The sequence below is a fragment of the Azospirillum sp. VT-I1 genome, assembly GCF_055698305.1.
The window spans coordinates 55,498-109,922 of sequence record NZ_CP168805.1; the positions used below are offsets into that span (position 1 = coordinate 55,498).

Below are 54,425 nucleotides of genomic sequence, written 5' to 3' on the forward strand. Positions count from 1 at the left end.
CGCGCCCGTGATGACCACCACCTTGTCGCCCATCCTGTCATCCGGCTGCTTCGCCATGGCCGCGTTCCTTTCGTCGAAATCCCGTCGTTGGGCCGTACAACAGCGCGGCTTGAGGAAAATCTCGGGGTCTGGAGAAGCGGGCGCGAACCCGCTACAGTCACAGGCGGAGTAAGGATTTCGTCCTCAACGATCGTGGAGCGGGCCCGGTGCCGGCGAGAGAGCTTGACGTGAAGGGGCTGCATTGCCCGTTGCCCATCCTGCGCACCCGGGCTCTGCTGGACCGCATGGATCCGGGGGAGGAACTGGTGGTCTTCGCGACCGACCCGGCCTCCGTCATCGATTTCAAGCATTTCTGCAACACGACCGACAACGCGCTGCTGTCGCACGAGACCCAGCCGGACGAGGTCCACCAGACCGTTTTCGTCTACCGCATCCGTCGGGGCGGCTGAGGCGCCCGCCCTCGCCCTCCCCGCCGTCCCGCGAAAGGTTCCGCCCGATGCCGCTTCCCCCGCCTCCCCGCCGCCCCTGCGTCCCGGCGCCGTGATCCACGGCCCCGGTTCGTACGGGGTCGACGCGCTGCTGGACGGTTTCACGGCGGAGCTGAAGCGGCGCGGCTTCCGCGTCGGCGGGCTGGTCCAGCGCAACCACGGGCCGGGCGACGACTGCGCGGAGCGGATGGAGCTGGTCGATGTCGCGACCGGCCGCGCCTATGACATCACCCAGCGGCTGGGGCGGGAATCGCAATCCTGCCGCGTCGATCCCACCGGCGTGGCGGAGGCGAGCCAGGCCATCCGCAACGCCGTCACCTCGAACGTCGACCTGCTGGTGGTCAACAAGTTCGCCGGGCTGGAATCGCACGGCGACGGCCTGTCGGACGAGATGCTGACGGCGATTGCGGAGGGCATCCCGGTGCTGACCAGCGTCGGCAGCCGTTATCTCAACGAATGGCAGGCCGCCACCGGCGGCTTCTGCGACCTGCTGTCGCCGACTGCCGACGCCCTGTGGCGCTGGTGGGGGCCGCAACGGATGTATCCGGATCTGGTTCAGGGCGTCGCCGAGGCCGAGGTCCGCCGCGTCGTCACCGGCGACAAGTGGGTCCTGGTCGAAACCGCGGAGGGGCTGGGCGTCGCCGCCCGGCAGGCGCCCGCGGCGGCGGACGACCCCGGGCGCTGGGCCGGCCGGTCCTTGCGCGATCTGGCGGCCATGGCCGCGCGGTCCTGGGATCCCCTGGAGATTTCGGTAGGTGTTGCGGCACTGAACGCCCACTATAACCGTCCCGACGTGGAGGGGGTCGCCGGCAACGGGCTGGACCTGTTCGCTTCGGTGGAGGGGCGCGTCGTGGTGGTCGGCGGCTTCCCGCAGGTCGCCCGGCGCATGCCGCGCGCCCAGGTCATCGACATGACCCCGCAGGAGGGCGAGCATCCGGAGGCCGCCTGCGACTGGCTGCTGCCGGGTGCGGAGGCGGTGGCCGTCACCGCGTCGGCCTTCGCCAACCGCACCCTGCCCCGCCTGCTGCGGGTGTCGGCCGGGGCGCGGGTGGCGATGATCGGCCCCGGCACGCCGCTGACCCCGCGCCTGTTCGATTACGGGCTCGATGCGCTGGCCGGCTTCGTCGCCGTGGATCGCGAAGCGGTGGTGCGCACCATCGCCGGCGGCGGCGGCTCGCGCGATTTTCATCCCCATGGCCGGATGGTCACGCTGCACCGGCCACCCCACTCTTAACAGAACAAGAAAACCGGAGGAGTAGAGACCCCATGGCCGATCTGGATCACCAGACCCGCATCGAACTGGAAGCCGCCGCCTTCCGCGGCCTGGTCGAGCATCTGCGCAAGCGCACCGACGTGCAGAACATCGACCTGATGAACCTCGCCGGCTTCTGCCGCAACTGCCTGTCCAAATGGTATGCGGCCGCCGCCAAGGAATGCGGCGTCGCGCTGTCCGACGAGGACGCCCGCATCGCCGTCTACGGCATGCCCTATTCCGAATGGAAGCAGAAGCACCAGAAGGAAGCCACCCCCGAACAGCAGCAGACGTTCGAGGACACCAAGCCGCTGCATGCGGAGATCAGCGGGCATCGCTGAGCTATTGCGGTAAGGCGCTGCGGCGGGGGCGGGGCGGCGGAAGCCTCCCCTACCCTGCCACCCGGCGCTTGGCCGGCACCGCTGCGGCGGCGGTCGCGGGGTGCGGACCGACGATGCGGTCGAGCAGCAGATCCAGCCCGGTGCGGCTCGTCTCATAGGCGACACGCGCGCGGGTCAGCGTCTGGGCGGATGCGGCGGCGAGCGCCTCGCGGTCGTCGGCCCAGGCCGCCAGGATCGGCACGGCCGCCTTCACGAAATCGGCATTCTGCGGCACCAGCCCGTCCGCCGGGATGTCGGAGCCGATGCAGCCGCGTTCATAGGCCAGCACCGGCACGCCGGCCGCCATCGCCTCGAACAGGACCAGCGGCTGCGCCTCGTTGCGGTAGCGGGTGGGGAAGACGAAGACGTCGATGTCGCGGTAGAAGGCCTCCTTGGCCTCGCCATGGACCGGACCGTGATACTCGACCGCCCCGTCGAAAGCCATCAGCCCGGCGGCGATCATCGCATTGTCCTTCGGCTTCAGCCCCGGACCGGCCAGCACCAGCTTTGCGTCCACCCCTTCCAGCTGCAGGGCGCGCAGCAGGGCGAACAGCGTGTCCAGCCCCTTCTCCGTGCACAGGTTCGACAGGTGGCCGATGCGCAGGGGGCCGTCGCGCCGCGGGCGCGGGGCGGCGTCGGGGGCGGAGAAGATGGCGTTCGACATGGTCATGCAGCTGCGCGCCGCCGGATAGATCGACTGGAAGCGCATCTGCATCGCCGGGCACAGCAGCACATGGGTGCAGTCCGCCCCGGCGACGCGGGTCAGCAGCCGCATCCGCCAGGTCGGTTTGCTGATGGTGGCGAAGGAATGGTGGTGCAGCACCCGCTCATAGCCGAACAGCCGCGCCGTCCCGGCGAGTGCCGCGGTGTAGAGCGCCCCCCAGCCGGAATCGACCGGCATGTAGAATCGCCGGTCGGCCTTGCCCACCCCGGCGGCCAGCCGGCCCATCGTCCCGAACACCCGCGCCATCTTGCGCAGGTGGTAGGCGGCGCCGCCGCCGTTCCACCCCGGCGACAGGTCGGCGACCTCAACCCGGCCGCGCCCCCGCATGCGGTCCTTGAGACGGTCGAGGACCAGGGCGGTCACCCGGCTCATCCCGTCCACCGGCGGCGGCAGCCGTCCCGAGACGATCACATGGGTGCGCGCGTTCCGTTCCATCGTCAACTCCCGGTCAGGGCCGCTCCGGCGGACCGGCCATGCTGGCCACCCTCCGGGTCGGCGGAATAGTCGGACGCATACTCCGTGTCCGCGCTGCGCTCCGCCTTCGGGCCGCCCAGCGCCACCACGGCCTTCTCCACCGACTGGGCGAAGAAGCTGGCATCGGCCAATGCCTGGAAGGGCCGCCCGTTCAGGCTCAGGCGGCGCCACTCCGTTTCGTCTCCCGCGACCGACAGCATGTAGCGCGCCAGCCCCTCGGGGTTGTCGGGCTCCACGATGTGGCCGTTCAGCCCGCTGCGGATCAGCACGTCGCGGGCGCCGCACTGGTCGGACAGGATGGTCGGAACCCCCATGGCCAACGCCTCGTTCACCACCAGGCCGAACTGCTCCTCCAAGGACGGCAGCAGCAGGCACAGCGTGGACCCCAGCGTTTCGGCAATCCCCTTTTCCTGCAGGAAGCCGCGGAAGATGATCGATCCGTCCAGCCCGCGCCGCGTCACCTCGGCCCGCAGATCCGCCTCCAGCGGACCGGACCCGCAGAGGTGGAGCGGCCGGGCGGCCGGACCGGCCAGCCGCCGGTAAATGTCGTAGGCTTCGACCGCCCGGAACAAGTTCTTCTTCGGGACGAAGCGCGCGATGATGGTGAAGTGGCGGTCGGCGAAAGGTACTCCCCCGGGGCCGGCTCCATCCCGGACAGGCGCCGGATGCGGTCCAGCGACAGGGTGTCGTACCCGATATAGAGGCGGTCCTTGGGCAGCCCCAGCAGACGGAAGTAATCCACCGTGCGGTGGCTGCCGCCGATCCCCGCCTGATAGGGGGAGTAGAAGACGCTCTTGACCATCTCCCGCCACAGGATGCGCGGCTTGTCGTCGTACTTGGACGCGTTCATGTTGATGACCTTGCGTCCCATCATCCGCATGGTCAGGGCGAGCGCGAAGACGTCCGGATCCTCGTAATGGCACAGGAAGACGAAGCGCGCGTCGGCGCGCCGGCATTCGCGCAGCAGGGCGCGGTAGACCGCGGCCTTCGACAGGTCGGCCTTCGACTGGCCGGGGAACAGGGTGATCTTGCGGAAATTCTGACCCGTTCCGGTCGAATCCCAGGCGTAGGTGTGCGATTTCGACCCGACCTCCAGCCCGATCACGTCGTAGACATGACCCAGGCGGCGTCCGACCGCTTCCAGCCGGTCCATGTGGTAGGGGCCGAACATCTCCCAACTGAAGACCAGTGCGGGCTTCTTCATGCTGCCTCTCCCAACAGAAGGCGGGCGTATCGGTCGAGCGCCACGGCGCGGGTGGCATTGCCCTCCACCCAGGCGCGGCCGCGGCGGCCCATCGCGGTGGCGCGGGCGGGATCGGACAGCAGGGCCGCCACCGCCTCCGCCATCGCGCGCGGCTCCTCCGGCGGGGTGCACAGGAAGGCGCCGACCTGCGCCTCCAGCGTGGCGAGCGCCGACCCCGGCAGGCAGGTGCTGACGAAGGGCCGGCCGGCGGCGAGGATGGTCACCGCCTTGCCGGGCATGGCGAAGGCCGCCCCCTCGGGCCGCTGGGGCACGAGATGGACGTCGCCCTCCGCCATCGCCTCGTTCAGCTGGTCCTTGGGCGCCAGCGGCTGGAAGATCACGTTGCCGAGCCCCATGGCGCGGGCGCGCGACTTCAGTTCGTCCTCCAGCCCGCCCTGCCCGCGCAGCTTGACCCGAGCCTGCGGCATCAGCTCCGCCAGGTGGCCCGCCATGTCCAGCACCTGCTCCAGCCCCTGCTTGCGGGCGAAGGCGCCGCTGTAGAGTGCCGTCGGCGGCTGGTCGGGGCGCGGCAGCGGATGGACGGCGTCGGCATCGACATGGGGCGGGATCACATGGATCGGCTTGGTGACGCCCAGCTCCTCCAGCACGCCGCGCATCGGCTCCGACAGGACGACGATGGCGTCGGCACGGTTCAGCGCGGTGCGCTCCATGGCGCGGATCGCCTTGACCGCCGCCTTGCCGCCCATGCCGAGCGCGCCGGCAAGGCCGGACTGGATGTCGTGGACGATGGCGACATGGCGGCCGCCCGGCGTGGTGAAGCGGTCGGCGACGGCCACCGACAGGATCGACGGGCAGAGCGACAGCACCGCGTCGTGCCGCCCGACCCGGCCGCGGGCGAGTGCGGCGGCGAAGCCGGCATGCAGCACGCCCTCGTGGATCAGGCGGGCCTTCATGCCGCCGCCGGCCGGCGGGATGGTCAGCAGGCGCTCGATCAGCACCCCGTCCACCGTCTTGCTGTCCTGCGACCCGTCGGCGTAGCCGTCATAGACCTTGTTGCCGGGATAGTTGGGCCGCGCGGTCAGCACGGTCGTTTCGGCCCCGGCCGCCGCGAAGGCGGTGGCGAGGTCGGTCATCATCGGCGCGCTGCCGGCCGGCTCCGGCCAATAGCTCTGCGCCACCAGCAGCAGCTCTTCCGGCACGGGCACATCCGACAGGGAAAGCGAGCTGGACGGCCGGTCGGTGACCGGCTCCCGCAGATGGATGGAATCGTCCGGCATCGGGCTTTACTCCGCAGCCTGCTTCGGGGCTTGGCGACGGTCCGGAGCCGCATTCTCCAGGAACCAGTCGTAGGTGCGGCGCAGCCCCTCCTCCAGCGACACCTTGGGGCGCCAGCCGGTGGCGAACAGGCGCGACACGTCCATCAGCTTGCGCGGATGGCCGTCGGGCTTGCTCAGATCGTGGGTCAGCGTGCCGGTGTAGCCGACGGTGTCGCGGATCAGTGCGGCGAGGTCGGCGATGGCGATGTCGTCGCCGGGGCCGACATTGATGATCTCCTCGCTGTCGTAATGGTCCATCAGATGCAGGCAGGCGTCCGCCATGTCGTCGACATAGAGGAACTCGCGCCGCGGCGTGCCGGTGCCCCACAGCGTCACCGTCGCGTCGCCCGCCATCTTGGCGTCGTGGAACCTGCGGATCATGCCCGGCAGGGCGTGCGAGGTCTCCGGATCGAAATGGTCGCCGGGGCCGTAGAGGTTGGACGGCATGGCGCAGATGGCGTTGAAGCCGTACTGGCGCCGGTAGGCCTGGCACATGGTGATGCCGGCGATCTTGGCGACGGCATAGGGCTTGTTGCTCGGTTCCATCGGGCCGGACAGCAGCGCCTCCTCCTTGATCGGCTGCTCGGCATGCTTCGGGTAGAGGCAGGAGGAGCCGAGGAACAGCAGCTTCTTCACGCCGGCGCGCCATGCGGCGTCGATGACGTTGGACTGGATCAGCAGGTTGTCGCGGATGAAGTCGCCGCCGAAGCGGTCGTTGGCGAGGATGCCGCCCACCTTCGCCGCGGCCAGGATCACATGCTCGATCCCCTCGCGGTCGAAGAAGGCGCGCACCGCCGCCTGGTCGGTCAGGTCGAGCTGCGACCGGTCGCGGATCACGAGGTCGGTGTGTCCGGCCTCCGTCAGCTGCCGTAGAATGGCGGATCCGACGAGTCCCCGGTGGCCGGCGACGAAGATACGGCTGTTGCGGTCCATGCGGGCCGTCTCCTTAAGATCTTGTGCGAGCACTTGCCGCCGATTGCCCCCACCCCGACCCTCCCCGCTGGGCGGGGAGGGAGTAAGTGCTTGTTCGGCGGAGCGGCGGCAGTCCCCTCCCCGCCCAGCGGGGGAGGGTTAGGGTGGGGGTCTACCCCCCAATCGACGCCCTACTCCGCCGCCTGCCCCATGCGCCCCAACTCCGCCCGCGCACGCTCGGCGTACCACTGCACCACGCCCGGCAGGCCGGCGGAGAGCGGGATGCGCGGGGTGAAGCCCAGCGCGGTCAGCTTGGCGATGTCCGGGCTGCGGCGGTCGGTGCCGCCGGGGGCCGCCGGGCCGGGCATCACCTGGGCTTCGCGGCCGAGGCAGGACACCGTCTGGCGGGCGAGGTCGGCGATGGTGACCTCCTCCGGGTTGCCGACATGGTAGATGCCGAGATGCTCGCCCTTCTCGACCACCGTCACGATGCCGTCGATGGCGTCGTCGATGTGGACGAAGGCGCGGGTCTGGCGGCCGTCGCCCTGGATCTGGAAGGGAACCGGCCCGCTGGGGTGGGAGGCGATGGCCTCCACCGCGCGGCGAGAGAATTCCGGCACCACATGCTCCCAGCCCATGTCGGGGCCGTAGACGTTGTGCGGACGGAAGATCGCCACGCGGTCGAAGCCGCTGCGGCCCCAGTTGACCGCCAGCAGCTCCGAGATCAGCTTGGAGCCGCCGTAGCTGTAGCGGGCGTTCAGCACGTCCGGCACCACCAGCGGCACGTCCTCCGGCGTCGGCACCACCGGCGGGGTCTGGTAGGCTTCCGACGAGGAGGCGACGACGAGGTCGCCCACCCCGTCGGCGCGGCAGGCGTCCAGCACGTTCAGCATGCCGCGCACGCCGACGTCCAACACCACCTCCGGCTTCTCGTAGAAATGCTTGGTGCCGTTGACGGCGGCCAGATGCAGCACGCCGTCGACACCCCGAACCGCCCCGCGCACGGCGGCCGGGTCGCGGATGTCGCCCTGGACGAACTCGACGTCGTCCAGCACGCCGGCCAGCCGCCCGGTATGCCCGCGCGAGTTGTCGTCCAGCACGCGGACGCGGTGGCCGTCGCGGACCAGCCGCTGGACCAGGGCGGCGCCGATGAAGCCGCTGCCGCCGGTGACGAGATAATGTTTCATGTCGGTTCGATTCCTCTTCCGGCCCGGATGCGGTCAGGCCACATGCGCGTAGCGGGCGGCGCCATGGCTGCCGAGCGCCACGTAGGCGGTGCCGTCCGGCAGGTCGACATCGCGGCTGTTGAAGTTGTTCCAGAAGTCGTAGATCACGCCCGGCCGGTCCATCCGCTGCGCCAGATCCGGCAGCGGCATGGAGGTGAAGACCGGGTGGTTGTTCAGGATCACCGCCAGATTGGCGCCGGATACCGCCTCGGTCATGTTGGCCGCCGGCTCCAGCCCGAAGGAGCGGATGTCGTCCGGCCGCACCACCGCGTCGAAGCCGCGCAGGCGGGCGGTGGGGAAGCGCTGGCGCAGCTCCTCCAGCACCGGCTTGGCCATGCTGCCGCGCAGGTCGTCGGTCGCCGGCCGGCCCTTGAAGGCAAGGCCCATCAGGCTGATCGTCGGCGCCTCCGGGAAGCCCTGCATCGACCGGGCGAGCTTGCCGAGGAAGTCGGCGACCTCGACCGGCTGGCTTTCGTTGACCAGACGGCCGGCGGCGGTGATGGCCATGTCCACCCCGACCTCGCGCGCCGCCTCGATCAGGATGTGGGGGTCCTTCTCCAGGCAGGGGCCGCCGACCGGGCCGGGCAGCGGCAGGTTGGTGCGCGGATAGCCCAGCTTGCCGGCGCGCGCCACCTCGACCGCCGAGATCTCCATGGCGTTGCACAGCTTGGCGATCTCGTTGGAGAAGGCGAAGGTGACGTCGCGGTAGGTGTTGTCGACCAGCTTGATGAGTTCCGCCGTCTCCAGCGTGGAGACCTTGACGGTGGTCGGCGTCAGGAAGCCGAAGATCTGGGCGGCGCGGGTGGCGACGTCCAGGCTCTCCGCCCCGATGATCTGCGGCAGCTGGTTCAGCTCCAGCAGCGCCTGCCCTTCCAGCGTGCGTTCCGGGCAGAAGGCGATGTCGAACTGCTTGCCGGTGGCGCGCAGGATCGGCGCCACGATGTTGCGGGTGGTGCCCAGCTTCACGGTGGAGCGCAGGATGACCAGATCGCCGTCATGCAGACAGCTGGCGACCTGACGGGTGGCCGCCTCGATCATGTCGGTGCGGACCCGGCCGTCCTTGCTCAGCGGCGTGCCGACCGTGATGATGAAGACGCTGGCCTGGCTGCAATCCTGCTGGTTGCGGCTGAAGGTGAAGCGGCCGCGTGCGATGACGTGGCGCAGCTTCTCCGTCAGGCCGGGCTCGTGGAAATGCGGGTTGCCCTGGCCGAGCTTGTCGAGCACGTCCTGCCGCACCTCGACTCCATGCACCTGGAAGCCGGCGTCCGCCATCGCCACCGCCAGCGTCAGGCCGACATAGCCGAGCCCGAGGACGCAGACGTTACGATCGGAAAAAGTCTTGGGAAGCATCGTCGCTCCTGCCGTTTGCTGAGGCCCCGCCACCGGAGGCGGGTTGCCGAGAGTTTGGAGACGCCCCGGCTGCCCTGCCCTGTTGCCAAGGATGCAGACGGAGAAACCTCGAAATTCGAAATTGTTTTCTTGTTGTGACTTCGCCGTGACGATGAAGTACCTCGTTACCGGCGTTGTGCAGCGCGAAGTGTTTCAGAAATCGCCGTCCGATGAAAAGACCATGATTGCTACTCACGGCCGTATTAATGGTACTAACCCCCGCCGGGGCCAAATGAATGCTTGGAGGGACCAACAGAGACGTTCGAAAGTGGTGCAATGGGTGCATTTTGCTCCCATAAACAGAATCCGAAGGCCGGCATTGCAAAATTGTCGGGCGCCATCGCCGGGGCGGTCGTGGATCGCTCTCCTCATGCCGTGGCGCTCGTCAGCCGGCGCAGCCTTTTCGGGCGCACCAGACCGGTCAGGACGGCGAACAGGGCATAGACCGCAACCATCGCCACGCTGCCGGCGACGAAATGCACCAGCGCCGGCATGCGGTCGAAGAACGGTGCACCGACATGGGCCAGGGCGAAGGCCGCGCCGATGGCCGCGCCGGCGCACAGCATCGCCCGCAATGTGATCCCGACATACAGCTCGCCCACCGCCTGCCGGTGAATCCAGGCGATGGCGACGGTGGCGGCCAGCTCCGCGGTGAAGGTCGCCATGGCGGCGCCCTCGATGCCGTAGCGGGGAATCCACCAGATGTTCAGCAGGGCGTTCAGCGCGCCGCCCGACAGCATGGCGATCATGTAGCCGGTCTGCCGGTGCCAGACGAGCAGCGGGTTGCCCAGGATCATGTTGGCGTAGACCACCGCCGAGGCCAGCATCAGCAGCCGCAGCGCCAGCGTCGCCGGGGCGTAGGCGTCGCCGAACAGCGTGCCCAGGATGACAGGCGCCAGGGCGAAGCCGCCGGCTATGACCAGTCCGCCGACCGCCAGCATGACACCGGCATAGGCCCGCATCCGGTCGCGCATCGGCCCGATCTCGCCATAAGAGGCGGCCAATTGCGGCAGGAAGGCGTTCATGACGATGTTGCCGACCAGATTGGCCAGGGTCTGGATCTTCACCGCCGCGCTGTACCAGCCGACCTCGGTGTGCGGAGCCAGGAAGCCCAGCATCACCACGTCCAGATGGGTGAAGATCGCCCAGGCGAACACGCCGACCGCCATCGGCGTCGCCGCCGTCAGGATCTCGCGCCACACCTTCAGGTCGATCCTCGGGCGCAGCCTGCCGAAATCGCGGCGGAACCGGCCGATCATGATCAGCGCGTTGACGGTGATGGATCCGCCGGTGATGGCGGCCGCGGTGATGGCGTCCTCAGGACCACGCACCAGGAGGAAGACCAGAAGCATGGAGCCGATCGAGGTCCCGATCTCCCGCGTGGCGATCACCCCCATCTTCTCGGTCGCCTGGTAAACAAAGTCGAGCACCAGGGCGTTCCCCAGCAGCTGGACCGCCTGCACCAGAAGAACCGCCTTCACCTCCATCGGCTTGTCCAAAGACAGGATGAAGACTGCATAGACGGCTCCCACCAACAGGGCGAGGACGGTGCGCAGCGTCAGCACATGTTCCGACAGCTCCGCCGCCTGGTCGCGGTCGCGCGCGATCTCGCGGATGGCGTAGGTGGACAGGCCCATGTTCACGAACAGCGCCGCATAGGCCATCAGCGAGGTGCCGAACCCCAGCACGCCGAAGCTGTCCGGTCCCAGCACCCGCGCGGTCCAGGCGGCGGTGACCAGCCCGCTCGCCATCGTCGCCGCCTTGGCGGCGGCAAGGGCGCGGATGTTCCGGAAGATGCGGTGGCCAGCGGACATTCACAGGCTCTTCTGTGGTGGAAGAAATCGTCGATGCACGGGGGCAGAAAGGCCTCTCCCGCCCTGTGGGGCGGGAGAGGGGAGCCATCCTCAGTTCGCGTAGTAGCGGCGGTAGCCGTGATACCGGCCGCTGTCGGGGAACTCGTACTGGGCATGGCGCCGGGTATCGACCTGACTGAACAGGACGCCGACCACCTCGCCGCCGGCTTCGACCACCTCCTTCAATCCGGCCATGGCGGTGCCGCGCTTGGTCAGTCCCCAGCGGACGATGAAGACGGTCTGGTCGGCGAGGGCCGCCAGCAGCTTGCCCTCCGACACCGCCAGGACCGGCGGCGAATCCAGCACCACGCGGTCGTAGTTGACCGACAGGCGCGACAGCAGCTGGTGCATGCCCGACGAGCCCAGGATGTCCTGCGGCAGCGTCCGGCCATGGCCGGCGGAGATGACGTGCAGGCCGGTGCGCGGATCGACCTGGATGACGTCCTCAAGCGCCGCGGTGCCGGCCAGAACCTCCGACAGGCCGCGGTCGTTGGCCATGCCCAGCATCTCGTGCAGGCTCTTCCGCCGCAGGTCGCAGTCGACCAGGATGGTCCGCTGGCCGGCATTGGCGCAGGTGCGGGCGAAGGCCGCGGCGACCGAGCTTTTGCCTTCGCCCGGGACGGAGGAGCTGAACAGGATCACCCGGTGCCGCCCGTCGGGATTGGCGAGCAGCAGCGAGGTGCGCAGGTTCTGCATCGATTCCGCGAAGGCGGAGATCGGCTTGTCGACCACATAGCTGGCGGGCGAACCGCCGAAGCGCGGGATGCGCGGCACGATGCCCAGGCTGCGGACGCCGGTCGCCGTCTCGAACTGGTGCGGGCTGCGGAAACCGCCGTCCGCCCGTTCGCGCAGCATGGCCAGCAGCACGCCCAGCGTGCCCGACGCCACCAGCGCCAGCAGCACGATCAGCTTGCGGTTGGGCTGCGACGGGTCGAGCGGGATGGACGCCTCCGACACCACGCGGGCGTCGGGCTGGCGCATGTCGGTCTGCGCGGCGATCTGCTGCGAGCGGGTCAGCAGCGCCTCGTACATCGACTGGGCGGTGGTGGCGTCGCGTTCCAGGGTGCGCAGGCCGACGGTCGCCTGCTGCTGCTCGTTCTGCTTGGCCTCGGCCTGGTCCAGGCTGGTCTTCAGCGCCTGCTCGCGGCCCTTCGCCAGTTCCACCTCGTTGCTGAGGTTGGAGACGATCTTGCCGACGTCGGCCTTGATCTGGCCTTGCAGGTCGCGCAGCTGGCTCTGCAGGGCCTGCAGCATCGGGTGCCTGTTGCCGTAGCGGTTGGTGGCGTCGGCGATCTGGCGCTGCAAATCGACCTCGCGCTCGCGCAGGGCCTGGATCAGCGGAGATCCCAGCACGTCGCCGACCGCCGAGGCGCCGCGCGGCGAGTTGGCCATGGCGGTGACGTCGCGCAGCTTGGTCTCCGCCTCCTGCCGCTTGGTGCGGGCCAGGATGTAGTCGGCGTTCAGCTGGCTCAGCTGCTGGCCGACCACGGTGCTCTCGTTGACCGACGAGGTGGTCAGGCCATGCTGGGTCCGGTACTTCTCCACCGCATCGCCGGTGGTCTGCGCTTCCCGCCGCAGGTCGGCCAGCCGTTCCTCCAGCCATTGGGTGGCGCGCTTGGACGCCTTGAACTTCTCGTCCAGCTGGTCGACCAGATAGAGGTCGGCCATGGTGTTGGCGATCAGGGAGGCCTTGCGCGGGTCCTCGCTGTCGAAGCTGACGGCGATGACGTAGGAGCGGCCCTGCGGCCGGACCGACGTGTTGTCGAGCACCGCGTTCACCACCGAGGTCAGATGGTTGCGCTCAATCTCCTCGGGCGACAGCGGCACGCTGCCGGACTGCTTCCAGCTGTCGGGAATCCAGTTGCGCGGGTTCAGCGCAGCCACCCATCCGGGAGGCGGCGGCCGCAGCGAGGCGTTGAATTCCGGATCGTTCATCAGCTTCAGCTTCGCCACCACCTTCTCTGCGAAGGCCGGCGACTTCAGGATCGCCACCTCGCTCTGCAGGGCGCTGATGTCGGGGGTCATGTCGGACACCACGCCCTCGAAATTGAGGACGGTGTTCTTGCGGTGCTCGACCATGATCAGGGTCTCGGCCGTGTAGAGCGGCGTCATCCGGAAGGCGGCGAGGACCGCCAGTCCGGTGCCGATCACGATCACCGTGCCGATCAGCAGCTTGTGCCGCCGCAGGAGACCGGTGGTCCGCCGCACCGCGCTGGCGGCACTCGCCGACAGATCGTAGGAGATCCCGGGGGAGACGGAACCGTGGCCCCGCCGAGACTCAGGGGTATTGCGTCGGGGTTGTTCCTGAAGTTCCTGGGTGGCCAAGGGGTCCTCCTCGCGTAACGACCAAAAGCGCGGCCATAGGACCGTCCGTTTGCCCGATCCGCCGTTTCGGACAGCGGCTGCTGTCCGGCCGGCAGGCTCGGCGGTTCGTCCGATTGGCTGAAACGCAGTGTTAGTCCAGCCGTTGCATCGGCCATCCAGTGCATGCGGCGAGCAATGGGCGCGCAGTGGGTAGCCTTCCTGACCCTGTTGCAGTGCGGTATGGACCGCGGGGGCAGGAGGGGTGATAATGGGGGTTACCCGGAAGGACAGGTTCCATGACGAACGAACGGGCCGGCGAGCGGGCCGGCTGGGCGGCGGCGATCCCCGCGCTCTTCCCGATATTGTCCGATCTCGAAGCGGACGCGGCGGCCTTTCTCGGCAACGCCGGCCGGCGGGTGAACGTTCCCCGCGGAACCGTGCTGTTCCGTGCCGGCGACCGTTGTCACACCTTCATGATGGTGCTGGACGGCGCCGTCCGCGTGCAGATGGCGTCGGAGACCGGGCGCGAGATCGTGCTGTACCGCGTCTCCCGCGGGGAGACCTGCATCGTCACCACCGCCTGCCTGCTGACCGACAATCCCTACAGCGCCGAAGCGGTGGCGGAGACCGACATCGATGCGGTGGCGCTGGCGGCCGGGCCCTTTCACGATCTGGTGGCCCGCTCCGCCGCCTTCCGGAATTTCGTCTTCGCCTCCTTCGGCAACCGGCTGACCGGGATGATGATGCTGGTCGAGGAGGTCGCCTTCGGCCGCGTCGACCTGCGCCTCGCACGGTTCCTCACCGAGCGCCGCGACGGCGCCGGCGGGCTGGACACCACCCATCAGGCCCTTGCCGTGGAGCTGGGCACCGCGCGGGAGGTGGTGAGTCGCCAGTTGAAGGAGTTCGAACGCCGCGGGTTCGTCGCCCTGTCGCGCGGCCGGGTTCAGCTTCTCGACCCTACGGCGTTGGCGGCGCTGGCAGGGTCGTGACTATTACCTAAGTTCTAGTTTTCAACGCTACGCATACGAATTTTACGGCTGTAAGGGATATGAAAAATGGGATAGACTCAGTCATTCTTTGGACGGAGGTTTGCGCCATGCCGTGCCGTCACGATACCCCCACCGTCTGCGCGATCCGACAAATCCGCAACCACAGCCGCGAATGCCACAATCTGCCTGCCCGCGAAGTGCTGCTGCGGATCGAACGGCGGATGATCCAGTTTCTTGAAGAGGGGCCGGCTTCGCCGTCTGGCCCATGGTCCGACCGGGACTGCGTTTCCAAGTGTGATTTCATCACAGACGGCAGGATGGCCCAGGCGTAGAGCGGTGGACATCACCGCAAATACACGACAGGTGCCGTCATGAATTGCCGCAACATGGGTCCGGTCGATCGCGCGCTGCGCGCCATCGTCGGACTGATCCTGATTTCGCTGACCGTCGTCGGGCCGCAGACCCTGTGGGGACTGGTCGGGCTGGTGCCGCTGCTGACCGCGGTCGCCGGCTTCTGCCCGGCCTACACGTTGCTGGGCATCAAGACCTGCCGCACGGAAGACCGCACCGCCTGAGGCGGGCAGTTGCCGGAGCAGTCGCCGGACATGCCGAAACGGCCCGCCATTCCTGGCGGGCCGTTCGCATGTCCGCCGCCGTCTTCGGCGCTCAGGCGCGCGGGGCGTGCTTGTTCAGGATGCGCTGCAGGGTGCGGCGGTGCATCTTCAGGCGGCGCGCCGTCTCCGAGACGTTGCGGTCGCACTGTTCGAAGACGCGCTGAATATGCTCCCACCGCACGCGGTCGGCCGACATCGGGTTTTCCGGCGGCTGGGGCAGCGGGCGGCCGTCGGCCAGCAGTGCCGACTCGACGGCGTCGGCATCGGCGGGCTTGGGCAGATAGTCCACCGCGCCGGCCTTCACCGCCGCCACGGCGGTGGCGATGTTGCCGTAGCCGGTCAGCATGACGACGCGGGCGTCGGGGCGGGCGTCGCGCAGGGCCGACACCACGTCCAGCCCGTTGCCGTCGCCCAGCCGCAGGTCGACCACCGCGAAGGCGGGTGCGGATTCCTGCGCCACCTCGATGCCGAGCTGCACGCAATCGACCGCGACGACGTTGAAGCCGCGCTTCTCCATGGCGCGGGCCAACCGCGTGCGGAAGGGGGCGTCGTCGTCGACGATCAGGAGGCTGCGGGTGACGTCGCCAGTGAATGTCAGTTTGACGGCATCGCCCGACAGCAGGTCATCGGTTGTTTTGAGGGTGTCCACCGTGAAACCTCATTTCTTGGCGTTGATGGTCTTCCAGCGCACGGAAATCCGCGCGCCGGTGCCGCCCTGCGTCGAATGTCCGCCGGCGGTCTGGTCGGCGGGCGGTGTGCCGGCCGGCGGGTTGTTGGCATAGCGCACCGTCGCACCAGTCTTCTCCAGCAGCGTCTGCGCGATGAAGATGCCCAGGCCCATATGCCCGCCGCCCGTCTGCCCCTTGGGGCCGGAGCGCTCGCCGCGCACGGACAGGTACGGCTCGCCGATGCGGCCGAGCAGATGGGGCGGGAAGCCCGGACCGTCGTCCATCACCGTGATGGTGACGCCGCGGCCGTCCCAGGCGGCAGCGACCGTCACCTTGTGGCGGGCGAACTGGTGGGCGTTCTGGATGAAGTTGCCGATGCCGTGGATGATCTCCGGGCTGCGGCGCAGGAAGGGCTCCTCCGCCTCGCCGACCGGATGCGGTTCCACGACAAAGTCGATGTGTCCGAGACGATGGGGTGCCGCGGCGGCCTCGATCAGCGTGGTCAGCGGCAGCCGTTCGAACGGGTCGCCGCCGTCGGCCTCGGGCTTGCGCGCCAGATCGGCCAGGATTTCGCGGCAGCGCATCACCTGGCTCTGCAGAAGCTCGACATCCTCGCCATAGGGGCTGTCGGGCGGCAGGTCGCGCGCCAGCTCCTTCGCCACCACGGCGATGGTGCCGAGCGGCGAGCCGAGTTCATGCGCGGCGGCGGCGGCGAGCGCGCCGAGCGCGCCCAGGCGCTGTTCGCGGGCGAGCGCCACCTGAGAGGCGGCGAGCGCGTCGGCGAAGCGCCGCGCCTCGGCGGCGACGCGGAAGACATAGCCGGCGATGAAGACCGACGACACCGACAGCGACAGCCAGACGCCGAAGGCGTAGAGCGGCGCCATGGAGCGCACCGGCTCCTCCCACGGCAGCGGGAAGTGCCAGAGGGCGAGCGCGGTCAGGCAGATCAGGTTCAGCCCGGTCAGCAGCACCGTGCTGTAGCGCGACAGGATGGCGGCACCCACCGTCATCGGCGCCAGCAGCAGGATGGCGAAGGGGTTGCTCAGACCGCCGGTCAGATAGAGCAGCAGCGTCAGCTGCAGCATGTCGTAGCTGAGATACAGCGCGGCGTCGCGGTCGGCCAGCCGCAGCCGGCCGCCCTGCTGTGCCATCGCCACCACGTTCAGCAGGGCCGACGCGCTGATGGCGGCAAGGACCGGCCCCAGCGGCAGCGGAAAGCCCAGGCCCAGGCTGACGAAGCCGACCGCGGCCAGCTGCCCGATCACCGCGACCCAGCGGATCAGGATCAGCGTGCGCAGGGTGATGCGGCCGTCGGGCTGCGACCATTGCGGCGGGGCCGCGGAAGGAACCGGTGCGGACAACACGCTGGCGAGCGTCACCATGATCCACGTCCCCGGGCGGCATGCCCCTGGCGGTTGCGGCGCCTGCCGCCATATTCTGTGCCCATGACCGAGCGAACCATCCCACAGCAGCCGGCCGCCATCCCCGCCATCCGGGCGGTCGGGCTGACCAAGCGCTTTCCCACGCCCGACGGCGGGCAGGTGACGGCGGTCGACGCCATCGGCTTCACCGTCCCGCGCGGCAGCGTGACCGGCCTTCTGGGCGGCAACGGCGCCGGCAAGACGACGACCATCTCGATGCTGCTGGGGCTTTTGCTGCCGACGGCCGGGACGGTGGAGATCCTGGGCGTCGACATGGCGCGCCATCGGCATGCCGTGCTTCCGCGCATGAACTTCTCCTCTCCCTACGTCGAGCTGCCCCATCGGCTGACGGTGCGGGAGAACCTTACCGTCTATGCCCACCTCTACGGTTTGACATGCGTCAAAAAGCGCGTCCAAGAATTGTCCGAGCATCTTGACCTGACGCGTTTTCTCGATCGCCCGTCCGGCGGGCTGTCGGCGGGGCAGAAAACCCGCGTCGCATTGGCCAAGGCGCTGCTGAACGACCCGGAGCTTCTGCTGCTGGACGAGCCGACCGCCTCGCTCGACCCCGACACCGCCGACTGGATCCGGACATATCTGGAGCGCTACCGCGCCCGCACCGGCGCCACCATCCTGCTCGCCTCCCACAACATGCTGGAGGTGGAGCGGCTGTGCGACGGCGTGCTGATGATGCGGCAGGGCCGGATCGTCGACCGAGGCGCCCCGTCCGCCCTGCTCGCCCGCTATGGCCGCCAGACGCTGGAAGAGGTGTTCCTGGACATCGCCCGCGCGTCGGACGGCTCGATCCTGGCCGGGGAGACCGCCGATGCGGCCGAATGAGGCGACGACGCCCCACCCGATCCCACGGGCCGACTTCTCGCTGCGCCGGGTCGGCGCCATGGTCCTGCGCTACTGGTATCTGCTGCGCGGGTCGTGGCCGCGCATCCTGGAGCTGGCCTACTGGCCGACCATGCAGATGATCCTGTGGGGCTACATCAACCAGTTCATGGCTTCGAGCAGCGGCGGCGGCAGCGGCTGGGTGGCGCAGGGCGCCGGAGTGCTGGTCAGCGCGGTGCTTCTGTGGGACGTGCTGTTCCGCGGCCAGCTCGGCGTGTCCATCTCCTTCCTGGAGGAGATGTGGTCGCGCAACCTGGGCCATCTGTTCGTCAGCCCTCTGCGCCCCGGCGAATGGGTGACGGCGCTGATGACCATGAGCCTGCTGCGCACCCTGATCGGCGTGCTGCCGGCGGCGGGGCTGGCGATCCCCTTCTTCGGCTATTCGGTCTTCGCGCTGGGCCTGCCGCTGGCCGCCTTCTTCGCCAACCTGATCGTGCTGGGCTGGTCGCTGGGGCTGCTGATCGTCGCGCTGATCCTGCGCTACGGCATGGGTGCGGAAGGGCTGGCCTGGATCGTCGTCTTCATGCTGGCCCCGGTCAGCGCCGTCTATTACCCGGTCTCGGTCCTGCCGGTCTGGCTGCAGCCGGTGGCGCTGGCCCTGCCCTCGGCCCATGTGTTCGAGGGCATGCGGGCGCTGGTCTTCGAGGGCGTGCTGCGCTGGGACCATCTGGCCTGGGCGGTCGGGCTGAACGCGCTCTACATGGCGGCCGGCGTGGCGGTGTTCCTGTACGCCTTCCGTCAGGCGCGCGTGCGCGGCGCGTTGCTGCAAACGGGCGAATAGGCGATAGAGTGTGCGCCCGCCTGCCTCAGCGATACCGGAGACCGCAGCCATGACCGCGCCCGCCCCCGCTTCCCGCCCCGACCTGTTCGACCGGCTCGTCGCCGGTGCGCGGCCGGACTGGTCGGCCTATGTCGACCACGCCTTCGTGCGCGGGATGGGCGACGGTACGCTGCCGCAGGCGTGTTTCCGCCATTATCTGGTGCAGGATTACCGGTTCCTGATCCATTTCGCCCGCGCCTATGCGCTCGCCGTCTACAAGGGCCGCGACCTGCGCGAGATGCGGGCGTCGCTGAACGGGCTGAAGGCGATCCTGGACGTGGAGATGGACCTGCATGTCGGCCTGTGCGCCGGCTGGGGCCTGTCCGCCGCCGAGCTGGAGCAGGCGGCGGAGGCCAAGGCGACCATGGCCTACACCCGCTATGTGCTGGAAACCGGCCTGCGCGGCGACCTGCTGGACCTGCATGTGGCGCTCAGCCCCTGCGTCATCGGCTATGCCGAGATCGGCCGCCGGCTGGCCGCGCTGCCCGGTGCGCTGGACGACGCCAACCCCTACCGCGTCTGGATCGCCGAATATGCCGGCGATGCCTATCAGGAGGTGGCGCGGGCGGCGCGGGAGACTCTGGACCGGCTGGCCGCAGACGGGATGACGGAGGCGCGCTTCCCCCGTCTGTTGACGGTGTTCCGGCAGGCCTGCCGGCTGGAGGCGGATTTCTGGGAAATGGGAATGACGCTGGCAGAATAGGAGGCGGCGTCAGCGGAACAGGCCGACCGTCTCGACCGCTTCCCCGCCGAGGCCGAGCTTGAATTCGGTGACGCCCGGCGCGTCGTTCGGGTTGATGCCGCCCAGGTCGAGCATGGTGACTCCGCGCGTCTTCAACTCGGCGATGGCTCGCCACAGCACCAGCCGCATGGCGTTGCTCTTGCGTCCCGCCTCGCTCGACCAGCCGATCTGGTAGGTCGCTGCCTGCCCATGGATGAACAGCAGGGCCGCCGCCGCCGGCTCCTTGCCGGCAAGTGCCGTGATCATCAGCACGCCGCCGGCCTTGTGCATTGCATTGCGCAGCCGGACGATCAGCGGACCCGAGGCGCTGCGGTATCCCTTGGTCTGCGCCTGCTTCTGGTCCTGGCGCACCAGCCAGGGCAGGTTCTGCGCCGCCGGATCGACGTCGAGGACGAGGCCGGCGCCCTCCGCGGCGCGCAGCCTCTGGCGCCATGAGGGCGAGAAGCGGGCGCGGATCGCCTCCGGCTTCGGCGTCAGGTCGATCCAGACCGTCCGGTAATTGGGGCCGATGCGGCGGAAGCCGCAACGCTCCATCACCCCCGCCATTTCCGGCGAGGCCGGCAATTCGGGCAGGAAGCTGACGCGGCTGAACACATGGTCGGGGTATTCGCGCCGCAGCAGGCCAAACGCGGCCTCGACGACCTCCGGGGTCGGCGTCTCGCCGAACCACAAGGGTCCGCGATGGATGTGGGTCTGGCGGAACAGCTTCAGCGCACGGCGCTGCAACACCTGCACCAGCCCGATCGGCTGACCGTCCTTGTGAATCAGGCCCAGGCGCGGGACATAGCCGTGCGTCTTCGCCATCGCGCTCGCATAGCCGAAGCACTGTGGCAGCGTCGAGCGTGGGATCGCGGCGTAATGCCGGCCCCACTCGCCCACGGTGCCCTCGTTCCAGAGGATGGTGACGGTCGGATCCGCGTTCATGGCTGAAGACATCGTGGCAGGAGGTCGGTCGGTGCTTGGGCCATGGCGGAGGTCCGCATGAACCGTCGGTCGCGGCACCTCACCCCATCGTGTGCTCCAGCAGGATCTTGGCCCCCAGCCCGATCAGCACCACGCCGCCGGCCATCTCCGCCCAGCGGCCCAGATGCGCGCCGGCCGCGCGCCCGATCAGCACGCCGCCGAAAGCCACCGCGAAGGTCACCGCACCGATCAGGGCCGAGGTCGTCACCATGTCCACGTCGACCAGCGCCAGACCCGCGCCCACGGCGGCGGCGTCGATGCTGGTGGCGACGGCGGTGGTCAGCAGCGCCAGCCATTCGGAGCGCGCGCTGCGCACCGGGCCGCAATCTTCCTCGCCCTGATCCTCGCCGTTCATGATGGCGTTGCGCAGCATGGCGCCGCCGACGGCCAGCAGCAGGCCAAAGGCGATCCAATGATCCACCGACTCGACAAGGCTGGCGAAGGCGATGCCGACGCCCCAGCCGACCAGCGGCATGGCGAACTGGCAGACGCCGAAGGCCGCACCCACGCGCACCGCCTCCGGCAGGCCGGCACGGCGCGAACAGGCTCCGCGGCCGAGCGCCGCGGCGAAGCTGTCCATCGAAAGGCTGAAGGCGAGCGCAAGGGACGTGGCGATCATGGCTATTCCCGGGCCAGACAACTCAGTGGAATCGGACGGACTCCGGCTGGCCGCGGAGATGCCCGATCCACTGGTCTCGCCGGGTCGACCCTCTGGTCGCCGTGCGCGCCATGGCGGTAACGGCCGGAGGCCGGAACCATCCAAGTCTGTTGACGCGAACCCCGCCCGGTCCAATCGCCGGCGGGTGGCTACTCCCCAATGACGGCGGAAGTCCTACAGGGACTAGGGGCTTGGGTCAAGCGCCCGATTGCCGCAGGTGCGAATTCCGGCCGCGCAGGTAGGTGGCGGCCACCGACCGGTCGTCGCCCAGCGTCACCTGGATGAACAGCTCCTCCTCCAGGTCGCCGTCCACCGCCTTCATGCGATGTCGCATAGCCGGCGTGGCGGTGGGATCGAGCACGACCAGATCGGCCCAGCGGCCGGGCTCCAGGCTGCCGATCTCGTCGGCCATGCCCAGCGCCTCGGCATTGCCGCGGGTCATCCAGTGCAGGGCCGACAGCGCTGGCAGGTTCTGGCGCCGCAGCTGCAGCACCTTGTATGCCTCCGCCGCGGTGCGGAGCATGGAATAGCTGGTGCCGCCGCCGACATCGGTGGCGATGGCCGTGCGCACCGGCCGCTCCGGCTTCGACAGGGCGTCGAGGTCGAACAGGCCGCTGCCGATGAACAGGTTGCTGGTCGGGCAGAAGACGGCGACCGACCCGCTCTCCGACAGCCGGGCCATCTCCGCCTCCGACAGGTGGATGCAATGGCCGAACAGCGAGGTCGGACCCAGCAACCCGAAACGGTCGTAGACGTCGGTGTAGTCGCGGGCACCGGGGAAGAGGCGGCGCACCTCGGCGATCTCGTCGGTGTTCTCCGACAAGTGGGTCTGCATGTGGACGCCGGGATGTTCGCGCAGCAGCGCGCCCGCCGCCTCCAACTGCGCCTCGGTCGAGGTGATGGCGAAGCGCGGGGTCACGGCATAGCGCTGGCGCCCCTTCCCGTGCCAGCGGCCGATCAGGTCCTTGCCATCACGGTAGCTGCTCTCCGCCGTGTCGGTCAGGGCCGGCGGGGCATGGCGGTCCATCATCACCTTGCCGGCGATCAGCCCGGCGCCGCGCGCTTCGGCCTCCGCGAACAGGGCGTCGACCGATTGCGGATGGACCGAGCCGTAGACCACCGCCGTGGTCGTGCCGTTGCGCAGCAACTCGTCCATGAAGAAAGCGGCATTGGCGGCGGCATGGACCGGGTCGGCGAAGCGCTGCTCCTCGATGAAGGTGTATTTCTCCAGCCAGTCGAGCAGCTGCGTGCCGTAGGAGGCGATGACCTGGGTCTGCGGGAAGTGGATGTGGGTGTCGATGAAGCCCGGCAGCACCAGCTTGCCGCTGTGGTCGTCGACCGCCACCCCCTCCGGCACCCGGCCGCGCAGGTCCGCCCAGTCCCCGACCTCCAGGATGCGCCCGTCGGCCCCGACCAGCAGCAGCCCGTCCTCGTGATAGCGCACGGCATCGAGGTCGCCCGGCCCGGCGGGCGCGCGATGGAAGCTGAGCAGGCGTCCGCGGATGGCGGCGGAAACCGGGGGGGCGATGGGCTGGTCGGGCATGGGGATCCAACTGGCGATGAGTATGAAGATTGGGGCGACTATAACGCCCTCTCCCGACCCGGGAGAGGGAGGGGACCCACGAAGTGGGGAGGGTGAGGGGAATTCCAAGCATAAGGAACCGCATGGCTCCTTGGTTCGCCCCTCACCCCTCCCACCGCTTCGCGGCGGGCCCCTCCCCTCTCCCGGGACGGGAGAGGGTTTACTTCGTATCCCCCGACCACGCCGCCAACACCGCACGCTCCTGGGGCGTCATTCCGGTGATGTTGGCGGGGGGCATGGCGCTGCTGAAGCCGGCCTGCAGGCGGATCTGTTCGGCATGGCGGCGGATGCCGTCACCCTCCAGCACGACGTTGCGCGGCGGGGTGGCGATGCCGTCCCACACCGGTTGGGCGGCATGGCACATGCTGCAGCGGGTGGCGACGATCTCCTCCACCTGGGCATAGCCGACCTTGACCGGTGCGGCGGCGGCCGTGTCGCGGCCGGCAGGCCCCATGGTGCTGAGCCACGCGCAGGCCAGCATGCCGCCGGCGGCGACGCCCCAGGTCCACCAGGGGGTCGGCTTGCCGGCATGGCGGCTGTTGAAGAAATGGCGGATCGCCGTGCCGACCACCAGCACCAGCGCCACCATCACCCAGTTGTAGCGGGTGGAGCTGACCAGCGGATAATGGTTGGACAGCATCAGGAAGACGACCGGCAGGGTCAGGTAGTTGTTGTGCAGCGACCGCTGCTTTGCCTGCTTTCCCAGCGACGGGTCAGGCGTCTCGCCGCGCAGCATGGCGGCCACGGTCCTGCGCTGGTTGGGGATGATGATCATGAAGACGTTGCAGGCCATCATGGTCGCCATCAGCGCGCCGACCTGCAGCATGGCGCCGCGGCCGCTGAAGATCTTCGTCATGCCCCAGGCCGTCGCCACCAGCAGGACGAAACCGGCCACGGCGAGCGCCCCGTCATTGCGGCCCAGCGGCGACTTGCACATCAGGTCGTAGGCCACCCAGCCCGCCACCAGCGCCGCGACGCTGATCGCCACCGCCTGCCAATGGCCGAGCGCCATCACGTCCTGGTCGATCAGGAACAGGTCGGCGCCGCGGTAATACAGCACGCACATCAGGAAGAAGCCGCTGAGCCAGGTCGCGTAGGATTCCCACTTGAACCAGGTCAGCTCCTCCGGCAGCTGCGGCGGAGCGACCATGTATTTGGTCATGTGGTAGAAGCCGCCGCCATGGATCTGCCAGGCGTCGCCCGCCGTCCCGGCCGGCGCGCCGGCGCGCCGGCGCAGCGAGGCGTCGAGATGGATGAAGTAGAAGGACGATCCGATCCAGGCGATGGCGGTGATGACGTGCAGCCACCGCGCCAGGGCGTTGATCCACTCCCACAGGATGGGCTCCATCACGCGCACGCTCCTTCTGCTCGGGGTCCCGAACTGGTCTCTCGATCAAGGAGTCTACGGCGAGTGTGCGGGTGCGGAAAACAATGCTCCTGTCCCAACAGCTTCAAAAAATGGCGAAAGATCGGGGATCGGCCGGATAGGGTCTTCGGATTCGCCGTTCCCCGGCTCCACGGTCAAAGGGCGATCCGCGTCTGGATGCCGTCATACCCGGCCCGCAGGTGGCCGCCCTCGCCGCGTTCGATCAGGCCGGCGTCGGTCAGTGCCTGCACGTCGGCGTGAACATTGCTGTAGTCGCGCTTCAGCGCCGTCGCCAAGGCCCGGACGCTCGCCGTCGGATGGCGGTGCAGATGGCGCAGAAGCTCGAGCCGCTTTCCGGTCAATGTCCGGGCCAGCGTTTCCCAATCCGCGAAGTTGATGGAGCTTTCCGGCTCGACCTGCTCGCCGCGCTCCACCCGATGGACGGCATCCGCAACCTCTGCCGCCATGTCCCTCAGGCTTTGGCCGACCGTGACCTTCAGATCAGTCATAGCGGCTCCCCTCTCAAGGTTTCGATATCCGCCAGGAAGTCGTTCAGCAGGGTGTCGATGTCAGTGAAACGATACGGCATTTCTTCCTTGCCGATGTGCTTGTGGTCCCCTTTGCCGCGCTCATTGTCATAAGCCACCAAACGCTCGCCATCGATGCCATAGTACAGGCTGTACTTGAAGCAATGCTCACTCGGCGGCACCGGGGCATTCACGAGCCACACCCGGAACTGCACGATGGCACCATCGGGCAGCACCATCTTTCGATCGCGTAGAAGCGTGGCCTTGGTCATTGGAAAAGCATGTCACACACCCCCTATGGCTTCAAGAGCCATATGGTGAGATGCACCCTACTCCCCGGCGGCACCCTCACCCAGCCAGTTCCGCCGGCACCGGCAGTTCCTCTCCCTCCTCGCGGCGGAGCATCCAGACCAGCCAGCGTTCGGTGTGGATCAGCAGGCTCCGGGTCTCCACGCTGTCGCAGCTGCGGCTGTGTTCGCGCAACAGGCGGATGGCGCGGCAAATGGCAAATCGCGGGTCGGCGGATCGGTCCGGCACGGCGGGGGGCTCCGGATGGGCGTTGATGTCCACCGACACATAGCGGACACATCCGCAACCAAAGCGTGATCTTTCTCGGCCCGACGCCTGCCGCGACCCGGCCCGCCTGCCCGCCTGCCCGCCTGCGCTTGCCCCTATCTGCGGCAGTTATCCAATGTTATATCTTCCGGCATAGTTCCTGGGTCGGGACGTTGCCGCCACCATGGCCGCCCCTCAACCCGCTGCCCCGGAGGTCGCGATGACCGATACGCCCAACGTCCCGGATGCCGACCTCCTCGACGAGGAGCAGATCTCCCTCCTGCTGGAGGTGCTGACCGCCGAGGACTGGACCGCCTCGCTGGACGGCTTCACCGACAACGGCCGCAAGACCATCGACGGCCTGATCGCCCAGGCGCGCGCGGGGGAGCCGCACGGTCGCACGGCCCACACGCTGAAGGGCACCTCGCTCAACCTCGGCGCCGCGGCGCTCGGCCGTCTGGCCAAGGAGCTGGAACAGGCGCCCGCCGCAGCGGTCCTGGCGCAGGAAGGCCGGCTCAACGATCTGTTCGCCCGCTCGCTGGCGGCCCTGCGCGGCCACCGGCCCCAAAGCGCCTGAATAAACGCCGGAAAGAGCGTCTGAACGGGTAGGCGGACGGCCGGGCCTGCACGAACAGTCAATCGCGCCCTCCACGTTCGGACAGGTATGCGTGGCACAAATGCCTTCCTGCGGCGTTGTCCATCCAGGACCACGACCAGAGAGGCGACATGAGCGAGCTTGCGGACGATCTCGACCGGCGGACCGGCCTGCGGACCGACAGGGTGCGCGCGACGGTGCGGGAGCCCCTGACGGCGGCCGGGTTCAGGCCGATGGATTTGGGCGACGGTTGCCAGGCCTGGTATCGTCGTTCCGACGACGGCACCCATGCCCTGATCTCCCACAACAACGCACTCGACGGCGACCCAGCGGTCAGGGACTGGATCGTCGGCCAGTATGGCGAACGCGGCGGCTTCGTCGAGGTCGGCGGCCTGCCGCTGTCCCGCGCGCTGGAAGGCGCCGACGTGCTGCCGTCCCCGGTGCGGCCCGACGGATCCGTTGTGGAAGCCCTCTATCCGTCCCTCCAACAGGCGCTCGATGATCTGGGGTGATAGCCCGGTTGCGGCTTGCGGATGGCCCAATGGGCGATGACCAAGGTCAGGATGGACAAGCGGTCGGCCGAACGGAAAAGCTCACGCCTGTTGCCGCATGGGATTTCGGTCCCCATCTGCGGCCTGACCATCGCCCAGACCAGCAGCGAGCCGCCTGTCCATGGAAGCCGACCAATCCAAGCCCTTGCGCATCCTGCTCGTCGAAGACGAGCCGCTGGTGGCCATGGCCATCGAGGATTCGCTGGAAGTCCAGAATGTCGGCGTCGTCGGCCCCGCCGGCACGGTGGCCGAGGCGCTTGACCTGATCGCCAAGGGGGGATCGACGCGGCCCTGCTCGACGTTTCGCTGCGGGGAGCGCGTCGACAGCGTCGCCGACGCGCTCTCTGCCCAGGGCATCCCCTTCGTCTTCACCACCGGCCATGGCGCCGCCGGCCTGCCGAAGGGCCATCAGGACCGCCCCGTCCTGACCAAGCCCTTCCGCGAGGTCGAGATGACCGACGCCATCGACCGCTATTTCCGCGGCGCCGCCTGAGAGTTCATCAGCTTCAACCGGGGCGGCCGTCGGCGCGCGGCGCCAGCAGGACCGGCGCGTAGGCGACCAGATAGAGGGTGAAGGCGGCGACCCAGCCGTAGCCCGACCATTGCAGCGCAGCCCAAACCCACTCCGCCGGCAGCAGCGGCGACAGGGTGCGGGCAAGCGCCGCGGCCGTCAGCAGCACATAGGCGGCGACCGTCACCCGCGTCACCACCAGCGGCCGTCCGGTGTGACCCAGCGAGGCGCGGCTCATCACCGCCAGGATCAGCGTGGCGAAGGCGCCGACCGTCAGCGCATGGGTACCCGCCGCGGCCGGCACGTCGGCCAGGGCGTGCAGCCCGCGCAGCAGCAGCGCCACCGGCACCCACAGATAGCCGACATGCAGGATCCACAGGATCGGCGAGCGCCAGGCTTTCCAGCCCTGCCAGCCGACCAGCCGCACCGTGTGGGCCACGGCGGCGGCGAGCGCGACCAGCCCGGTGACCACCGACTCCGGCGCCGCCATCGCCGCCGGGATCAGCGCCAGCGTCAGCACCAGGGTCGCCCGCTCCACCAGCGGCCAGGACCGGATGCCGAGCCCGGCCTTGCCCAGACCGTTGCGGGTGAAGGCCGGCAGGATGCGCCCGCCGATCACCGTCACCATCATCAGAACGATGCCGAGGCCGAGCGTGAATCCGGCCTCCGTCCCGCCGTCCAGCAGGTCCAGCCAGTCCAGATGGATCAACAGGTTGGCGGTGGTCAGCAGTCCCAGCAGGATCAGGAAGGCGCTGTTGCGCCACTTGCCGGCGGCCACCAGCGGCCGGGCGAGCGCCACGCCCAGCGCCGGCAGGAAGGCGATGTCGATCACCGCCGCCACCGGCTCCGGCACGCCGGCCCAGGGGAAGACGGCGACGCGGCCGGCCATCCACAGGGCTGCGAGCGCCATCAGCGGCGCGCCCGCCACCGCCTTGGTGCCGGTCCAGCTCGGCACGGCGGTCAGCAGGAATCCGGCGACGGCGGCCACCACCATGCCGAACAGCATCTCATGCGCATGCCAGGCGCTGGCGCCGACGGCATGGTCCGGCCATGTTCCGGTCGCCAGCACGCCCAGCCATGCGGCCAGCAGGCCGACGGCGGCGATGCCGCTGAACAGGAAGAAGAAGCGGAAGCCATATTGGAAGAGGATCGGGATGGCCGGGCCGTCGTCGCGGCCGGCAAGACTGGGTGAGGACATGAACGGGGACTCCCAAAACGGGTGCTGCGGTGCAGGATTGACCGCCAGCGTGAGCCCGGGGCCCCGTCGCTGCCTTGACGAAAATCAAACGCATTCGCAAGCTGGCCGTCCATCCGACCTCCTCTTGCGGTTCGCCCGCAAGACGCTCCGCAAAGCCCCTCTCCCTCGATGGGAGAGGGGTTGGGGTGAGGGTGGCGCCGGCAAGCGCCGGCAGGAAATCCGCACCCGCCCTCCCCGGGCGGGCCGCACCCTCACCCCAACCCCTCTCCCGCAAGGGGAGAGGGGCTTCAAGCGGTTGCCCATGCCCCGTTCCGACAGCCTGTCCCTGCGCGAGGCCCGCCGCGTCGCAATCGCGGCGCAGGGCTTCGCCAACAGCGATCCCGACGGCTCCGCGGTCGAGGCCCGCCATGCCCGCCGCCTGATCGGCCGGCTGGGGCTGGTGCAGATCGATTCCGTCAATGTGCTGGTGCGCTCCCATTACCTGCCGCTCTTCTCGCGGCTGGGGCCGTACGAGGCGGCGCTGCTCGACCGTCTGGCATATGGCGGCAGGCGGCGGGCGCTGTTCGAATATTGGGGCCACGAGGCGTCGCTGATCCCGGTGGAGCAGCAGCCGCTGTTCCGCTGGCGCATGGCGCGGGCCGAGCGCGGCGAGGGCATCTATGGCGGACTGGCGCGCTTCGCCGTCGAGCGCCGCGCCTACATCGATTCGGTGCTGGCGGAGGTCGCGGCGCGCGGACCGATGGGTGCGTCGGAACTCAGCGAAGCCGGGCGCGGGGCCGGCGGCTGGTGGGGGTGGAGCGACGGCAAGCGGGCGCTGGAATATCTGTTCTGGGCCGGCCTCGTCACCACCGCCGGAAGGCGCGGCTTCGAGCGGCTCTACGACCTGCCGGAGCGGGTGCTGCCCGCCGCCATCCTCGACATCCCGACACCGGAGGAGGCCGAGGCGCAGCGCGCCCTGCTACGCATCGCCGCCCGCGCCCATGGCGTGGCCACCGAACGCGACCTGCGCGACTACCACCGGCTGGAGGTCGCCGACACCCGCCTGCGCATCGCCGAACTGGTGGAGGCCGGCGAGCTGCTGCCGGTGACGGTGGAGGGGTGGGAGCGCACCGCCTACGTCACTCCCGACCTGCGGGTTCCGCGCAAGGCTCCGGCCCGCGCCCTGCTCTCCCCCTTCGATTCGCTGATCTGGGAGCGGCAGCGCACCGAGCGCCTGTTCGGCGCCCGCATCCGGCTGGAGATTTACACCCCCGCCCACAAGCGGGAGCACGGATACTACGTCCTGCCCTTCCTGATGGACGAGCGCATCGCCGCCCGCGTCGACCTGAAGTCGGACCGCAAGGCCCGCACCCTGCTGGTCCAGGCCGCCCACACCGAATCCCACGCCCGTGCCGAGGCCGTCGCCCCGTCCCTGGCGACGGAATTGCGCCGGATGGCGGGCTGGCTGGGATTGGAGCGCGTGACGGTCTGCGGTGGCGGCGATCTGGCGCCGGCTTTGGCGGCGGAGTTGCAGCAGATCGGCGCGGACGCCCCGCTCACTCCAGATGGTCCAGCGGCAGCCGCGTCTCGAACTTGACCTCCTTCAGGGTCACGCTCGATTTGACGTGCGACACCGCGGGGATGGAAAAGATGCGCTCGCTGAGGAAGCGGCCGTAATCCTCGGTGGTGGGCACGACGATGCGCAGCAGATAGTCGGCGTCGCCGGTGACAGCGAAGCATTCCAGCACCTGCGGCATGCCGGCGATGGCGCTCTCGAACTGTTCGACCGCGTTCTCCTTGTGGCGTTCCAGCGTGACGTGGGCGAAGACGCATTCGCCGAGCCCCAGCTTGCGCGGGTCGAGCTGGACCGTGTAGCGGCGGATGACGCCGATATCCTCCATCGACCGCACCCGGCGCCAGCAGGGGAGGCCGACAGGCCGACGGTGTCGCCCAGTTCCTGCATGGTCAGGCGGGCATTCTCCTGCAGGGCCGCCAGGATTCCCTTCTCATGCCGGTCGAGCTTGATCGCCGCCATTCCGTCTCTCTTCATTCCGTGCCGGGAACCATCATCTAAGGGAACATATGCCGGGCGGGCGGCGACTGCGAGTCCCCCCGGCGCAACCAATCGGCCCGCCGGGTGTTCTCCGGTCGGGCAGACGCGGGAGAATGAGTGTGTTCGACTGGATCGTCAGGATGGTGGAGCAGACCGGCTATCTCGGTGTGGCGTTGCTGATGTTCGCGGAGAACCTGTTTCCACCCATTCCGTCGGAACTGATCCTGCCGCTGGCGGGCTTTACCGCCGCACGCGGCGACATGAGCCTGCCCATGGTGGTGGCCGCCGGCACGGCCGGCGCCCTGGCCGGCGCGCTGTTCTGGTATGCGATCGGCCGTTGGGTCGGCTGCCGCCGGCTGAAGCACTGGGCCGAGCGCCACGGCCGCTGGCTGACCATCAGCCCGGACGAGGTGGACCAGGCCGCTTCCCATTTCCGGGAACATGGCGGGCGGGCGGTGCTGATCGGCCGGATGATCCCGGCGGTGCGCACGCTGATCTCGATCCCCGCCGGCGTGTCGGAAATGGCGCTGGCGCCCTTCCTGCTCTACACCACCCTGGGCACCGCGATCTGGACCACCTTCCTCGCCACCGCCGGCTATCTGCTGGAGGACCGCTACCAGCAGGTCTCCGGCTGGCTGAACCCGGTTTCCAACATCGTCGCGGTGGGCATCGCCCTCTGGTACGTCTACCGGGTCGCCACCTTCGGCCGGCGGACGGCCAAGCAGCCGGCGGAATAGCCGCCGTTTCCCCCGGAGGAATTCCGTCCAGAGGAAAACTCCCCGCCCCGGCTGGACGGCGCCGCCGCCCGCATGCTCTCCCTGGCCCGTCCGACCGTCAGCGGGAGCATCAGGCCATGGGTTCCACCCCGACAATCATCCTCGTCCACGGCGCCTTCGCCGACGGCTCCAGCTGGGGCCGGGTGATCCCCCGCCTGCAGGCGGAAGGGCTGGCGGCGGTCGCGGTGCAGAACCCGCTGGTGTCGCTCGACGACGACGTCGCTCATGTCCAGCGCGCCATCGACCGGACCAAGGGGCCGGTGCTGCTGGTCGGCCATTCCTGGGGCGGGGCCGTCATCACCCAGATCGGCGATCAGGAGCGGGTGACGGGGCTGGTCTATGTCGCCGCCTTCGCCCCCGACGCCGGGCAGTCGCCGAACGACACGCTGAAGCCCTTCCCGCCGTCGGCCGGCCTGTCGGGCGTCTCGGTCGACAAGGGCCGCTTCCTGACCCTGACGCCGGAGGGCATGGCCCGCAACTTCGCCCAGGATCTGGCCCCGGAGGAGGCCGCCCTGCTGGCCACGACGCAGGGGCCGGTGGCCGCCGCCTGCTTCGGCACCCGTGTCACTGCCGCCGCCTGGAAGGCCAAGCCGTCCTGGTACATCGTCGCAACGCAGGACCGCATGCTGCCGCCGGACTTCCTGCGCGCCACCGCCGCGCGCATCGGCGCCCGCACCGTCGAGGTCGAGAGCGGCCACGCTCCGCATCTGTCGCGTCCCGATGCCGTGGCGGCGGTGATCGTCGAGGCGGCGCGCGCCGCTCCCTAGCGTCCGTTCCGCAGCGCCCCCGGCGTGGTGCCGCGGCGGCGGCGCAGGCTGCGGGTCAGGGCGCTCTGGTCGGAGAATCCCACCGCCAACGCCACCTCCGCCAACGGCAGGTCGCCCGCGCGCAGCAGCGCCTCCGCCCGGTCCAGCCGCAGGTCGGCCAGCCGGCGGGCCGGGGTGGTGCCGGTCTGCGCCCGGAAGCGCTCATGGAAGCGGCTGGGCGCCAAGCCGACGGCGGCGGCCAGTTCCGCCACCGTCAGCGGCTCCTCGCAGCGCTCCGCCATCAGGGCCAGGGCGCGCTCCACCGGGTCGTCCGGCACGGCGGGGGCGGGGCGGCGCGACTCCAGGGCGCGCAGCAGCAGCCCGGCCGCATGATGCGCCAGCACCGGGTCCAGCGGCCGGTCGGCCGCCTCCGCCGCCAGATAGCGCACCAGCCCTTCCAGCGCGGCGTCGACGGCGAAGAAGGCGTCGCAGGCGCGCACCGCCGTCTCCGGCACCAGCCCGCCGGCGGCCGGCACGTCCAGCACGACGAAGCGATTGGTCCCGGCGCTGCGGAAGCTGTGCGGCACCCCGTCGGCCACCAGCACGCCGCGCCCGTCGCCCACCCGCCCACAAGCGCCGCCGACCTCCATGTCGAGGGTCCCGGCGATGGGCAGGACGATCTGGTGATGCTCATGCGCGTGCCGCCGTTCGAACCCGTCATAGCTGCGGGTGCTGACGCTCGGCCGATGCGGGGACGCCACGCCGTTGGACTCCTGGGGGTCGGGTTGGAGCGGCCATGCTACGCCGTCGGGACCGAAGCGTACAGGCACACGTACGATCCCTTCCGCCGGCTTCTTGTACCGGAGAACCGGTCAATCCCGGCCGGAGGTCCGGTCAAGACAGCCTGCCGTCCACCGGCTATGGTCGCTCCCTCCGCGTCAACCGGCCGATCCGCATCATGCCCGCTTCAACCGCCGCCCGCCCCGCCCTGCCCGACCGCCGTGCCGTCAACCGCGCGACGCTGGTCGGCTTCATCGCCATCCTGTTGTGGGCGACTCTGGCCCCGTTGGCGACGCTGGCCTCGATGGTGCCGCCGTTCCAGCTGGTGGCGACCTCCTTCCTGCTGGCCTTCCTGGTCGGCAGTTGCTGGACGGCGCTGCGCGGCGACAACCCCCTGCGCTATTTCCGCCAGCCGCCCGCCGCCTGGGCGCTGGGGGTGGGCGGGCTGTTCGGCTTCCACTTCCTCTATTTCATGGCGCTGCAGGCGGCCCCGCCGGTGGAAGCCAACCTGATCAACTACCTGTGGCCGCTGCTGATCGTGCTGTTCTCGGCATTGCTGCCGGGGGAGCGGCTGCGGGCGTGGCATGTCGGCGGAGCCGTCGCCGGGCTGGCGGGCACCGCGCTGCTGATCGCCCGCGGCGGGAGCGGCGGCCTGGGAGGCGGACTTTCCATCGACCCGGCGCATCTGCCGGGCTATGCCGCGGCCCTGGGCAGCGCCCTCACCTGGGCCGGCTATTCGGTGCTGCGCCGCCGGCTGGGCCAGATCGGCGAGGCGCCGACCGATGCCGTCAGCGCCTTCTGCCTCGTCACCGCGCTCCTGTCGCTGCTCTGCCATCTGGCGCTGGAACAGACGGTGTGGCCGGAGACCGCCGCCGGCTGGGGAGCGATGCTGCTGCTGGGTCTGGGACCGGTGGGGGCGGCCTTCTTCGTCTGGGATTACGGCGTGCGCCATGGCGATATCCGGGCACTGGGGGCGCTGTCCTATCTGGCGCCCCTGCTGTCGACCCTTCTGCTGGTCCTGTTCGGTCTCGCCGCCAATTCGGCGATCATCTGGGTCTCCTGCGCCCTGATCGCCGGCGGTTCGCTGCTGGCCAGCAAGGACCTGCTGCGGCGGAAACCCTCTTAGGCCTCCGCCCCCTGCGCCGCGGCGGCGACGTCGTGGCGGGCGCGGTCGGCGGTCGTCAGGCCGTTGAAGTACCAGTTCAGCGCCACCGCCGTCAGGGTGCCCAGCAGGATGCCGCTGTGCAGCAGCGGCGACAGGAAGGACGGCATCTGCGAGAAGAACTTGTCCGACACCAGCGGGATCAGCCCGACGCCGACGCTGACCGCCACGACGATCAGGTTCTCGCGCCGGTTGACGTAATCGACCTGCGACAGGATCCGCACGCCGGTCGCCGCCACCATGCCGAACATCACCAGCCCGGCGCCGCCCAGCACGAAGGCCGGCACCGATGCCACCACATGCGCCAGCTTGGGCAGCAGCCCCAGCAGAAGCAGGATCAGCCCGCCCGCCGCGCAGACCCAGCGGCTGCGCACGCCCGTCACCCCGACCAGCCCGACATTCTGCGAGAAGGAGGTGTAGGGAAAGGTGTTGAAGACGCCGCCGATCAGCGTGCCCAGCCCGTCGGTGCGCAGGCCGCGGACCAGATCCTCCTGCGTCACCGGGCGGCCGACCATGTCGCCGACGGCCAGGAACATGCCGGTCGACTCGATCATCACCACGATCATCACCAGCGACATGGTCAGGATGGCGACGGGATCGAAGACCGGCAGGCCGAACTGGAAGGGCTGGACCAGCGCCACCCACGGCGCCTCGGCAAGACCGCTGAAATTGACCATGCCCAGCGCCATCGCCAGCACCATGCCGGCCACCAGCCCCAGCAGAACCGCGACGTTGCGGACAAAGCCGCGGCCATGCTTCATCAGCACCAGGATCGTCACCAGCACGAAGGCGGCAACGCCGAGGAAGGCCGGATCGCCGAAGCGCGGGTTGCCGACCCCGCCGCCGGCCCAGCCCACCTCGACCCGCATCAGCGAAATGCCGATGATGGCGATGACGCTGCCGGTCACCACCGGCGGGAACAGCGGCAGCAGCCGGCCGACCAGCGGCGCCGCCACCATGGCGAAGACGCCCGACCCGATCACCGCGCCGTAGATGCCCAGCAGGCCCAGCGACGGGTTGGCCGCCATCGCCACCATCGGCCCGACCGCGGCGAAGGTGACGCCCATCATGATCGGCAGCCGGATGCCGAAGCGCCAGAACCCCACCGCCTGGATCAGCGTGACCACGCCGCAGGCGAACAGGTCGGCGTTGATCAGCATGGCGATCTGGTCCTTGGGCAGCTTCAGCGCCCCGCCGATGATTAGCGGCACCGCGACGGCGCCGGCATACATCACCAGCACATGCTGCAGCCCGAGCGCCAGCAGCCGCCAGGGCGGCAGAAGCTCGTCGACGGGATGGGTCGCGGTTTTCTCGATGGCGCGTGTCATGGCGCAAGCCTCGCTGTCCTGTGTTGCGGCATCGCGATGCATGGGCCATGCCGCACCGCCACGGGCGTTCCGTGCGGCGGACGCCGCGCGCCTGCACAAGTCATGGGCATGCCGCGCGGCGGTTGCCCGTGAAGGTGGCAAATCCAGCGCGGTTTTTTGCCGCGCCCGGGTGGAGACCGCGATGGAGGCTGCGTTATTCTTTAACGATCCGTGGGTACAGTCGCTGTCGCCTACCCCTTTCGCGCAACCCGAACAGAGCGTCGCGATGAGCAAGTCGATCGAGGGTGTATCCAACTGGATGCACATGTTCCGCTGGATCGTGAAGCTGATCCGCGACGAATACGGGGTGGATGAAGCTCTCCTGACCCGGAATGCGACGCTGGAGACCGACATCCAGCTGTCGATCGACCAGGTCGAGCAGGTCCTGGAATACATCTCCGAAAGCTTCGGCATCCGCTTCCCCGAAGGGACGCTGGACGAGCTGGTGAAGCTGGAGGAGCTTTGCCTGCTGGCGAGCTGGATCAAGGGCTATTACAAGCGCCCCGAATTCATCTCCGACGAGTTTGAAAGCCGCTGCCGCAGCATCAACCAGATCGCAGCCTGAGATGACCGACCCGACCTCTTCCTATCCGCCCGGCTTCACCTGGGGCGTCTCCACCTCCGCCTACCAGATCGAAGGGGCGGCGGCCGAGGACGGGCGCGGCGCCAGCATCTGGGACGTCCGCTGCCGCACCCAGGGCGGGGTGGTGAACGGCGACACCGGCGACGTCGCCTGCGACCATTACCACCGGATGCCGGAGGACGTGGCGCTGATGAAGGGGCTGGGCGTCGACGCCTACCGCTTCTCGGTCTCCTGGCCCCGGGTGCTGCCGCGCGGGCGGGGTGCGGTGAACGAGGCCGGGCTGGACTTCTACGACCGGCTGATCGACCGGCTGCTGGAGGCGGGGATCGAGCCCTGGCTTTGCCTCTACCACTGGGATTTGCCGCAGGCGCTGCAGGATCTGGGCGGCTGGTCGGGCCGCGACTGCGCCGGCTGGTATGCCGATTATGCGGCACTCTGCGCGCGGCGCTACGGCGACCGGGTGAAGCGCTGGATCACCTTCAACGAGTTCTCGGTCTTCACCCTGTTCGGCTATGCGATTCCCTGGGCGGCACCGGGGATCGTCGACCGGGCGCAGCATCTTCGCGCCATCCACCACGTCAACCTCGCCCATGGCGCCGGAGTGGACGTGCTGCGGGACCTAGTGCCGGGCGCCTCCATCGGCGCCATCCACAACCGGCAGGTCGTGATCCCCGAGACCGACACGCCGGAGAACCGCGCCGCCGCATCGCTGCTGGACGAGCATTGGAACCTCGTCTTCTGCGACCCGCAGATCCTCGGCCACTACCCGCCGCAGACCGCCGCCGCCATCGAGCCCTATGTGCAGGCCGGCGACATGGCGCGGATCGCCCGGCCGGTGGACTGGTTCGGGCTGAACCATTACGGCCCGATCTTCGCCAAGGCCGATCCGGCCCGGACCTGGGGTTACGGCTGGGGCGACGCGCCGCCCGATCGCCGACCCACGGCGTCGGCTGGGCCATCTTCCCCGACGCCTTCCGGGATGAACTGCTGACCATCCAGCGCCGCTACCGCCTGCCGATCGTGGTGACGGAGAACGGCTGCGGCGGCAGCGACACCGTCAGCCCCGACGGCGCCGTCCACGATCCCCACCGCATCAACTACCTGACGATCTACAACGCCGCGATGCGCGACGCGATGGCCCAGGGCGCCGACGTGCGGGGCTATTTCGTCTGGTCGCTGCTGGACAATTTCGAATGGGGCAGCGGCTATGGCCAACGCTTCGGCATCGTCCATGTGGACTTCCGGACCCTGGCCCGCACGCCGAAGGACTCGGCGCGCTGGTACGCGGAGCTGATCCGGGCAGCGAAGGCTTAGGGCCGGTTTCCATAATGTCCATTTTCGGCAGCACCCGGAACGACGGCGGGGTTGGCCTTGCCGGTTGACTTGCCTTGCGAGGCCGCCTACTGCCAACCTGACATCACCCGGGCGGGATTGGAGAAGACGTGATGATCGAGGGAACGCAAGGGTACGGCGACAACGCGCCGGCACTGGCGGAACAATACGAGAGCATCACGTTTGCCGATGTCCATCATGAGGTGATGCATCTGTTTCCGTCTGCGCCCGCACGGGTCCTTGACGTCGGGGCGGGGTCGGGACGCGACGCCGCAGCGCTCGCCATGCTCGGCCATAGGGTCGTTGCTGTCGAGCCGACCGATGCGCTTCGACAGGAGGGAGTGCGCCTGCATGGTGAGATGCCCATCGAATGGATCGATGACCATCTTCCTGATCTTCTGCAGCTTCATCGTCGAAAGGATCGCTTCGATCTGATCCTTCTAACGGCCGTGTGGATGCACCTGGACATTCAAGAGCGGCGAACAGCCATGGCATCCTTGGCGGGGCTCCTCAGTGCGGATGGCCGGATCAGCATGTCATTGCGCTATGGGCCGGTTCCTCAAGGGCGGAGGATGTTCGAGGTCTCGGCAGATGAGACGGTTGAACTTGCGCGTTCGCACGGGCTGGACGCGATCCATGTGGCAGAGCGAAGCGACATGCTGGGGCGGCCGGACATCCGCTGGGCTTTCGTTGTTCTCGGGGCGCGGAAATGACTGCGCCCCTTCGCAGCCCGTTTGCGAAGTCGATTCCACCCGCAGAAACCTGGAAAGGGGATGGCCGCGGTTACGTTTGATCGCAAGATCCTCTAACGCCGCCGCACCTCCGCGCACACGCCCTCCGCCCCGTCCGGTACCTCCAGCCGTGCCGCTCCGTCGCGTAGAAGCAGGCTGTGCCCCTGGGCAAGCGACAGCGGTTCTCCGCCATCGGGGGTAACGGACAGGGTGCCGGCAAGGGCATGGACCAGCACCACATCGCCGTCGGCGCGGTGTCCGGCCGGTCCCGCCAGCAGGGTGAGGGTGCCGGTGGCCGAAGCGCGGTCGAGCATCAGGTTCACGTCGCGGATCGGGCCGGCGGTCGGCTCGCACCACACCTTGGCCTCGCCGGGAAAGGCGAAGGCGGGGTCCAGGCGGCGGCGCTCGACCGGCGGGGCGCCGTCGACGGACAGGCGCATGCCGTCGCCCTCCACCACGGCGATCAGCCGGTCATAGCCGGAAAAGGCCGAAAACGGGCCCGGTTCGACCACGTCGGCGATGCTGACGCGCCAGACGAACCGGCCGTCCGTCGCCGGCTCCACCGCCAGTTCGGTGGTGACGCCGCCGCCGTTCTTCCAGGGAACGCGGCGATGGTCGGCAGGGGTCAGAAGGGTTACGGCGGTCAAGGTCGGGCTCCGGCGCGGATCGGTTCCGCACCGTCATAGCACAGCCGGAGCCGCCGCTTCAGACGAAGAGGTTGAAGCTGCCCATCAGCTTCTGGGTTCCGGTCTGGCCGGTGGGGATCGAGTTCAGGCTGCCGATGGCGCTGTTCAGCCCGTCCAGCGTCGCCTGCTGCCCCGTGGTCAGCGCCATACCGGTGTCGCCCTTGGCCGGCGCCTTGGCCACGGTGTCATAGTCCTTGCTGTAGTTCCCCATCACCAGCTGCATGGCGTAGTTCTTGGGGTCCTTGTCGGACTGGCCCTTGTCGCGGGTAACGCGCAGGGTGTAGTCGCCCTTGTCGACCGTCAGGTTGCCGGCCTGCAGCTTCTTGAAGGCGTCGTAATTGTCGCCGGACTTCGGGTCGCTGTCGGCCAACACCCGGCCCAGCCGGTTCATCAGCTGGACGCGCACGCCGTCGTCGCCGACCTGGCCCATGGTCATCTCACCCTTGGTGGTGACCTTGAACTTGAAGAAATCGACCTTGTCGTTCGCCGACAGAGTGCTGGCGACGTTCAGGCGCGTGGTGTTCTTGGCAAGCACGCCGATGTCCGTGGCGCCGGACGTGGAGGTCGACGCCGACTTCTTCACCGTCTTGGAAAATTCCTGGACGTCGCCGATGGCCTGATTGCTCTGCGACTTCTTGATCGCGTCCACCGCGTTCTTGATCGACGCGTTGAGGCTGGACACCATAGAGCTGACGCTTGAGAGAGCATCATCCGCCATGATTCGTCATCCTTCTTCCGATCCGACCATCACGCCCAAACCCGCAAACGCGGATTTGCACGCCGCCGACGAGCTACCAAAAAATGGTGCGGCCGGCTGCGCCGCCACCCGGACACGTCTGCCCTAAGGGAGTATACGACAACAGCCGGCGGAACATAGGCAGGATTCGTGATTTTTTTGGTCGAAAGCTGGGATGCGGGACCTGCACGCCACGGCCGGCGGCCCGATCCGGGCTCAGGACCGCGGTTTTCCCCCACTCTCCGGTTGAGGCGCGGAGCCGTCGGCAGTCAGAGCGGCCGGCTGCGGGGCCGACTCGGCGGGGGCCGGTCCGGCATCATCGGCAAGCGGGCAGTGGGGCGGCTGGGTGGGGCCGGTGACGACATCGAAATCGAACATGACAACCTCTCTTGCGGATGGTGAGGCCGCCCGGATCGCCCGTGTTCGGATTTTGAGGATGTGCAGCCCATCAAGGGCCGGGGTCACAAACGCGAAAGCCGCCGCGGGTCGGTCCGGGCGGCTTCGGGAATGAGCGACAGATGCGCGTTCCTAGGCCGCCGGACGAAACCAGCGGCCAAAATATCGGGAGCGTCCAGAGGACGCGATGGAAAGCGCCTGTTGCATGACGGCGACCATAGCGCGCGGCCGCCGCCCTGCCAAGGGGCTTTTTCGCGGTCAGCTTGCCTTGCGCTCCCCCACCGTGTCGGCGACATAGGCGTCGCGCTGACCCAGCGGCCGGGCGGGCCGTCCGTCGCGGTCGGTGGTGTCGCGGGCGGTCTGGTGCTCGATCTCCGCGTTCAGCTCCGCCCCCAGAAGCACGACGTAGGAGGTCAGGTTGAACCACAGCAGCAGCACCACGACGGCGCCGACCGACCCGTAGGTCTCGTTGTAACTGCCGAAGTTCGACACATAGATGGAAAAGCCCAGCGATCCCAGCAGCCAGACCAGGGTCGCCGCCGCCGATCCCCAGGTGACCCAGCGCCATTGCGGCTCCCGCCGGTCGGGGGCGTAGCGGTAGAAGACGGCTAGCCCCAGGATGATCGCCACCGCCAGGATCGGCCAGCGGGCAAGGCTGGCGACCCAGCCGATCGGGGTGTCCTGCAGCCCGACGATGTTGATCGCGGCCGGCACCGCGACGATCATCACCATGGCGACGATGACGAACAGCAGTCCGGCGACCGTCAGTCCCATCGACAGGATCGCCAGCTTGATGATGCCGCGCGTCTCCTGCTCGCCGTAGGCGATGTTGAGCGCCGTCACCAGCGAGTTGGTGCCGCGCGACGCGCTCCACAGGGTCAGCAGCAGGCCGAAGATCAGGCCGAACCCCAGCCCCTGCGACGGGGCGGTCGCCACCTTGCGGGCCTGGTCGCTGACGATGGACAGGGCTTCCGGCGGCAGCAGCCCGCCCATCTGGCTCAGCTGGTTCTCGATCATCACCGGATCGGCGACGAGGCCGTAGATGGAGACCAGCGCCGCGATGGCCGGGAAGATGGCGAGCAGCCCGTAATAGGCGACACCGGCCGCCAGCATCGACACATTGTCCTTGCTCTGCTCGTCCCACACCCGCAGCAGGATGTCCTTCCATCCCTTCTTGGGAATGTCGGACGGGGTTTCCGCCGACCGCCCGCGCGCGTCCCGGCCTCCACCGCGCCCGTCATTGGCGGCGCGCCCGGCGGCATTATGTCCGTTCGCACGGTTCCGGTGCTCGTAGTAATGGCGGCGGCTCAACCCCAGCATGCCCCCGCCCTCCTCAGACCACGGCTTCGCGCAGCGCGCCGACCCGGTGGCGGGCGGTCTCCACGGCGTGGAACTGGGCGCCGATGACGACCTGCAGATGGTCGTCCGGCGCATCGCGCAAGGCGTCGCGGAACAGCGCCAGCGTGCCGTCCAGCCCGCTTTCCAGGCGCGCCAGCAGGTCGCCCCGGCCGGCGGCCCCGCCGACGCCGGCCACGACGCTGCGGGCACTCGCCTCCGCCAGACCATGCAGGGGCGACCAGACCCGGCCGCCCTCGCCGGCCGTCTCGATCCAGCCGCCGCCGCTGCGCAACTCGGCGTCCAGCGCCATGGCGCTGCGGTCGAGCTGGTCGGCCAACGTCTCCAGACGGGAGGACAGGGCGGGGTCGGCGATGCTCATGTCGGCGCGGCGGAACGCCTCCGACCCGTCGCGGCAGGCGGCGATCAGGTCGGTCAGCAGATGCCGGCTGCGCGGGTCCAGCTGGCGGCCGCGGGGATCGTAATCGTCGAATTCGGTGGTGGCCTCCGGCGTGCGGGCGACCGCCCAGGCAAGCCAAAGGGCGCCGACACCCATCAGCGCCACGGGGATCGGGTTGGCGCGGACGGCGCGGGCGATGCGGCCGGACATGCCGTCGCCGCCGCCCTGGATGACGTCGCGCACCACCTGCACCACCCCGCCCGACATCTGGCCGGGCGACAGGCGGAATTCGATCTCGTCGATCACCGCGTCCATGCGGGCGCGGATCGACTCGATCTCGTGTTCGATCTCTTCGGGCCGGCGGTTCTGCGCCGCTGTCGCGGCCCCGGCAGCGGCCGCATGGTCGGAGGGAACCGACGCGGACGGAGCGGCGGACGGAATGGCGTCGTTGTGGTTGGTCATGCCGGACGTCTCCTGTGGGGGCTGCCGGCTTGCAACACCACGGGACGCCGATTGTTCCTGCCCCGCCCGCAAGGCAAAGGGGCCGGAAGGTCTCCCTACCGGCCCCCGCACCTGTGACAGAAGTCCGCGGCCTGCGATCAGGCGAGCGTGACCAGCGCCACGCCGCCCAGCCCGATGGCGGCACCCAGGCCGCGCAGGACGAGCCCGCCCCGGCCTTCGCGGGCGACGCCGCGCAGCGACAGGGCAACGGCGACGCCGGCCCCGTGCAGCAGGGCGGTGGCGAGCGCGAAGCCCAGGCCGTAAAGCAGCGGCTGCGCCGCCTCCGGCATCTCCGCCCCGTGGGCATGGCCGTGGAACAGCGCGAACAGGGCGACCGCCGCCAGCGACACCGGCAGGGACAGGCGCGACCGCGCGGCGACCAGGGCGCCCAGCGCGATGACCGAACCGGCGATCCCCAGCTCCACCGCCGGCAGGTCGATGCCGGCCATGCCCAGCAGGCCGCCGCCGATCATGGCGGTGACGAAGGCCGCCGGCAGCGCCCACAGCGCAGCACCGCCGCGCTGCGCCGCCCACAGCCCGACCGCCACCATGGCCAGCAGATGGTCCCAGCCGCCGACCGGATGCAGGAAGCCGTGGACGAAGCCGGCGTCATGGGCACCGAAGGTGTGGGCGTCGGCGACCGCCGGCAGCACCAGCCCGGCCAGCAGGACGGCCGAGGCGAGGGGGAAACGTTTCATGGACAAGCATCCTCTGATGTCGTGTCGCGCCCGCCGCGGCCCTCCCGCCCGACGCATGGGGAGCCGGGCTGCATGGCGCGGTTGGGGCGAAGTGTAGCAGAAAGCGTCATCTCGGCCATGGTCGAGACGCCGGGTCCACCCCGCCGGATCTACGTATTTTGACGCAGGTCAATGAGTTGCACCCCGGTTCCGTCAGGATGGACCCGCCGCCGCCCCCCGGCGCCGTCCCCAGGACTTCGCCATGACCGCAGCCACATCTCCCGCAGAGGGATCGGTATCCGTCCGGCTGTGGCTCGACGGCGAAACGGGCGCCGGCGCCATCGGCCGGGCCGAAGTCGCCGCCCGCCGCCCGCGCGCCGTCGCCGCCCTGGTCGGCCGCCGGGCGGAGGAGGCGGTGCGGCTTGCCCCCCTGCTGTTCAGCCTGTGCGGCACGGCACAGGGACTGGCGGTCGCCCGCGCGTGCGAAGCGGCGCTGGGCATCGACGCGGCCGCGCAGGAGACCGCGCGCCGCCTGCTGACTGACGCGGAGGCGCTGGACAGCCATGGCTGGCAGGCGGTCGTCGAATGGCCGGCCCGCCTCGGCGCCCCGCCCCGCCCCGCCAGCCTGCGCAGCCTGCGTCAGGCGGTATCCGCGGTGATGCCGGCGCTCTATCCGGCCAAGGACGGGTTGCGGCCGGGCGGCGGTGTCCTTCGGCCCGACGCGGCGGCCCTGCGCGATGCGCTGGCCCGGATGGATGCCTGGCTGGAGGCGGAGGTCTTCGCCGGACCGCCGCCGCGGGATGCCGACGATCTCGCCCGTTGGGCCGGACGCAGCGCCGGCGACGCGGCGCGTCTGGCCGCCCGGCTGCTGGACCCCGATCTGGCCGGCTGGGGAGAGGGAGGCGTGCCGCTGCTGAGCGAAAGCGGGCCGGACTGGTTCGCCGCGGCGCTGGCCGGCGACCCGGCCTTCGCCGCCCGGCCTCGGCATGACGGCGGCCCGGCGCTGACCGGACCGCTGGAACGGCAGGCGGCGCATCCGCTTGTGGTGTCCGTGACGGACCGCTTCGGCGACGGGCTGATCCGGCTGTTCGCGGCGCGGCTCGCCGATCTGGCGGAGCTGCCGCGGCGGATGGCGGCGGCCATCGCCGATCTGCGCCCCGCCGATCCGGCCGTCGCAACGGGGCCGGCGCCGGGCGCGGGCTGCGGCGTGGCGGAGACGGCGCGCGGGCGGCTGGCCCACTGGCTGCGGCTGGACGGGGACGGGCGGATCGCCGATGCCCGCATGGTGGCCCCGACCGACTGGAACTTCGCCGCCGACGGCCCGCTGGCTCGCGGGCTGGCCGGCGCCGGGGTGCGGGACCGGGACGATGCGGCGGAGCGGGCGCGGCTGCTGGTCGCGATGCTCGACCCCTGCGTCGCCTGCGGCATAGAGGTACACGAATGACGATCGCTTGCCGAAGCGGACGGGCCGTCCGATGATGGGCCGCCGAACGGTTGAGGCGGTCGCCTTGTGAGTCGACTTGCGGATCGAAGAGTGGGAGAGCGCGTGATGTGCACGGTTTGCGGTTGCGGAGAAGGCGAAACCCGGATCGACGGCAAGGCCACCGATGCGGAGCATGAGCATATCGGCCCCGACGGCAAGGTCTACCGCCACCGTCATGGTGAGGGGCACGGCGAGGCGCACCATCACGCCCACCACCATCACGACGACACCCACGAGCACGTCGCCCCCGACGGCACGGTGTTCCGCCACAGCCACACCGGCCACGGGCATCATCATGACCATGACCACGGGCACGACCACACCCATGGGCACGGCCACCATGACCACGCGCACCATCACCACCGTCCCGACCGCCCCGACGCCATCGACGGCGGCGCCGCGCTGAACCAGCCGCGGCTGGTCACCATCGAACGCGACATCCTGGCGAAGAACGACGGTCTGGCCGCCGTCAACCGCCGCCGCTTCGCCGAGCGCGGGGTGTTCGTGCTGAACCTGATGTCCAGCCCCGGTTCGGGCAAGACCACCCTGCTGACCCGCAGCCTGACCGACCTGAAGGGCCGCTTCCCCGTCGCGGTGATCGAGGGCGACCAGCAGACCAGCTTCGACGCCGACCGCATCCGCGCCACCGGCACCCCGGCGGTGCAGGTCAACACCGGCAAGGGCTGCCACCTCGACGCCTCCATGGTGGCGCAGGCCGCCGACAAGCTGGCCGCCGAGGGCGGGTTCGCCGGGGACGGCGTGCTGTTCGTCGAGAATGTCGGCAATCTGGTCTGCCCGGCCGGCTTTGACCTGGGCGAGACCCACCGCGTCGTCGTGCTGTCGGTGACGGAGGGGGAGGACAAGCCCCTGAAGTATCCGGATATGTTCGTCCGCGCCGACCTGCTGGTCGTCAACAAGATCGACCTGCTGCCCCACCTGACCTTCGACGTGGAGCGCATGATCGGCTATGCCCAGCGCCTGAACCCGTCGCTGGCGGTGATCCAGCTGTCGGCCACCACCGGCCAGGGGCTGGAGGAGTGGTACGACTGGATCGCCGACGGGCTGGCGGAGGCCCGCGCCGCCCACACCGCTTCCGCCGCCGTCTGACCGGAAGGACCGCCGCCATGTGCCTTGCCGTTCCCGCCCTGGTCACCGCCCTGCTGCCCGACGACCGCGCCACCGTCAGCCTGGGCGGCGTCACCTCCACCTGCTCGCTGGAGCTGGTGGAGGACGTCGCCGTCGGCGACTACGTGATCGTCCATGTCGGCTACGCCCTGTCCCGCCTGGATGCCGAAGAGGCCGAGCGAACGCTCGCTCTGCTGGCCGAGGTCGCCGACGCCGAAGCCGCGGCCTGACGCCTGCTCCCCCACACGCACCCGCCGACCACCCGGACCACCCGCCATGACCGACCGCCGCCTCTTCACCCGCAAGCTCGACATCGCCCGCGGGGCGGTGGACATGACCCACGGGTCGGGCGGCAAGGCGATGGCGCAGCTGGTGCGCGAGCTGTTCGCCGCCGCCTTCGCCAACCCCTTCCTCGACCAGGGCAACGATCAGGCCGCCTTCGACGTGCCGGGCGGGCGCATGGTGATGACGACCGACGGCTTCGTCGTCTCGCCGCTGTTCTTCCCCGGCGGCGACATCGGCTCGCTGGCCGTCCACGGCACGGTGAACGACGTCGCCATGGCCGGCGCCGTGCCCTTGCACCTGACCGCCGGCTTCATCATAGAAGAGGGCTTCCCCCTCGCCGACCTGAAGCGGGTGGTCGACAGCATGGCCGCCGCGGCGCGCGAGGCCGGGGTCGCCATCGTGTCCGGCGACACCAAGGTGGTGGAGCGCGGCAAGGGCGACGGCATCTTCATCACCACCACCGGCATCGGCATGGTGCCGCCGGGCGTCGCCCCCTCCGGCGACCGGGCGCGGCCGGGCGACGCCATCCTGGTCAGCGGCACCATGGGCGACCATGGCGTCGCCATCATGTCGACCCGCGACAATCTGGGCTTCGAGACGGCGATCCTGTCCGACAGCGCGGCGCTGAACGGGCTGGTCGCGGCGATGGTGGCGGCGGTGCCGGACGTGCATGTGCTGCGCGATCCCACCCGAGGCGGGCTGGCGACGACGCTGAACGAGATCGCCCACCAGTCCGGCGTCGGCATGCGGCTACGCGAATCCGACATCCCCGTTCGGGCGGAAGTCACCGCGGCCTGCGAACTGTTGGGGCTGGACCCGCTCTACGCCGCCAACGAAGGTAAGCTGATCGCGATCTGCGCGGCGGAGGAGTGCGACCGGTTGCTCGCCGCCATGCGCGAGCACCCGCTGGGACGGGATGCCGCCTGCATCGGATTCGTGGTGGAGGACCCCCATCGGTTCGTTCAAATGGAGACCCGCTTCGGCGGCCGCCGGATCGTGGATTGGCTGACCGGAGAACAGCTTCCCCGGATCTGCTGACCCGTACCGGCGGGCTAACTCACCCTTTCCAAAGATCCTGTCCCTTCGGCAGGACCCCTTTCGCGCGCTGGCCGTTGCCTCTCTCGGATGGTCCTATGCTCTGACCAGAGACGTTCAGCGACGAGAGATTACAATGGCGTTGTCCAACATCGCCCTTTTGGGCGCACCCCGTCTGGACCCCGGCCGCATGGCCGGGACCCGGTCGGCGATGCAGGCGATGGACCGGCTTCCCGGTTGCCCACCCCTGCACAGGCACCGCGTGAAGCGGGCCTTCGACATCGTCGGTTCCCTGGGGCTGCTCGCGCTGTTCGGGCCGCTGATGCTGGTGCTGGCCTGGATGGTGGCGCGCGACGGCGGTCCGGCGGTGTTCGGCCACCGGCGTGTCGGCGCCGACGGACGATCCTTCACCTGCCTGAAGTTCCGTTCCATGGTGGTGAACTCCGCCGAGGTGCTGGAGCGGCTGCTCGCCACCGACGAGACGGCGCGCACCGAATGGCTGGCGACGCGCAAGCTGCGCAACGACCCGCGCATCACCCCGGTCGGCCGCTTCCTGCGCAAGTCGAGCCTGGACGAGCTGCCGCAGCTCATCAACGTCCTGCGCGGCGACATGAGCCTGGTCGGCCCGCGCCCGATCATCGACGACGAGGTTCCCTATTACCGCGCCTGCTTCCCCTTCTACACCCGCTGCCGTCCCGGCCTGACCGGGCTGTGGCAGGTCAGCGGCCGCAGCGACGTCGATTACGTGCGCCGCGTCCAGCTCGACACCGCCTATGTGGTGGGCTGGAGCTTCTGGACCGACATCGGCATCATGCTGCGCACCGTGCGGGTCGTGGTGAAGGGCAGCGGCGCCTACTGACCGTCCTCCCCCTGCCCTCCCCCTCCCCTCCCCTCCGAAAGCACTTATCCCTTCACACCGGTCGCGCGTCCCATCGGGGCGCGCGACATTGCCGTTCGCACCCCCTATTTCCGGTAGGGGAGCCCTGCAGCTGCCCCCGTTGCATGACACGCTTGCCGAATCCGGGGTGGACTTTGAGAATGGGCGAACGACGTGCTAGGGTCGGGCCAACCGGCGAAACCCTGGTATAAGTGAACGATGAGCGTAAGACCGCCGGCCGGACCGGCCAGTCAAGAGGGGCCTAGGATGGCGAAGCTGCTGGCTGCCTTGCTGCTGATGATGGTGGCGATCGGGCCCGCCTGCGCCGTGGCCCCCACCAGCCGTGCCGACACCGTCGCGGCGCTCGACCGATACCGCACCGATTTCGCGAAGATCCGCGGCTACGGGTCGCTGTCCACCGCCGACCGCAATTACGTCCTCTTCTCCGACGCCATGCGCCGCGTCCTGACGGAGCATGTGAAGCCCTTCGACCCGCAGGTGCTGGTCGACAAGGCGGAGGACGGGCTGAAGAAGAAGAAGGCGGAGAATCCGCGCGCCAGCGACCGCATGCTGACCGAAGCGGCGCTGGACAGCATGCTGGGCTCGCTCGACCCCTATTCCAGCTTCCTCGACAGCGAGCGCTACCGCTACCTGCGCGAACAGACCCAGGGCGAGTTCGGCGGTCTCGGCATCGAGGTGACGATGGATGAGGAAAGCGGCCTCATCAAGGTGGTCTCCCCCATCGACGGCTCGCCCGCCGCCCGCGCCGGCCTGCGCAGCGGCGACCTGATCGCCCGCATCGACGACGTGGCGGTCAAGGGGCTGAACCTGCACGACGCCGTCGCCCGCATGCGCGGGCCCGTCGGCAGCTCGGTCGCATTGTCGATCCGCCGTCCGCCGGCGACCGACGCCAACACCCGCGTCTCGCTGACCCGCGCCATCGTAAAGATCCAGCCCGTCCGCTACCGGCTGGAGGGCAACGTCGCCTATATCCGCATCGCCACCTTCAACCAGTCGACCTCCTCGGCGCTGGACGCGGCGGTGGAGGACATGCGCCGGCAGGCGAAGGGCCGGCTGACCGGCGCCGTCATCGACCTGCGCAACAACCCCGGCGGCCTGCTGGAGCAGGCGGTGCAGGTGGCCGACCGCTTCCTGGAGACGGTGGACATCGTCTCCGTCCGCGGCCGCGACCCGGAGGAGTCCCGCTCCTACCGCGGCACCCCGGGCGACCTGCTGGCAGGGCTGCCGGTGGTGGTGCTGATCAACAGCGGCTCGGCATCGGCGTCGGAGATCGTGGCAGGCGCCCTGCAGGACCATCACCGCGCGCTGCTGTTCGGCTCGCGCTCCTACGGCAAGGGGTCGGTGCAGACCATCTCTTCGCTCAGCGTCGACACCGGCATCCGCCTGACCACCGCCCGCTACTACCGCCCGTCGGGGGCGCTGGTGGACTGCTTCGGCGTGTCGCCGAACCTGGAGGTCAAGCCGACCCACGGCAACACCGAGGAAACCCACCCCGACCCCGCCACCTGCGACGCCAACGCCCCCACACCGCCCAAGCCGCAGGTGTGGATGGCGCAGGACATGTGCCCCGACGTGATGGACAAGGCCCCGCGCCCCGACGACGACCGCCCCCTGGAATGCGCCGTCTCCGCCATCCGCAACCGCCTGACCGGCACCCTGGCCGGGGAGTGAATCTCCCTCTCCCGCCCCGGGAGAGGGAAGGGGCCCATGCGGAGCATGGGAAGGGTGAGGGGTAGTGCGAGGAACCATGCGCTTTCGGTTCCTTGGATCACCCCTCACCCTCCCCGCCTTCGGCGGGTCCCCTCCCTCTCCCGGGACGGGAGAGGGCGTTTTCCTACGCCACGAACTCCATATCCATCACCCGCGTCTCCACCGTCCATCCCGTTCCATGCGCCGCGATGGCGGCGACGGTGCCCGGCAGCACCCGGCGGTCGAACAGGCTCCAGTCCGCCGGCAGGCCGACATCCCCCCGCAGCCCGTCGCCGATCTCCAGCAGGGCCGGCGGTACGCCCGGCGTCACCTCCACCGCGAACTGGTCGAGCGGCATCGACAGCCCGACGCCGGCCGCCTTGATGAAGGCCTCCTTCCGCGTCCAGGCCAGCAGGAAGCCCTCGTCCCTGCGGTCGGGCGGCAGCGCCTGCAGGGCGGCGCGCTCGGCGGCGTGGAAGAAGCGGTCGGCGATGCCGTCGGCGCTCTCGATGGGGCGCAGCCGTTCGATGTCGACGCCGATCCGCCCTTCCGCCGCCACGGCGATGGCAAGGCTGTCCTCGCTGTCGCTGAGGTTGAAGGACGGGCCGCCGGGCAGCGCCGGCTTGCCGTGCGTGCCGTAGTCGAAGACCAGCGCCGCCGGGTCGCGCCCGGTGAAACGCCCCAGCAGAAGCCGCAGCAACCCCCGGCGCAGCACGAAGCGGTCGGTCAGCCGTTCCATCAGGAAGCGGTCGGCGCGCTCCAGTTCGTCGGCGGACAGCAGGGCGCGCATCGGCACCTTCAGCGCCGAAAGCCCCGCCAGATCGGCGAACCAGACACTGACCACTCCGGGCTTCAGGACATAGTCGTCGGCACGCCCGCCCGGCGGGGCCGTGATGCTCGCGTCATGCATCGGACAGCGATCCTCCCTCCTAAATTAGCGTCCTGGCTCCGGCAGGGGTTTCGGGTATCATGCGCGCCTCTCGCAATCGCCCCTGCATCCGGACCAGGACCCCATGGTTGACACCGCCCTGCTCGCCCCGCACCTGACCAACGTTCTTCGCGACGCCTTCATCCCGGAGCTGCCCAATCATTACCGCGGCAAGGTGCGTGAAAACTACGACCTTCCGGATGGGCGGCGGATCCTCATCACCACCGACCGGCTGTCGGCCTTCGACCGCATCCTGACCGCCATCCCCTTCAAGGGGCAGGTGCTGACCCAGACCGCCCGCTTCTGGTTCGAGGCGACCAAGGACATCTGCGCCAACCACGTCCTGGAATACCCGGATCCCAACGTGGTGGTGGCGAAGCGGCTGACGATCATGCCGGTCGAGGTCGTGGTCCGCGATTACATGGCGGGCACCACCGGCACCTCGATCTGGTCGATGTACAAGCAGGGCCGGCGCGAGATGTACGGCCACATCTTCCCCGACGGGCTGCGCCAGAACCAGAAGCTGGGCACCCCCATCATCACGCCGACCACCAAGGCCTTCGACGCCGGCCATGACGAGGAGCTGACCGCGACCGAGATCGTGGAGCGCAACCTGCTGACCCGCGCCCAGTGGGACGAGGTGTCGGACAAGGCGCTCGCCCTGTTCGCCCGCGGCCAGAAGATGGCGGCGGAACGCGGCCTGATCCTGGTCGATACCAAATACGAATTCGGCTTCGACGAGGACGGCAACATCCTGCTGGCCGACGAGATCCACACCCCCGACAGCTCGCGCTACTGGTTCGCCGGCAGCTATCAGGAGCGGTTCGAGGCCGGCGAGAAGCCGGAGAGCTTCGACAAGGACTTCGTCCGCAACTGGGTCGTCGCCCGTTGCGATCCCTACACCCAGGACGTTCCGGAGATCCCCGGCGACGTGGTGCTGGAGGCCGCCCGCGTCTATATCGAGGCCGGCGAGACCATCACCGGCCGCCCGTTCGAGGTGCCGGCCGCCACCGTCCCGGTGCTCGACCGCATCCGCGCCAACCTGGCGCCCTACTTCACCAAGTAAAGGGCCAGGCTCCATGCGCGTCGCCATCCTCGACGATTACCAGGGGGTCGCGCGCGACCTCGCCGACTGGTCGCAGCTGCCGCCGGGGAGCGACCTGACGGTCTTCGACAGGCCGCTGGGGGACGAGGCGGCGGTGGCGGCGGCGCTGGAGCCCTTCGACGTGCTGGTCATCATGCGGGAACGCACGCCGTTCCCCGCATCCCTGATCGGCCGGCTGCCCAAGCTGAAGCTGCTGGTCACCACCGGCGCCCGCAACAACGCCATCGACCTTGCCGCCTGCGCCGCCCGCGGCATCCCCGTCTGTGGCACCCGCATGGTCGGCACGCCGACAGCGGAACTGACCTGGGGCCTGATCCTGGCGCTCGCCAAACGCATCCCGGCGGAAGAGCGGGCTCTGCGCGAGGGGCGCTGGCAGACCGGGCTGACCGGCGATCTGGCCGGCAAGCGTCTGGGGCTGGTGGGCTTGGGCAAGCTCGGCAGCAAGGTCGCCCAGGTCGGCCTGGCCTTCGGCATGGAGGTGGCGGCCTGGAGCCCCAACCTGACCGACGAGCGCGCCGCCGCAGCCGGCGTGATCCGCCTGGAGAAGCGCGACCTCTTCGCCAGTTCCGACGTGGTCAGCGTCCATCTGGTGCTGAGCGAGCGCACCCGCGGCGTGGTGGGAGCCGACGAGATCGGCGCGATGAAGCCGACCGCCTTCCTGGTCAACACCTCGCGCGCCGGGCTGGTGGATGAGGCGGCGCTGGCCCATGCGTTGCGCCACGGCCATATCGGCGGCGCCGGCATCGACGTCTTCCCCATCGAACCCCTCCCCGAAAACAGCCTTTGGCTTGACCTTCCCAACACGGTGCTGACGCCCCATCTGGGCTACGTGACGCGGGAGAATTACGCGGTGTTCTACCGCGACGCGCTGGAGGACATCCTGGCCTGGACGGCCGGTTCACCGGTGCGGCTGCTCTCTCCCGGCTGAACGGGAAACAGAGACGGAGGGCACCGGTGAGCTGGAGCGGCAGGGTCGGAGACGGTTTCCGCGGCGGTTTCTGGGCAAGGGTAAGCCGGCACCAGCTGGGCATGCTGATCGGCATGTCGGTGGTCGCCGGCCTGCTGTTCGGCTTCGTCGAGCTGGCCGGCGAGGTGATGGAGGGGGAGACCAGCGCCTTCGACAAGCGCCTGCTTCTCGCCCTGCGCGATCCGCTGAATCCCGACCAGCCCGGCGGCCCCTGGTGGCTGGCACGGATGGCGCGCGACATCACCTCGCTCGGCAGTACCACCATCCTCACCATCGTCACCATCGCCACGCTGGGCTTCCTGCTTCTGCTGCACAAGCGGGCGGCGGCGCTGCTGGTGCTGGTGTCGATCGGCGGCGGCGGAACGCTCAGCACGCTGCTGAAGATGCTGTACGACCGCGCCCGCCCCGATCTGGTGCCGCACGGCGATCAGGTGCTCTCCGCCAGCTTCCCCAGCGGCCACGCCATGCAGTCGGCCGTGGTCTACCTGACGCTGGGCGCCCTGATGTCCCAGTTCGTCGAGGGGCGGCGGACCAAGGCCTATCTGCTGACCTGGGCGATGCTGCTGACTTTGGTCATCGGATCGAGCCGCGTCTATCTGGGCGTCCATTGGCCGACCGACGTGCTGGCCGGCTGGAGCGTCGGCGCCGCCTGGGCCGCCTTCTGCTGGATGGTCGCCGAATGGCTGCAGCGCCGCGGCGCGGTGGAGCAGGACCGGCCGGAGGCGACGGCGGGACGCTGAGGGAAGCTGAGGGATGGGCAGCCGGCGGTGCATCGCACAAAAGGTTAACAAGCGGGTTGAATAGGAACGCGTGCCCGTCGATAGTGTCGGCCCTAACCCTTTCGGATCAGGCCGCACCATGCCCCAGGGCACCCTAGACCGCGAAACCCTTGAAGCCGTCGGCGTCCTTGCCCGCGCGGTGGAGCGCGAGCGGGTGCCCGGCGTCCTGGAATGCCGCCTGCTGGCCAACGCCCTGAAACGCACGCTGGAAAGCGGGCGGGAGCGCGAACTGACCGAGGCGTCCCGCGTCTTCCGCACGCTGGACGCCGATCTGCGCGAACGCATCGTCTCCCGCGCCCGGGTGGAGGCCCAGCGCACCCGCGCCGAAGCCAAGGGCAGGAACGCCGACCGCGATGTGGTGACCCAGGAAATTCCGTCGCTGCCCCGCCGGGCGGTCGAACCGAAAGCGCGTGCGGGCTCCAACTTCCTGGCGGCTCTCAACGGCCTGCGTCCGGCTGCGACCGCCGGCAGCCGGGGTGCGGCCCGCGACCGCCTGCGCGCCGCCGTCGACACCCAGCGCCGGGTTGGACAGCGGGTGGAGCCGACGCTGGAGTGATCCGCGGGGGGCCGGGCCAGCCCGGCGCCTTACCCCTGCCCCAATGCGCAGCGCGCGGCGGCCAGATCCCACGCCGCACAGCCCACGCTCTTGAACAGGCGCGGGCGCCCGTCCGTGGCACGGCCGTCCAGCGCATCGACCAGCGACTTCACCGTCGCCCAGTCCACGCCGGCCTGGATGAAATCGCCGGCCTCGTGGCGGGCGCCGGCGGGATCGTCGACGAACAGTTCGCTGCCATGCACGGCAGTCGGGCCGAACTCCGCCATCTCCGGCTTGAAGGCGCCGACGCCGACCAGCAGGCGGTCCGGGCGCGGCGTCTCGTCATAGATCGGCGACAGGCTGGTGGTCAGCGCGATCACCACCTCGGCCGCCGGATCGACCGGGCCGCTCATCGGCCGCAACTCCACACCCTGCCCCTGCTGCGCGGCGCAGAACGCCTTGGCGCTGTCGATGCCGCGGCTATGAATGTCGATGCGGAGGCCGGGATAGAGCGCCGCGAGTGCCGTGACATGGCCGGCCGACTGGGTGCCGGCGCCGAGCAGAGCCACATGGCGCGGCGCCGGGGACAGGGTGCGGATCGCCAGCATCGACACGGCGGCGGTGCGGCGGGCGGTGACGGTCGGGCCGTCCAGGATCAGCTGCGGCGCGCCGGTTGCGGCGTCGAAGGCGCTGACCACGCCATGGATGGTCGGCAGCCCTTTGGCGCCATTGCCGGGATTGACGTTGACCAGCTTGTGGATGGCAATGTCCGCCGCCGTGGCCGGCATCGACAGCAGCACGCCGCCGTCCGGCAGCGGCAGCACCTGCCGTTCCGGGCTGGTGATGCGGCCGGCGGCGTAGTCGCGGGCGGCGGTGGCCACCGCGTCGCACAATGCTGGGAAAGGAAGGCGGGCGGCGGTCTGTTCGGCGGTAAGAACGGCGAGCAAAGACACGGTGAGCGGCTTCCTCTCTTATGAGTTGGAAAACGGTCAGGCGCGGGCGCGCTCGATCTCCACGCCGACGCTGGCGGCATCGGGGAAGACGTCCAGCTTCTCCACCCGCACCTTGGCCATCGTCACCCGCGCGTCGGCGAGGCAGCGTTCGGCGATGCGCTCCGCCAGCGTTTCCACCAGCGTGACGTGGCCCTGGGTGACCACGCCCTTGACGATGGTCGCCA

Annotated in this window: 56 protein-coding genes, 3 pseudogenes and 1 riboswitch (2 of these 60 only partly in view); of the genes and pseudogenes, 28 read left to right on the top strand and 31 right to left on the bottom strand. The window is 69.5% G+C overall.

The window, feature by feature from the left end:
* On the bottom strand, positions 1 to 57 hold the start of the coding sequence (locus tag AB8P05_RS25930) for an SDR family oxidoreductase (RefSeq protein WP_472761437.1). It extends 948 nt beyond the left edge of the window; only the first 57 of its 1,005 coding nucleotides appear in the window; the start codon lies at positions 55 to 57; its stop codon lies beyond the left edge, outside the window.
* A 149-nt stretch (positions 58 to 206) separates the two neighbouring features.
* Between AB8P05_RS25930 and AB8P05_RS25935 the strand changes: the two genes are divergently transcribed.
* The 3 genes from AB8P05_RS25935 (at position 207) to AB8P05_RS25945 (ending at position 2,081) form a co-directional block, all read left to right on the top strand.
* Entirely contained in the window at positions 207 to 449 is a 243-nt protein-coding gene (locus AB8P05_RS25935; protein WP_472761438.1) for a sulfurtransferase TusA family protein, read from the top strand.
* Positions 450 to 540: 91 nt separating this feature from the next.
* Positions 541 to 1,722, top strand: coding sequence for a DUF2478 domain-containing protein (locus AB8P05_RS25940; RefSeq protein WP_472761439.1), 1,182 nt, complete (start codon positions 541 to 543; stop codon positions 1,720 to 1,722).
* A gap of 32 nt (positions 1,723 to 1,754) precedes the next feature.
* The gene (locus AB8P05_RS25945; RefSeq protein ID WP_472761440.1) at positions 1,755 to 2,081 is read left to right on the top strand and encodes a DUF1244 domain-containing protein; all 327 of its coding nucleotides are present in this window, start codon (positions 1,755 to 1,757) and stop codon (positions 2,079 to 2,081) included.
* A 49-nt stretch (positions 2,082 to 2,130) separates the two neighbouring features.
* Here the strand turns inward: AB8P05_RS25945 and AB8P05_RS25950 are convergent, their stop codons facing one another.
* The 9 genes from AB8P05_RS25950 to AB8P05_RS25990 form a co-directional block, all read right to left on the bottom strand.
* Positions 2,131 to 3,279, bottom strand: coding sequence for a glycosyltransferase family 4 protein (locus AB8P05_RS25950; protein ID WP_472761441.1), 1,149 nt, complete (start codon positions 3,277 to 3,279; stop codon positions 2,131 to 2,133).
* Between the two features lie 2 nt (positions 3,280 to 3,281).
* Positions 3,282 to 3,890 carry a glycosyltransferase family 4 protein gene (locus AB8P05_RS25955; protein WP_472761442.1) on the bottom strand — a complete coding sequence of 203 codons (609 nt, stop codon included), beginning with the start codon at positions 3,888 to 3,890 and terminating at the stop codon, positions 3,282 to 3,284.
* On the bottom strand, positions 3,776 to 4,522 hold the full coding sequence (locus tag AB8P05_RS25960) for a hypothetical protein (protein WP_472761443.1): 747 nt from the start codon (positions 4,520 to 4,522) through the stop codon (positions 3,776 to 3,778). The genes AB8P05_RS25955 and AB8P05_RS25960 overlap by 115 nt, the downstream gene beginning before the upstream one ends.
* Entirely contained in the window at positions 4,519 to 5,799 is a 1,281-nt protein-coding gene (locus tag AB8P05_RS25965) for a glycosyltransferase family 4 protein (protein WP_472761444.1), read from the bottom strand. Before AB8P05_RS25965 ends, AB8P05_RS25960 begins: the two co-directional genes overlap by 4 nt.
* Before the next feature lie 6 nt (positions 5,800 to 5,805).
* On the bottom strand, positions 5,806 to 6,771 hold the full coding sequence (locus AB8P05_RS25970; RefSeq protein WP_472761445.1) for a GDP-L-fucose synthase family protein: 966 nt from the start codon (positions 6,769 to 6,771) through the stop codon (positions 5,806 to 5,808).
* 170 nt (positions 6,772 to 6,941) lie between these two features.
* Positions 6,942 to 7,937, bottom strand: a complete 996-nt coding sequence (locus AB8P05_RS25975; protein WP_472761446.1) for an NAD-dependent epimerase/dehydratase family protein — start codon at positions 7,935 to 7,937, stop codon at positions 6,942 to 6,944.
* A 33-nt stretch (positions 7,938 to 7,970) separates the two neighbouring features.
* Positions 7,971 to 9,326: a nucleotide sugar dehydrogenase gene (locus AB8P05_RS25980; protein ID WP_472761447.1), complete on the bottom strand. Its 1,356-nt coding sequence runs from the start codon at positions 9,324 to 9,326 to the stop codon at positions 7,971 to 7,973.
* 407 nt (positions 9,327 to 9,733) lie between these two features.
* Positions 9,734 to 11,179: a flippase gene (locus tag AB8P05_RS25985; protein ID WP_472761448.1), complete on the bottom strand. Its 1,446-nt coding sequence runs from the start codon at positions 11,177 to 11,179 to the stop codon at positions 9,734 to 9,736.
* A gap of 90 nt (positions 11,180 to 11,269) precedes the next feature.
* Positions 11,270 to 13,426 (bottom strand): GumC family protein, encoded by a 2,157-nt coding sequence (locus tag AB8P05_RS25990; protein WP_455175329.1) that lies wholly within the window; start codon positions 13,424 to 13,426, stop codon positions 11,270 to 11,272.
* A 392-nt stretch (positions 13,427 to 13,818) separates the two neighbouring features.
* Between AB8P05_RS25990 and AB8P05_RS25995 the strand changes: the two genes are divergently transcribed.
* Both AB8P05_RS25995 and AB8P05_RS26000 read left to right on the top strand, forming a co-directional pair.
* Positions 13,819 to 14,511, top strand: coding sequence for a Crp/Fnr family transcriptional regulator (locus tag AB8P05_RS25995; RefSeq protein WP_472761449.1), 693 nt, complete (start codon positions 13,819 to 13,821; stop codon positions 14,509 to 14,511).
* 386 nt (positions 14,512 to 14,897) lie between these two features.
* Complete coding sequence (locus tag AB8P05_RS26000; RefSeq protein ID WP_472761450.1) at positions 14,898 to 15,086, top strand: YgaP family membrane protein; 189 nt, start codon at positions 14,898 to 14,900, stop codon at positions 15,084 to 15,086.
* Positions 15,087 to 15,177: 91 nt separating this feature from the next.
* Here the strand turns inward: AB8P05_RS26000 and AB8P05_RS26005 are convergent, their stop codons facing one another.
* Both AB8P05_RS26005 and AB8P05_RS26010 read right to left on the bottom strand, forming a co-directional pair.
* Entirely contained in the window at positions 15,178 to 15,747 is a 570-nt protein-coding gene (locus tag AB8P05_RS26005; protein ID WP_044553362.1) for an ActR/PrrA/RegA family redox response regulator transcription factor, read from the bottom strand.
* Positions 15,748 to 15,783: 36 nt separating this feature from the next.
* The gene (locus AB8P05_RS26010) at positions 15,784 to 17,175 is read right to left on the bottom strand and encodes an ActS/PrrB/RegB family redox-sensitive histidine kinase (RefSeq protein WP_472761451.1); all 1,392 of its coding nucleotides are present in this window, start codon (positions 17,173 to 17,175) and stop codon (positions 15,784 to 15,786) included.
* Between the two features lie 63 nt (positions 17,176 to 17,238).
* On the opposite strand from AB8P05_RS26010, the gene AB8P05_RS26015 reads away from it, so the two are divergent.
* Genes AB8P05_RS26015 through tenA form a run of 3 tightly spaced genes read left to right on the top strand, consistent with a single transcriptional unit; the run spans position 17,239 to position 19,634 of the window.
* Positions 17,239 to 18,054: an ABC transporter ATP-binding protein gene (locus tag AB8P05_RS26015; protein ID WP_455175333.1), complete on the top strand. Its 816-nt coding sequence runs from the start codon at positions 17,239 to 17,241 to the stop codon at positions 18,052 to 18,054.
* On the top strand, positions 18,041 to 18,892 hold the full coding sequence (locus tag AB8P05_RS26020) for an ABC transporter permease (RefSeq protein WP_472761452.1): 852 nt from the start codon (positions 18,041 to 18,043) through the stop codon (positions 18,890 to 18,892). The genes AB8P05_RS26015 and AB8P05_RS26020 overlap by 14 nt, the downstream gene beginning before the upstream one ends.
* A 49-nt stretch (positions 18,893 to 18,941) precedes the next feature.
* The gene (gene tenA, locus AB8P05_RS26025) at positions 18,942 to 19,634 is read left to right on the top strand and encodes a thiaminase II (RefSeq protein WP_472761453.1); all 693 of its coding nucleotides are present in this window, start codon (positions 18,942 to 18,944) and stop codon (positions 19,632 to 19,634) included.
* A 9-nt stretch (positions 19,635 to 19,643) separates the two neighbouring features.
* Here tenA and AB8P05_RS26030 read toward each other — a convergent pair whose 3' ends face one another.
* From AB8P05_RS26030 to AB8P05_RS26060, 7 genes are all read right to left on the bottom strand, one after another.
* Positions 19,644 to 20,597, bottom strand: coding sequence for a lipid II:glycine glycyltransferase FemX (locus AB8P05_RS26030; RefSeq protein WP_472761454.1), 954 nt, complete (start codon positions 20,595 to 20,597; stop codon positions 19,644 to 19,646).
* Between the two features lie 79 nt (positions 20,598 to 20,676).
* Positions 20,677 to 21,255: a manganese efflux pump MntP gene (locus tag AB8P05_RS26035; protein WP_455175337.1), complete on the bottom strand. Its 579-nt coding sequence runs from the start codon at positions 21,253 to 21,255 to the stop codon at positions 20,677 to 20,679.
* Positions 21,256 to 21,337: 82 nt separating this feature from the next.
* Positions 21,338 to 21,464, bottom strand: a riboswitch (yybP-ykoY riboswitch).
* A gap of 26 nt (positions 21,465 to 21,490) precedes the next feature.
* Entirely contained in the window at positions 21,491 to 22,837 is a 1,347-nt protein-coding gene (gene guaD, locus AB8P05_RS26040; protein ID WP_472761455.1) for a guanine deaminase, read from the bottom strand.
* 199 nt (positions 22,838 to 23,036) lie between these two features.
* A complete protein-coding gene (locus tag AB8P05_RS26045; protein ID WP_472761614.1) occupies positions 23,037 to 24,224 on the bottom strand; it encodes a urate hydroxylase PuuD in 1,188 nt (395 codons plus the stop codon).
* A 173-nt stretch (positions 24,225 to 24,397) separates the two neighbouring features.
* Positions 24,398 to 24,751 carry an HVO_A0114 family putative DNA-binding protein gene (locus AB8P05_RS26050; protein WP_472761456.1) on the bottom strand — a complete coding sequence of 118 codons (354 nt, stop codon included), beginning with the start codon at positions 24,749 to 24,751 and terminating at the stop codon, positions 24,398 to 24,400.
* Complete coding sequence (locus AB8P05_RS26055) at positions 24,748 to 25,041, bottom strand: toxin-antitoxin system TumE family protein (protein ID WP_472761457.1); 294 nt, start codon at positions 25,039 to 25,041, stop codon at positions 24,748 to 24,750. The genes AB8P05_RS26050 and AB8P05_RS26055 overlap by 4 nt, the downstream gene beginning before the upstream one ends.
* Positions 25,042 to 25,117: 76 nt before the next feature.
* The gene (locus tag AB8P05_RS26060; RefSeq protein ID WP_472761458.1) at positions 25,118 to 25,306 is read right to left on the bottom strand and encodes a hypothetical protein; all 189 of its coding nucleotides are present in this window, start codon (positions 25,304 to 25,306) and stop codon (positions 25,118 to 25,120) included.
* A 238-nt stretch (positions 25,307 to 25,544) separates the two neighbouring features.
* On the opposite strand from AB8P05_RS26060, the gene AB8P05_RS26065 reads away from it, so the two are divergent.
* The 3 genes from AB8P05_RS26065 (at position 25,545) to AB8P05_RS26075 (ending at position 26,963) form a co-directional block, all read left to right on the top strand.
* A complete protein-coding gene (locus AB8P05_RS26065) occupies positions 25,545 to 25,901 on the top strand; it encodes an Hpt domain-containing protein (RefSeq protein WP_472761459.1) in 357 nt (118 codons plus the stop codon).
* Positions 25,902 to 26,050: 149 nt separating this feature from the next.
* The gene (locus AB8P05_RS26070; RefSeq protein WP_455175341.1) at positions 26,051 to 26,431 is read left to right on the top strand and encodes a hypothetical protein; all 381 of its coding nucleotides are present in this window, start codon (positions 26,051 to 26,053) and stop codon (positions 26,429 to 26,431) included.
* A 160-nt stretch (positions 26,432 to 26,591) separates the two neighbouring features.
* Positions 26,592 to 26,963 carry a response regulator gene (locus AB8P05_RS26075; protein WP_472761460.1) on the top strand — a complete coding sequence of 124 codons (372 nt, stop codon included), beginning with the start codon at positions 26,592 to 26,594 and terminating at the stop codon, positions 26,961 to 26,963.
* 13 nt (positions 26,964 to 26,976) lie between these two features.
* Here the strand turns inward: AB8P05_RS26075 and AB8P05_RS26080 are convergent, their stop codons facing one another.
* Positions 26,977 to 28,179 carry an NnrS family protein gene (locus AB8P05_RS26080; RefSeq protein ID WP_472761461.1) on the bottom strand — a complete coding sequence of 401 codons (1,203 nt, stop codon included), beginning with the start codon at positions 28,177 to 28,179 and terminating at the stop codon, positions 26,977 to 26,979.
* A 301-nt stretch (positions 28,180 to 28,480) separates the two neighbouring features.
* Here AB8P05_RS26080 and AB8P05_RS26085 point away from each other — a divergent pair, with 301 nt between their 5' ends.
* Complete coding sequence (locus tag AB8P05_RS26085; protein ID WP_472761462.1) at positions 28,481 to 29,755, top strand: winged helix-turn-helix domain-containing protein; 1,275 nt, start codon at positions 28,481 to 28,483, stop codon at positions 29,753 to 29,755.
* On the opposite strand, the pseudogene AB8P05_RS26090 reads toward AB8P05_RS26085, so the two are convergent.
* A pseudogene (locus tag AB8P05_RS26090) lies at positions 29,715 to 30,193 on the bottom strand (Lrp/AsnC family transcriptional regulator). The gene AB8P05_RS26085 and the pseudogene AB8P05_RS26090 sit on opposite strands and share 41 nt — an antisense overlap.
* Before the next feature lie 131 nt (positions 30,194 to 30,324).
* Between AB8P05_RS26090 and AB8P05_RS26095 the strand changes: the two are divergent.
* Entirely contained in the window at positions 30,325 to 30,948 is a 624-nt protein-coding gene (locus AB8P05_RS26095) for a DedA family protein (protein ID WP_455175346.1), read from the top strand.
* 116 nt (positions 30,949 to 31,064) lie between these two features.
* Positions 31,065 to 31,754: an alpha/beta fold hydrolase gene (locus AB8P05_RS26100; protein ID WP_472761463.1), complete on the top strand. Its 690-nt coding sequence runs from the start codon at positions 31,065 to 31,067 to the stop codon at positions 31,752 to 31,754.
* Here the strand turns inward: AB8P05_RS26100 and AB8P05_RS26105 are convergent.
* Positions 31,751 to 32,494: a helix-turn-helix domain-containing protein gene (locus tag AB8P05_RS26105; RefSeq protein ID WP_472761464.1), complete on the bottom strand. Its 744-nt coding sequence runs from the start codon at positions 32,492 to 32,494 to the stop codon at positions 31,751 to 31,753. The genes AB8P05_RS26100 and AB8P05_RS26105 overlap by 4 nt on opposite strands.
* 197 nt (positions 32,495 to 32,691) lie before the next feature.
* Here AB8P05_RS26105 and yddG point away from each other — a divergent pair, with 197 nt between their 5' ends.
* Positions 32,692 to 33,639 carry an aromatic amino acid exporter YddG gene (yddG, locus tag AB8P05_RS26110; protein WP_472761465.1) on the top strand — a complete coding sequence of 316 codons (948 nt, stop codon included), beginning with the start codon at positions 32,692 to 32,694 and terminating at the stop codon, positions 33,637 to 33,639.
* Here yddG and AB8P05_RS26115 read toward each other — a convergent pair.
* Positions 33,636 to 34,991, bottom strand: coding sequence for a nucleobase:cation symporter-2 family protein (locus AB8P05_RS26115; RefSeq protein ID WP_472761615.1), 1,356 nt, complete (start codon positions 34,989 to 34,991; stop codon positions 33,636 to 33,638). The two genes, yddG and AB8P05_RS26115, sit on opposite strands and share 4 nt — an antisense overlap.
* 10 nt (positions 34,992 to 35,001) lie before the next feature.
* On the opposite strand from AB8P05_RS26115, the gene AB8P05_RS26120 reads away from it, so the two are divergent.
* From AB8P05_RS26120 to AB8P05_RS26130, 3 genes and pseudogenes are all read left to right on the top strand, one after another.
* Positions 35,002 to 35,607, top strand: a complete 606-nt coding sequence (locus tag AB8P05_RS26120; RefSeq protein WP_472761466.1) for a hypothetical protein — start codon at positions 35,002 to 35,004, stop codon at positions 35,605 to 35,607.
* Between the two features lies 1 nt (position 35,608).
* A pseudogene (locus tag AB8P05_RS26125) lies at positions 35,609 to 36,939 on the top strand (GH1 family beta-glucosidase).
* Between the two features lie 131 nt (positions 36,940 to 37,070).
* Complete coding sequence (locus AB8P05_RS26130; protein WP_472761467.1) at positions 37,071 to 37,670, top strand: class I SAM-dependent methyltransferase; 600 nt, start codon at positions 37,071 to 37,073, stop codon at positions 37,668 to 37,670.
* A 92-nt stretch (positions 37,671 to 37,762) separates the two neighbouring features.
* Here the strand turns inward: AB8P05_RS26130 and AB8P05_RS26135 are convergent, their stop codons facing one another.
* The 5 genes from AB8P05_RS26135 to AB8P05_RS26155 all read right to left on the bottom strand — a co-directional run bounded on the left by AB8P05_RS26135 (position 37,763) and on the right by AB8P05_RS26155 (position 42,440).
* A complete protein-coding gene (locus AB8P05_RS26135; protein WP_472761468.1) occupies positions 37,763 to 38,335 on the bottom strand; it encodes a HutD/Ves family protein in 573 nt (190 codons plus the stop codon).
* Positions 38,336 to 38,393: 58 nt separating this feature from the next.
* Positions 38,394 to 39,092: a hypothetical protein gene (locus AB8P05_RS26140; protein ID WP_472761469.1), complete on the bottom strand. Its 699-nt coding sequence runs from the start codon at positions 39,090 to 39,092 to the stop codon at positions 38,394 to 38,396.
* A gap of 672 nt (positions 39,093 to 39,764) precedes the next feature.
* Positions 39,765 to 40,826, bottom strand: a complete 1,062-nt coding sequence (locus AB8P05_RS26145; RefSeq protein WP_472761470.1) for a YihY/virulence factor BrkB family protein — start codon at positions 40,824 to 40,826, stop codon at positions 39,765 to 39,767.
* A 13-nt stretch (positions 40,827 to 40,839) separates the two neighbouring features.
* The gene (locus tag AB8P05_RS26150) at positions 40,840 to 41,703 is read right to left on the bottom strand and encodes a DUF3618 domain-containing protein (RefSeq protein ID WP_472761471.1); all 864 of its coding nucleotides are present in this window, start codon (positions 41,701 to 41,703) and stop codon (positions 40,840 to 40,842) included.
* Between the two features lie 137 nt (positions 41,704 to 41,840).
* Positions 41,841 to 42,440 (bottom strand): HupE/UreJ family protein, encoded by a 600-nt coding sequence (locus AB8P05_RS26155; protein WP_472761472.1) that lies wholly within the window; start codon positions 42,438 to 42,440, stop codon positions 41,841 to 41,843.
* A gap of 241 nt (positions 42,441 to 42,681) precedes the next feature.
* Between AB8P05_RS26155 and AB8P05_RS26160 the strand changes: the two genes are divergently transcribed.
* From AB8P05_RS26160 to AB8P05_RS26185, 6 genes and pseudogenes are all read left to right on the top strand, one after another.
* Positions 42,682 to 43,863 carry a nickel-dependent hydrogenase large subunit gene (locus AB8P05_RS26160; protein WP_472761473.1) on the top strand — a complete coding sequence of 394 codons (1,182 nt, stop codon included), beginning with the start codon at positions 42,682 to 42,684 and terminating at the stop codon, positions 43,861 to 43,863.
* 105 nt (positions 43,864 to 43,968) lie between these two features.
* Complete coding sequence (hypB, locus tag AB8P05_RS26165; protein ID WP_472761474.1) at positions 43,969 to 45,009, top strand: hydrogenase nickel incorporation protein HypB; 1,041 nt, start codon at positions 43,969 to 43,971, stop codon at positions 45,007 to 45,009.
* A gap of 17 nt (positions 45,010 to 45,026) precedes the next feature.
* On the top strand, positions 45,027 to 45,257 hold the full coding sequence (locus AB8P05_RS26170) for a HypC/HybG/HupF family hydrogenase formation chaperone (RefSeq protein ID WP_472761475.1): 231 nt from the start codon (positions 45,027 to 45,029) through the stop codon (positions 45,255 to 45,257).
* A 46-nt stretch (positions 45,258 to 45,303) separates the two neighbouring features.
* Positions 45,304 to 46,350: a hydrogenase expression/formation protein HypE gene (gene hypE / locus AB8P05_RS26175; RefSeq protein WP_472761476.1), complete on the top strand. Its 1,047-nt coding sequence runs from the start codon at positions 45,304 to 45,306 to the stop codon at positions 46,348 to 46,350.
* Positions 46,351 to 46,609: 259 nt separating this feature from the next.
* Positions 46,610 to 47,206: pseudogene (locus AB8P05_RS26180) on the top strand (sugar transferase); the annotation flags it as partial.
* A gap of 285 nt (positions 47,207 to 47,491) precedes the next feature.
* On the top strand, positions 47,492 to 48,916 hold the full coding sequence (locus tag AB8P05_RS26185; protein ID WP_472761477.1) for a S41 family peptidase: 1,425 nt from the start codon (positions 47,492 to 47,494) through the stop codon (positions 48,914 to 48,916).
* Between the two features lie 163 nt (positions 48,917 to 49,079).
* On the opposite strand, the gene AB8P05_RS26190 is transcribed toward AB8P05_RS26185, so the two are convergent.
* The gene (locus AB8P05_RS26190; RefSeq protein WP_472761478.1) at positions 49,080 to 49,844 is read right to left on the bottom strand and encodes a 4'-phosphopantetheinyl transferase family protein; all 765 of its coding nucleotides are present in this window, start codon (positions 49,842 to 49,844) and stop codon (positions 49,080 to 49,082) included.
* Positions 49,845 to 49,947: 103 nt separating this feature from the next.
* Between AB8P05_RS26190 and AB8P05_RS26195 the strand changes: the two genes are divergently transcribed.
* From AB8P05_RS26195 to AB8P05_RS26210, 4 genes are all read left to right on the top strand, one after another.
* Positions 49,948 to 50,928 (top strand): phosphoribosylaminoimidazolesuccinocarboxamide synthase, encoded by a 981-nt coding sequence (locus AB8P05_RS26195; protein WP_472761479.1) that lies wholly within the window; start codon positions 49,948 to 49,950, stop codon positions 50,926 to 50,928.
* 13 nt (positions 50,929 to 50,941) lie between these two features.
* The gene (locus tag AB8P05_RS26200; protein ID WP_472761480.1) at positions 50,942 to 51,895 is read left to right on the top strand and encodes a D-2-hydroxyacid dehydrogenase family protein; all 954 of its coding nucleotides are present in this window, start codon (positions 50,942 to 50,944) and stop codon (positions 51,893 to 51,895) included.
* Between the two features lie 26 nt (positions 51,896 to 51,921).
* Entirely contained in the window at positions 51,922 to 52,674 is a 753-nt protein-coding gene (locus tag AB8P05_RS26205) for a phosphatase PAP2 family protein (protein ID WP_472761481.1), read from the top strand.
* Between the two features lie 118 nt (positions 52,675 to 52,792).
* Positions 52,793 to 53,269, top strand: coding sequence for a hypothetical protein (locus AB8P05_RS26210; RefSeq protein ID WP_455175370.1), 477 nt, complete (start codon positions 52,793 to 52,795; stop codon positions 53,267 to 53,269).
* A gap of 29 nt (positions 53,270 to 53,298) precedes the next feature.
* Here AB8P05_RS26210 and lhpI read toward each other — a convergent pair whose 3' ends face one another.
* A complete protein-coding gene (gene lhpI, locus AB8P05_RS26215; protein ID WP_472761482.1) occupies positions 53,299 to 54,201 on the bottom strand; it encodes a bifunctional Delta(1)-pyrroline-2-carboxylate/Delta(1)-piperideine-2-carboxylate reductase in 903 nt (300 codons plus the stop codon).
* Between the two features lie 36 nt (positions 54,202 to 54,237).
* Positions 54,238 to 54,425 carry the 3' end of a dihydroneopterin aldolase gene (locus tag AB8P05_RS26220; RefSeq protein ID WP_014189570.1) on the bottom strand. The gene runs 196 nt beyond the window's last position, so 188 of the gene's 384 nt are visible here — the last part of the coding sequence; its start codon lies beyond the right edge, outside the window; its stop codon occupies positions 54,238 to 54,240.

What these genes read in the sequence shown, in the direction of transcription:
- AB8P05_RS25980 (WP_472761447.1), bottom strand. Translation starts at nt 9,326, where the DNA reads ATGCTTCCCAAGACTTTTTCCGATCGTAACGTCTGCGTCCTCGGGCTC.
- AB8P05_RS25945 (WP_472761440.1), top strand. Translation starts at nt 1,755, where the DNA reads ATGGCCGATCTGGATCACCAGACCCGCATCGAACTGGAAGCCGCCGCC.
- AB8P05_RS26130 (WP_472761467.1), top strand. Translation starts at nt 37,071, where the DNA reads ATGATCGAGGGAACGCAAGGGTACGGCGACAACGCGCCGGCACTGGCG.
- hypE (WP_472761476.1), top strand. Translation starts at nt 45,304, where the DNA reads ATGACCGACCGCCGCCTCTTCACCCGCAAGCTCGACATCGCCCGCGGG.
- AB8P05_RS26045 (WP_472761614.1), bottom strand. Translation starts at nt 24,224, where the DNA reads ATGGAGCCCATCCTGTGGGAGTGGATCAACGCCCTGGCGCGGTGGCTG.
- AB8P05_RS26195 (WP_472761479.1), top strand. Translation starts at nt 49,948, where the DNA reads ATGGTTGACACCGCCCTGCTCGCCCCGCACCTGACCAACGTTCTTCGC.
- AB8P05_RS26070 (WP_455175341.1), top strand. Translation starts at nt 26,051, where the DNA reads ATGAGCGAGCTTGCGGACGATCTCGACCGGCGGACCGGCCTGCGGACC.
- AB8P05_RS25970 (WP_472761445.1), bottom strand. Translation starts at nt 6,771, where the DNA reads ATGGACCGCAACAGCCGTATCTTCGTCGCCGGCCACCGGGGACTCGTC.
- AB8P05_RS26150 (WP_472761471.1), bottom strand. Translation starts at nt 41,703, where the DNA reads ATGACCAACCACAACGACGCCATTCCGTCCGCCGCTCCGTCCGCGTCG.
- AB8P05_RS26015 (WP_455175333.1), top strand. Translation starts at nt 17,239, where the DNA reads ATGACCGAGCGAACCATCCCACAGCAGCCGGCCGCCATCCCCGCCATC.
- AB8P05_RS26100 (WP_472761463.1), top strand. Translation starts at nt 31,065, where the DNA reads ATGGGTTCCACCCCGACAATCATCCTCGTCCACGGCGCCTTCGCCGAC.
- AB8P05_RS25975 (WP_472761446.1), bottom strand. Translation starts at nt 7,937, where the DNA reads ATGAAACATTATCTCGTCACCGGCGGCAGCGGCTTCATCGGCGCCGCC.
- AB8P05_RS26145 (WP_472761470.1), bottom strand. Translation starts at nt 40,826, where the DNA reads ATGCTGGGGTTGAGCCGCCGCCATTACTACGAGCACCGGAACCGTGCG.
- AB8P05_RS26065 (WP_472761459.1), top strand. Translation starts at nt 25,545, where the DNA reads ATGACCGATACGCCCAACGTCCCGGATGCCGACCTCCTCGACGAGGAG.
- tenA (WP_472761453.1), top strand. Translation starts at nt 18,942, where the DNA reads ATGACCGCGCCCGCCCCCGCTTCCCGCCCCGACCTGTTCGACCGGCTC.
- AB8P05_RS26050 (WP_472761456.1), bottom strand. Translation starts at nt 24,751, where the DNA reads ATGACTGATCTGAAGGTCACGGTCGGCCAAAGCCTGAGGGACATGGCG.
- AB8P05_RS26085 (WP_472761462.1), top strand. Translation starts at nt 28,481, where the DNA reads ATGCCCCGTTCCGACAGCCTGTCCCTGCGCGAGGCCCGCCGCGTCGCA.
- AB8P05_RS26000 (WP_472761450.1), top strand. Translation starts at nt 14,898, where the DNA reads ATGGGTCCGGTCGATCGCGCGCTGCGCGCCATCGTCGGACTGATCCTG.
- AB8P05_RS26210 (WP_455175370.1), top strand. Translation starts at nt 52,793, where the DNA reads ATGCCCCAGGGCACCCTAGACCGCGAAACCCTTGAAGCCGTCGGCGTC.
- AB8P05_RS26030 (WP_472761454.1), bottom strand. Translation starts at nt 20,597, where the DNA reads ATGAACGCGGATCCGACCGTCACCATCCTCTGGAACGAGGGCACCGTG.
- AB8P05_RS26190 (WP_472761478.1), bottom strand. Translation starts at nt 49,844, where the DNA reads ATGCATGACGCGAGCATCACGGCCCCGCCGGGCGGGCGTGCCGACGAC.
- AB8P05_RS26140 (WP_472761469.1), bottom strand. Translation starts at nt 39,092, where the DNA reads ATGGCGGATGATGCTCTCTCAAGCGTCAGCTCTATGGTGTCCAGCCTC.
- AB8P05_RS26120 (WP_472761466.1), top strand. Translation starts at nt 35,002, where the DNA reads ATGGCGCAAGCCTCGCTGTCCTGTGTTGCGGCATCGCGATGCATGGGC.
- AB8P05_RS26010 (WP_472761451.1), bottom strand. Translation starts at nt 17,175, where the DNA reads ATGGTGACGCTCGCCAGCGTGTTGTCCGCACCGGTTCCTTCCGCGGCC.
- AB8P05_RS26075 (WP_472761460.1), top strand. Translation starts at nt 26,592, where the DNA reads ATGGAAGCCGACCAATCCAAGCCCTTGCGCATCCTGCTCGTCGAAGAC.
- AB8P05_RS26035 (WP_455175337.1), bottom strand. Translation starts at nt 21,255, where the DNA reads ATGATCGCCACGTCCCTTGCGCTCGCCTTCAGCCTTTCGATGGACAGC.
- hypB (WP_472761474.1), top strand. Translation starts at nt 43,969, where the DNA reads ATGTGCACGGTTTGCGGTTGCGGAGAAGGCGAAACCCGGATCGACGGC.
- AB8P05_RS25960 (WP_472761443.1), bottom strand. Translation starts at nt 4,522, where the DNA reads ATGAAGAAGCCCGCACTGGTCTTCAGTTGGGAGATGTTCGGCCCCTAC.
- AB8P05_RS26160 (WP_472761473.1), top strand. Translation starts at nt 42,682, where the DNA reads ATGACCGCAGCCACATCTCCCGCAGAGGGATCGGTATCCGTCCGGCTG.
- AB8P05_RS26155 (WP_472761472.1), bottom strand. Translation starts at nt 42,440, where the DNA reads ATGAAACGTTTCCCCCTCGCCTCGGCCGTCCTGCTGGCCGGGCTGGTG.
- AB8P05_RS26200 (WP_472761480.1), top strand. Translation starts at nt 50,942, where the DNA reads ATGCGCGTCGCCATCCTCGACGATTACCAGGGGGTCGCGCGCGACCTC.
- AB8P05_RS26055 (WP_472761457.1), bottom strand. Translation starts at nt 25,041, where the DNA reads ATGACCAAGGCCACGCTTCTACGCGATCGAAAGATGGTGCTGCCCGAT.
- AB8P05_RS25950 (WP_472761441.1), bottom strand. Translation starts at nt 3,279, where the DNA reads ATGGAACGGAACGCGCGCACCCATGTGATCGTCTCGGGACGGCTGCCG.
- AB8P05_RS26095 (WP_455175346.1), top strand. Translation starts at nt 30,325, where the DNA reads ATGAGTGTGTTCGACTGGATCGTCAGGATGGTGGAGCAGACCGGCTAT.
- guaD (WP_472761455.1), bottom strand. Translation starts at nt 22,837, where the DNA reads ATGCCCGACCAGCCCATCGCCCCCCCGGTTTCCGCCGCCATCCGCGGA.
- AB8P05_RS26020 (WP_472761452.1), top strand. Translation starts at nt 18,041, where the DNA reads ATGCGGCCGAATGAGGCGACGACGCCCCACCCGATCCCACGGGCCGAC.
- AB8P05_RS25995 (WP_472761449.1), top strand. Translation starts at nt 13,819, where the DNA reads ATGACGAACGAACGGGCCGGCGAGCGGGCCGGCTGGGCGGCGGCGATC.
- AB8P05_RS25985 (WP_472761448.1), bottom strand. Translation starts at nt 11,179, where the DNA reads ATGTCCGCTGGCCACCGCATCTTCCGGAACATCCGCGCCCTTGCCGCC.
- AB8P05_RS26170 (WP_472761475.1), top strand. Translation starts at nt 45,027, where the DNA reads ATGTGCCTTGCCGTTCCCGCCCTGGTCACCGCCCTGCTGCCCGACGAC.
- AB8P05_RS26080 (WP_472761461.1), bottom strand. Translation starts at nt 28,179, where the DNA reads ATGTCCTCACCCAGTCTTGCCGGCCGCGACGACGGCCCGGCCATCCCG.
- yddG (WP_472761465.1), top strand. Translation starts at nt 32,692, where the DNA reads ATGCCCGCTTCAACCGCCGCCCGCCCCGCCCTGCCCGACCGCCGTGCC.
- AB8P05_RS25965 (WP_472761444.1), bottom strand. Translation starts at nt 5,799, where the DNA reads ATGCCGGACGATTCCATCCATCTGCGGGAGCCGGTCACCGACCGGCCG.
- AB8P05_RS26185 (WP_472761477.1), top strand. Translation starts at nt 47,492, where the DNA reads ATGGCGAAGCTGCTGGCTGCCTTGCTGCTGATGATGGTGGCGATCGGG.